The organism is Streptomyces lichenis, assembly GCF_023218175.1.
Classification (GTDB): Bacteria; Actinomycetota; Actinomycetes; order Streptomycetales; family Streptomycetaceae; genus Streptomyces; species Streptomyces lichenis.
In genome coordinates, this window is record NZ_JALPTH010000028.1 from 1 (window position 1) to 54,078 (window position 54,078).

At 72.7% G+C, this 54,078-nt stretch carries 55 protein-coding genes, 1 tRNA gene and 5 pseudogenes (1 of these 61 only partly in view); 34 read left to right on the forward strand and 27 right to left on the reverse strand.

Features of this window, described 5'->3' with window-relative positions:
• Nucleotides 1-821: response regulator transcription factor (locus M1O15_RS24575; RefSeq protein WP_248636336.1), on the reverse strand; the 821-nt coding region annotated here is incomplete at its 3' end.
• Nucleotides 822-1,098: 277 nt separating this feature from the next.
• Here M1O15_RS24575 and M1O15_RS24580 point away from each other — a divergent pair.
• From M1O15_RS24580 to M1O15_RS24610, 8 genes are all read left to right on the forward strand, one after another.
• Nucleotides 1,099-1,923: an alpha/beta hydrolase gene (locus M1O15_RS24580; RefSeq protein WP_248636337.1), complete on the forward strand. Its 825-nt coding sequence runs from the start codon at nt 1,099-1,101 to the stop codon at nt 1,921-1,923.
• Between the two features lie 77 nt (nt 1,924-2,000).
• A complete protein-coding gene (locus tag M1O15_RS24585; RefSeq protein ID WP_248636338.1) occupies nt 2,001-2,255 on the forward strand; it encodes a MoaD/ThiS family protein in 255 nt (84 codons plus the stop codon).
• A 10-nt stretch (nt 2,256-2,265) separates the two neighbouring features.
• Nucleotides 2,266-3,966, forward strand: a complete 1,701-nt coding sequence (locus M1O15_RS24590) for a hypothetical protein (protein ID WP_248636339.1) — start codon at nt 2,266-2,268, stop codon at nt 3,964-3,966.
• Nucleotides 3,967-4,112: 146 nt separating this feature from the next.
• Nucleotides 4,113-4,805: an LmeA family phospholipid-binding protein gene (locus M1O15_RS24595; RefSeq protein WP_248636340.1), complete on the forward strand. Its 693-nt coding sequence runs from the start codon at nt 4,113-4,115 to the stop codon at nt 4,803-4,805.
• Nucleotides 4,806-4,989: 184 nt separating this feature from the next.
• Nucleotides 4,990-5,073, forward strand: coding sequence for a putative leader peptide (locus M1O15_RS31920; protein WP_361274487.1), 84 nt, complete (start codon nt 4,990-4,992; stop codon nt 5,071-5,073).
• A gap of 403 nt (nt 5,074-5,476) precedes the next feature.
• Nucleotides 5,477-6,322 carry a sulfurtransferase gene (locus M1O15_RS24600; RefSeq protein WP_248636341.1) on the forward strand — a complete coding sequence of 282 codons (846 nt, stop codon included), beginning with the start codon at nt 5,477-5,479 and terminating at the stop codon, nt 6,320-6,322.
• Nucleotides 6,323-6,374: 52 nt separating this feature from the next.
• Entirely contained in the window at nt 6,375-6,662 is a 288-nt protein-coding gene (locus M1O15_RS24605; RefSeq protein WP_248636342.1) for a DUF1416 domain-containing protein, read from the forward strand.
• A gap of 166 nt (nt 6,663-6,828) precedes the next feature.
• Entirely contained in the window at nt 6,829-7,104 is a 276-nt protein-coding gene (locus M1O15_RS24610; RefSeq protein ID WP_248636343.1) for a DUF3099 domain-containing protein, read from the forward strand.
• 25 nt (nt 7,105-7,129) lie between these two features.
• Here M1O15_RS24610 and M1O15_RS24615 read toward each other — a convergent pair whose 3' ends face one another.
• Nucleotides 7,130-7,492, reverse strand: a complete 363-nt coding sequence (locus M1O15_RS24615) for a DsrE family protein (protein WP_248636344.1) — start codon at nt 7,490-7,492, stop codon at nt 7,130-7,132.
• Between the two features lie 328 nt (nt 7,493-7,820).
• Between M1O15_RS24615 and M1O15_RS24620 the strand changes: the two genes are divergently transcribed.
• The 3 genes from M1O15_RS24620 to ygfZ all read left to right on the forward strand — a co-directional run bounded on the left by M1O15_RS24620 (nt 7,821) and on the right by ygfZ (nt 9,983).
• Complete coding sequence (locus M1O15_RS24620; RefSeq protein WP_248636345.1) at nt 7,821-8,393, forward strand: heme-binding beta-barrel domain-containing protein; 573 nt, start codon at nt 7,821-7,823, stop codon at nt 8,391-8,393.
• Between the two features lie 120 nt (nt 8,394-8,513).
• Nucleotides 8,514-8,993, forward strand: coding sequence for a Fur family transcriptional regulator (locus M1O15_RS24625; protein WP_248636346.1), 480 nt, complete (start codon nt 8,514-8,516; stop codon nt 8,991-8,993).
• Nucleotides 8,994-9,002: 9 nt separating this feature from the next.
• Entirely contained in the window at nt 9,003-9,983 is a 981-nt protein-coding gene (ygfZ, locus tag M1O15_RS24630; RefSeq protein WP_248636347.1) for a CAF17-like 4Fe-4S cluster assembly/insertion protein YgfZ, read from the forward strand.
• Nucleotides 9,984-10,028: 45 nt separating this feature from the next.
• Here ygfZ and dtd read toward each other — a convergent pair whose 3' ends face one another.
• Entirely contained in the window at nt 10,029-10,454 is a 426-nt protein-coding gene (gene dtd / locus M1O15_RS24635; RefSeq protein ID WP_248636348.1) for a D-aminoacyl-tRNA deacylase, read from the reverse strand.
• 159 nt (nt 10,455-10,613) lie between these two features.
• Here dtd and M1O15_RS24640 point away from each other — a divergent pair, with 159 nt between their 5' ends.
• From M1O15_RS24640 to M1O15_RS24655, 4 genes are all read left to right on the forward strand, one after another.
• Nucleotides 10,614-11,306 (forward strand): RsiG family protein, encoded by a 693-nt coding sequence (locus tag M1O15_RS24640; protein WP_248636349.1) that lies wholly within the window; start codon nt 10,614-10,616, stop codon nt 11,304-11,306.
• A 39-nt stretch (nt 11,307-11,345) separates the two neighbouring features.
• Nucleotides 11,346-12,323, forward strand: coding sequence for an asparaginase (locus M1O15_RS24645; protein WP_248636350.1), 978 nt, complete (start codon nt 11,346-11,348; stop codon nt 12,321-12,323).
• A gap of 78 nt (nt 12,324-12,401) precedes the next feature.
• Nucleotides 12,402-13,652 (forward strand): GNAT family N-acetyltransferase, encoded by a 1,251-nt coding sequence (locus M1O15_RS24650; RefSeq protein WP_248636351.1) that lies wholly within the window; start codon nt 12,402-12,404, stop codon nt 13,650-13,652.
• Between the two features lie 149 nt (nt 13,653-13,801).
• Entirely contained in the window at nt 13,802-14,464 is a 663-nt protein-coding gene (locus tag M1O15_RS24655) for a GNAT family N-acetyltransferase (RefSeq protein WP_248636352.1), read from the forward strand.
• Here M1O15_RS24655 and M1O15_RS24660 read toward each other — a convergent pair.
• The 5 genes and pseudogenes from M1O15_RS24660 to M1O15_RS24680 all read right to left on the reverse strand — a co-directional run bounded on the left by M1O15_RS24660 (nt 14,361) and on the right by M1O15_RS24680 (nt 18,412).
• Complete coding sequence (locus M1O15_RS24660) at nt 14,361-15,563, reverse strand: MerR family transcriptional regulator (protein WP_248636353.1); 1,203 nt, start codon at nt 15,561-15,563, stop codon at nt 14,361-14,363. The genes M1O15_RS24655 and M1O15_RS24660 overlap by 104 nt on opposite strands.
• A 90-nt stretch (nt 15,564-15,653) precedes the next feature.
• On the reverse strand, nt 15,654-16,568 hold the full coding sequence (locus M1O15_RS24665; protein ID WP_248636354.1) for a GNAT family N-acetyltransferase: 915 nt from the start codon (nt 16,566-16,568) through the stop codon (nt 15,654-15,656).
• The gene (locus tag M1O15_RS24670; protein WP_248636355.1) at nt 16,565-17,740 is read right to left on the reverse strand and encodes a glycosyltransferase; all 1,176 of its coding nucleotides are present in this window, start codon (nt 17,738-17,740) and stop codon (nt 16,565-16,567) included. Before M1O15_RS24670 ends, M1O15_RS24665 begins: the two co-directional genes overlap by 4 nt.
• Nucleotides 17,741-17,982: 242 nt before the next feature.
• A pseudogene (locus M1O15_RS24675) lies at nt 17,983-18,090 on the reverse strand (ATP-binding protein); the annotation flags it as partial.
• Nucleotides 18,091-18,133: 43 nt separating this feature from the next.
• On the reverse strand, nt 18,134-18,412 hold the full coding sequence (locus M1O15_RS24680; RefSeq protein WP_248636356.1) for an NAD(P)H-binding protein: 279 nt from the start codon (nt 18,410-18,412) through the stop codon (nt 18,134-18,136).
• 131 nt (nt 18,413-18,543) lie between these two features.
• On the opposite strand from M1O15_RS24680, the gene M1O15_RS24685 reads away from it, so the two are divergent.
• The 3 genes from M1O15_RS24685 to M1O15_RS24695 all read left to right on the forward strand — a co-directional run bounded on the left by M1O15_RS24685 (nt 18,544) and on the right by M1O15_RS24695 (nt 20,204).
• Nucleotides 18,544-18,996, forward strand: coding sequence for a helix-turn-helix domain-containing protein (locus M1O15_RS24685; protein ID WP_248636357.1), 453 nt, complete (start codon nt 18,544-18,546; stop codon nt 18,994-18,996).
• A 104-nt stretch (nt 18,997-19,100) separates the two neighbouring features.
• Nucleotides 19,101-19,706, forward strand: a complete 606-nt coding sequence (locus M1O15_RS24690; protein WP_248636358.1) for a hypothetical protein — start codon at nt 19,101-19,103, stop codon at nt 19,704-19,706.
• 153 nt (nt 19,707-19,859) lie between these two features.
• Complete coding sequence (locus M1O15_RS24695) at nt 19,860-20,204, forward strand: DUF2516 family protein (RefSeq protein ID WP_248636427.1); 345 nt, start codon at nt 19,860-19,862, stop codon at nt 20,202-20,204.
• A gap of 42 nt (nt 20,205-20,246) precedes the next feature.
• On the opposite strand, the gene M1O15_RS24700 is transcribed toward M1O15_RS24695, so the two are convergent.
• From M1O15_RS24700 to M1O15_RS24710, 3 genes are all read right to left on the reverse strand, one after another.
• Nucleotides 20,247-21,509: a PP2C family protein-serine/threonine phosphatase gene (locus M1O15_RS24700; RefSeq protein ID WP_248636359.1), complete on the reverse strand. Its 1,263-nt coding sequence runs from the start codon at nt 21,507-21,509 to the stop codon at nt 20,247-20,249.
• 400 nt (nt 21,510-21,909) lie between these two features.
• On the reverse strand, nt 21,910-23,070 hold the full coding sequence (locus tag M1O15_RS24705; RefSeq protein ID WP_248636360.1) for a C40 family peptidase: 1,161 nt from the start codon (nt 23,068-23,070) through the stop codon (nt 21,910-21,912).
• 185 nt (nt 23,071-23,255) lie between these two features.
• Nucleotides 23,256-24,644: an MDR family MFS transporter gene (locus M1O15_RS24710; RefSeq protein ID WP_248636361.1), complete on the reverse strand. Its 1,389-nt coding sequence runs from the start codon at nt 24,642-24,644 to the stop codon at nt 23,256-23,258.
• A gap of 221 nt (nt 24,645-24,865) precedes the next feature.
• On the opposite strand from M1O15_RS24710, the gene M1O15_RS24715 reads away from it, so the two are divergent.
• Nucleotides 24,866-25,627, forward strand: coding sequence for a phosphoglyceromutase (locus tag M1O15_RS24715; RefSeq protein WP_248636362.1), 762 nt, complete (start codon nt 24,866-24,868; stop codon nt 25,625-25,627).
• A gap of 272 nt (nt 25,628-25,899) precedes the next feature.
• Here M1O15_RS24715 and M1O15_RS24720 read toward each other — a convergent pair whose 3' ends face one another.
• Nucleotides 25,900-26,862 carry a YihY/virulence factor BrkB family protein gene (locus tag M1O15_RS24720; protein ID WP_248636363.1) on the reverse strand — a complete coding sequence of 321 codons (963 nt, stop codon included), beginning with the start codon at nt 26,860-26,862 and terminating at the stop codon, nt 25,900-25,902.
• 587 nt (nt 26,863-27,449) lie between these two features.
• Here M1O15_RS24720 and M1O15_RS24725 point away from each other — a divergent pair.
• Nucleotides 27,450-27,857 carry a hypothetical protein gene (locus M1O15_RS24725; RefSeq protein WP_248636364.1) on the forward strand — a complete coding sequence of 136 codons (408 nt, stop codon included), beginning with the start codon at nt 27,450-27,452 and terminating at the stop codon, nt 27,855-27,857.
• A 116-nt stretch (nt 27,858-27,973) separates the two neighbouring features.
• On the opposite strand, the gene M1O15_RS24730 is transcribed toward M1O15_RS24725, so the two are convergent.
• Both M1O15_RS24730 and phoU read right to left on the reverse strand, forming a co-directional pair.
• Entirely contained in the window at nt 27,974-28,123 is a 150-nt protein-coding gene (locus M1O15_RS24730) for a hypothetical protein (protein ID WP_248636365.1), read from the reverse strand.
• A 158-nt stretch (nt 28,124-28,281) separates the two neighbouring features.
• The gene (gene phoU / locus M1O15_RS24735) at nt 28,282-28,989 is read right to left on the reverse strand and encodes a phosphate signaling complex protein PhoU (protein WP_248636366.1); all 708 of its coding nucleotides are present in this window, start codon (nt 28,987-28,989) and stop codon (nt 28,282-28,284) included.
• A gap of 236 nt (nt 28,990-29,225) precedes the next feature.
• Between phoU and phoR the strand changes: the two genes are divergently transcribed.
• Together phoR and phoP are read left to right on the forward strand one after the other, a co-directional pair.
• A complete protein-coding gene (gene phoR / locus M1O15_RS24740; RefSeq protein ID WP_248636367.1) occupies nt 29,226-30,587 on the forward strand; it encodes a two-component system sensor histidine kinase PhoR in 1,362 nt (453 codons plus the stop codon).
• A gap of 5 nt (nt 30,588-30,592) precedes the next feature.
• Nucleotides 30,593-31,264, forward strand: a complete 672-nt coding sequence (phoP, locus tag M1O15_RS24745; protein ID WP_467104829.1) for a two-component system response regulator PhoP — start codon at nt 30,593-30,595, stop codon at nt 31,262-31,264.
• A gap of 128 nt (nt 31,265-31,392) precedes the next feature.
• Here the strand turns inward: phoP and M1O15_RS24750 are convergent, their stop codons facing one another.
• Nucleotides 31,393-32,115: a DUF461 domain-containing protein gene (locus M1O15_RS24750; RefSeq protein ID WP_248636368.1), complete on the reverse strand. Its 723-nt coding sequence runs from the start codon at nt 32,113-32,115 to the stop codon at nt 31,393-31,395.
• Nucleotides 32,116-32,844: 729 nt separating this feature from the next.
• On the opposite strand from M1O15_RS24750, the gene M1O15_RS24755 reads away from it, so the two are divergent.
• The 7 genes from M1O15_RS24755 to M1O15_RS24785 all read left to right on the forward strand — a co-directional run bounded on the left by M1O15_RS24755 (nt 32,845) and on the right by M1O15_RS24785 (nt 40,184).
• Complete coding sequence (locus M1O15_RS24755; protein ID WP_003953493.1) at nt 32,845-33,327, forward strand: CarD family transcriptional regulator; 483 nt, start codon at nt 32,845-32,847, stop codon at nt 33,325-33,327.
• Between the two features lie 463 nt (nt 33,328-33,790).
• A complete protein-coding gene (gene ispD / locus M1O15_RS24760; RefSeq protein WP_248636369.1) occupies nt 33,791-34,528 on the forward strand; it encodes a 2-C-methyl-D-erythritol 4-phosphate cytidylyltransferase in 738 nt (245 codons plus the stop codon).
• Complete coding sequence (ispF, locus tag M1O15_RS24765) at nt 34,518-35,018, forward strand: 2-C-methyl-D-erythritol 2,4-cyclodiphosphate synthase (RefSeq protein WP_248636370.1); 501 nt, start codon at nt 34,518-34,520, stop codon at nt 35,016-35,018. Before ispD ends, ispF begins: the two co-directional genes overlap by 11 nt.
• A 155-nt stretch (nt 35,019-35,173) precedes the next feature.
• Nucleotides 35,174-35,581, forward strand: a complete 408-nt coding sequence (locus M1O15_RS24770) for a PPOX class F420-dependent oxidoreductase (RefSeq protein ID WP_248636371.1) — start codon at nt 35,174-35,176, stop codon at nt 35,579-35,581.
• 215 nt (nt 35,582-35,796) lie between these two features.
• Complete coding sequence (gene cysS / locus M1O15_RS24775) at nt 35,797-37,206, forward strand: cysteine--tRNA ligase (RefSeq protein WP_248636372.1); 1,410 nt, start codon at nt 35,797-35,799, stop codon at nt 37,204-37,206.
• Between the two features lie 148 nt (nt 37,207-37,354).
• Nucleotides 37,355-38,305 carry a 23S rRNA (guanosine(2251)-2'-O)-methyltransferase RlmB gene (gene rlmB / locus M1O15_RS24780; protein WP_248636373.1) on the forward strand — a complete coding sequence of 317 codons (951 nt, stop codon included), beginning with the start codon at nt 37,355-37,357 and terminating at the stop codon, nt 38,303-38,305.
• 103 nt (nt 38,306-38,408) lie between these two features.
• Entirely contained in the window at nt 38,409-40,184 is a 1,776-nt protein-coding gene (locus tag M1O15_RS24785; protein WP_248636374.1) for a DoxX family protein, read from the forward strand.
• Between the two features lie 75 nt (nt 40,185-40,259).
• Here the strand turns inward: M1O15_RS24785 and M1O15_RS24790 are convergent, their stop codons facing one another.
• From M1O15_RS24790 to M1O15_RS24800, 3 genes are all read right to left on the reverse strand, one after another.
• A complete protein-coding gene (locus M1O15_RS24790; RefSeq protein WP_248636375.1) occupies nt 40,260-41,006 on the reverse strand; it encodes a nucleotidyltransferase family protein in 747 nt (248 codons plus the stop codon).
• A 115-nt stretch (nt 41,007-41,121) separates the two neighbouring features.
• Nucleotides 41,122-41,538, reverse strand: a complete 417-nt coding sequence (locus tag M1O15_RS24795; RefSeq protein WP_248636376.1) for a hypothetical protein — start codon at nt 41,536-41,538, stop codon at nt 41,122-41,124.
• A 243-nt stretch (nt 41,539-41,781) separates the two neighbouring features.
• The gene (locus M1O15_RS24800) at nt 41,782-42,924 is read right to left on the reverse strand and encodes an ABC transporter ATP-binding protein (RefSeq protein ID WP_248636377.1); all 1,143 of its coding nucleotides are present in this window, start codon (nt 42,922-42,924) and stop codon (nt 41,782-41,784) included.
• 222 nt (nt 42,925-43,146) lie between these two features.
• Between M1O15_RS24800 and M1O15_RS24805 the strand changes: the two genes are divergently transcribed.
• Nucleotides 43,147-43,220, forward strand: a tRNA-Thr gene (locus tag M1O15_RS24805).
• Between the two features lie 90 nt (nt 43,221-43,310).
• On the opposite strand, the pseudogene M1O15_RS24810 reads toward M1O15_RS24805, so the two are convergent.
• The 3 genes and pseudogenes from M1O15_RS24810 to M1O15_RS24820 all read right to left on the reverse strand — a co-directional run.
• Nucleotides 43,311-43,454, reverse strand: a pseudogene (locus M1O15_RS24810) (site-specific integrase); the annotation flags it as partial.
• Between the two features lie 43 nt (nt 43,455-43,497).
• Nucleotides 43,498-43,974, reverse strand: coding sequence for a hypothetical protein (locus tag M1O15_RS24815; protein WP_248636378.1), 477 nt, complete (start codon nt 43,972-43,974; stop codon nt 43,498-43,500).
• On the reverse strand, nt 43,971-44,657 hold the full coding sequence (locus M1O15_RS24820) for a hypothetical protein (RefSeq protein WP_248636379.1): 687 nt from the start codon (nt 44,655-44,657) through the stop codon (nt 43,971-43,973). Before M1O15_RS24820 ends, M1O15_RS24815 begins: the two co-directional genes overlap by 4 nt.
• A 916-nt stretch (nt 44,658-45,573) precedes the next feature.
• Between M1O15_RS24820 and M1O15_RS24830 the strand changes: the two are divergent.
• Nucleotides 45,574-46,832: pseudogene (locus M1O15_RS24830) on the forward strand (NsdA family TPR-like regulatory protein); the annotation flags it as partial.
• Here the strand turns inward: M1O15_RS24830 and M1O15_RS24835 are convergent.
• A pseudogene (locus M1O15_RS24835) lies at nt 46,825-47,199 on the reverse strand (NUDIX hydrolase); the annotation flags it as partial. The pseudogenes M1O15_RS24830 and M1O15_RS24835 overlap by 8 nt on opposite strands.
• Before the next feature lie 188 nt (nt 47,200-47,387).
• Between M1O15_RS24835 and M1O15_RS24840 the strand changes: the two are divergent.
• Complete coding sequence (locus M1O15_RS24840; RefSeq protein ID WP_248636381.1) at nt 47,388-47,747, forward strand: hypothetical protein; 360 nt, start codon at nt 47,388-47,390, stop codon at nt 47,745-47,747.
• 18 nt (nt 47,748-47,765) lie between these two features.
• Here the strand turns inward: M1O15_RS24840 and M1O15_RS24845 are convergent, their stop codons facing one another.
• From M1O15_RS24845 to M1O15_RS24860, 4 genes and pseudogenes are all read right to left on the reverse strand, one after another.
• Nucleotides 47,766-47,990 carry a hypothetical protein gene (locus M1O15_RS24845; RefSeq protein WP_248636382.1) on the reverse strand — a complete coding sequence of 75 codons (225 nt, stop codon included), beginning with the start codon at nt 47,988-47,990 and terminating at the stop codon, nt 47,766-47,768.
• A gap of 153 nt (nt 47,991-48,143) precedes the next feature.
• The gene (locus tag M1O15_RS24850) at nt 48,144-48,602 is read right to left on the reverse strand and encodes a hypothetical protein (RefSeq protein ID WP_248636383.1); all 459 of its coding nucleotides are present in this window, start codon (nt 48,600-48,602) and stop codon (nt 48,144-48,146) included.
• A 73-nt stretch (nt 48,603-48,675) separates the two neighbouring features.
• Nucleotides 48,676-50,485, reverse strand: a pseudogene (locus M1O15_RS24855) (alpha/beta hydrolase).
• Nucleotides 50,486-50,493: 8 nt separating this feature from the next.
• Complete coding sequence (locus M1O15_RS24860; RefSeq protein WP_248636384.1) at nt 50,494-50,880, reverse strand: hypothetical protein; 387 nt, start codon at nt 50,878-50,880, stop codon at nt 50,494-50,496.
• Nucleotides 50,881-51,086: 206 nt separating this feature from the next.
• Here M1O15_RS24860 and M1O15_RS24865 point away from each other — a divergent pair, with 206 nt between their 5' ends.
• Both M1O15_RS24865 and M1O15_RS24870 read left to right on the forward strand, forming a co-directional pair.
• Nucleotides 51,087-51,989: an MBL fold metallo-hydrolase gene (locus M1O15_RS24865; RefSeq protein WP_248636385.1), complete on the forward strand. Its 903-nt coding sequence runs from the start codon at nt 51,087-51,089 to the stop codon at nt 51,987-51,989.
• A 193-nt stretch (nt 51,990-52,182) separates the two neighbouring features.
• Complete coding sequence (locus tag M1O15_RS24870) at nt 52,183-53,517, forward strand: M64 family metallopeptidase (protein WP_248636386.1); 1,335 nt, start codon at nt 52,183-52,185, stop codon at nt 53,515-53,517.
• A gap of 106 nt (nt 53,518-53,623) precedes the next feature.
• On the opposite strand, the gene M1O15_RS24875 is transcribed toward M1O15_RS24870, so the two are convergent.
• Nucleotides 53,624-54,078: the final stretch of a helix-turn-helix domain-containing protein gene (locus M1O15_RS24875; protein WP_248636387.1), read on the reverse strand. 964 nt of this gene lie beyond the right edge of the window; 455 of the gene's 1,419 nt are visible here — the last part of the coding sequence; the start codon falls outside the window, past its right edge — the gene reads right to left on this strand; the stop codon is at nt 53,624-53,626.

Here is a 54,078-nt window from a genome sequence, read left to right on the forward strand (position 1 = left end):
GTCTTGGCGGGCCGTCCGGCCGCCGCCCGAGCCGGCTCGGCCGACTTCGCCGCCCGGTCGTCGGATTCCCGCGGCCCGCGGTCCTCGGCGTCCCGGCCGCGCGACTTCTCGGCCTCCTTGGCCCGCGCCTCCTCGGCCGCCCGCTCCACCTTCTCCGGGGCGACGAACCGGTAGCCCACGTTCCGTACGGTGCCGATCAGCGACTCGTGCTCGGGGCCGAGCTTGGCGCGCAGCCGCCGGACGTGGACGTCCACCGTCCGCGTACCGCCGAAGTAGTCGTAGCCCCACACCTCCTGGAGCAGCTGGGCGCGGGTGAAGACCCGGCCGGGGTGCTGCGCCAGGTACTTGAGCAGCTCGAACTCCTTGAAGGTCAGGTCCAGCACCCGGCCCTTCAGCTTGGCGCTGTAGGTGGCCTCGTCCACCGACAGGTCGCCGTTGCGGATCTCCATCGGGGAGTCGTCGGCGGTGATCTGCTGGCGGCCCATGGCCAGCCGCAGCCGCGCCTCGACCTCGGCCGGCCCCGCGGTGTCCAGCAGCACGTCGTCCACGCCCCAGTCGGCGGTGACGGCGGCCAGCCCGCCCTCGGTGACCACCAGGATCAGCGGGCAGCCGGGGCCGGTGGAGCGCAGCAGCTGGCAGAGCGAACGCACCTGCGGCAGGTCGCGCCGCCCGTCGATGAGGATCACGTCGGCGCCGGGGGTGTCCACCAGGGCCGGGCCCTCGGCCGGCGCCACCCGGACGTGGTGCAGCAGCAGTCCGAGGGCGGGCAGCACCTCGGTGGAGGGCTGCAGGGCGTTGGTCAGCAGGAGCAGGGAACTCATCGCGCCTCCCCCGTCATCGGGGCGGTCGTCTGTTCGTCGTGCACGGTTCGGCGGCCCATCACGTCGGTTCCTCCTCGGTCCCTTGCTGGGGCACCTCCCGCGGCCTGTCGCCCGCGGGGGAGTTGCGCGGAACTGCTTCGTACGGTGGTGCGGGACTCTCGCGCCCTGAGAGCCCGCCCCGTGAGCTTTTGTTCATCCGCCCGTAACAACGGTCGGAAAACACAAAAGGACCCGGGGGCTGCTTCGCCCGAGTCCTCTCCGCAGCACAATAGCTCATATGAGTTCCGAGCCGGAGGGGGCGTTTCACACTGTGGATGATCGGCCGGTCACCCGCGGTCGGCCCGGCGGTCTTCTCCGCGCAACCCTGCGGACATCCGACGGCGTCCCGATCGAGGCCGTCCACACGCCTCCTACCAGGGCGTCTTCCCACGGTGACACCGCCATCGTCGTCGCGCACGGCTTCACCGGCTCGGTGGAGCGGCCCGCGCTGCGCCGGGCGGCCGAGGTGCTCCGCCGCCGGGCGGCCGTGGTCACCTTCTCCTTCCGCGGCCACGGCCGTTCGGGGGGCCGTTCGACGGTCGGCGACCGGGAGGTGCTCGACCTGGCGGCCGCGGTCGGCTGGGCCCGGCACCTGGGCTACCGGCGGGTGGTCACGGTCGGCTTCTCGATGGGCGGCTCGGTGGTGCTGCGGCACGCCGCGCTCTACCGGGAGGATCCGGGGGCGCGAACCGACGCGGTGGTCTCGGTGAGTGCGCCCGCGCGCTGGTACTACCGGGGTACGGCGCCGATGCGCCGGCTGCACTGGGTGGTCACTCGGCCGGCCGGGCGGCTGGTGGGGCGGTACGGGCTGCGCACCCGCATCCACGACCGGGACTGGGACCCGGTGCCGCTCTCCCCGGTGGAGGCGGTGCCGCTGATCGCCCCGGTCCCGCTGCTGGTGGTGCACGGCACCGCGGACCCGTACTTCCCGCTCGACCACCCCCGGATGCTGGCCGCCGCCGGCCCCGCCGAGCTGTGGCTGGAGCCCGGGATGGGCCATGCCGAGGACGCGGCCGACGAGCCGCTGCTGGCCCGGGTGGGGGAGTGGCTGGCGGGGGCATAGGAGTGCGGGCGGGAGGGCGTGCGGCGGGGTTGTCGGTGGCATGGCCCATCATGGATGCCGACGAAAGGAGCGTCGCTATGGCAGCGGGCACCATCCGCTACTGGGCCGCGGCCAAGGCCGCCGCCGGCACCCCCGAGGAGCCGTACGCAGCGGACAACCTGGCCGAGGCGCTGGCCGCCGCCCGTGAACGGCACCCCGGCGAGCTGGTGCGGGTGCTCCAGCGGTGTTCCTTCCTTGTCGACGGCGACCCCGTCGGCACCCGTGGCCACGACACGGTCGCCCTCGCCGAGGGCGGCACGGTCGAGGTGCTCCCGCCGTTCGCAGGAGGGTGAGCCGCGCAGCATGAGCAGCAGCGAGCAGCAGTATCCGAGCGAGCAGTACGGAAACGGAAGCGGAAACGGGGAGGTGTACGGGGACGAGCAGCGGTACGGGAACGGCCAGTCGTACGGGAGCCAGGAGCCGTACGCGGACGGGCAGCCGTACGCGCAGGGGCAGCCGTCTCCGTACGAGCCCGGGCCCTATGCCCCGCGGACCCCGCAGGCTTCCCAGACCTCCCAGGCTCCGTACGGGCAGCCCGGTTCCGGCTACCCGGACGGGTCCCGCCCCGCCGAGCCGAACCCCTACGCGAGCGGCGCCGTCGGCCACCAGCCGTACGAGACGCAGCCGTACCAGGGGCAGCCGTACGAGAGCGCCCCGTCCTACGGCGGCGCACCGGCGCAGAGCGGCGGCACCCAGCCCCCGTACGGCACCCAGCCCCCGTACGGCGCTCAGCAGCCATCCGATGCCCAGCAGCCGTACGGCGCTCAGCAGCCATCCCGGGCCCATGGGTCCCACGGCACTCCGCAGCCCTATGGCGCGCAGCAGTCGCAGCAGTCCTACGGCGACCAGACCTGGGAGGGCCAGACCTGGGACACCCACGTCCAGCCCTCCCTCCGGCAGACCGCCCCGTCTCCTGCCCCCGCCCCCGGTCCCGCTCCCGTGGACCGGACCGCGATCCTGCGGCCGGTCCGGGACGAGCAGGGGCGGCCGGCGGAACAGCGGAGCCACCCGGTGGGCCATCCGCCGGCCGCACCGGAGACGGGTGTCGGTGCTCCGCTGCCGCCCGAGGTGCCCTACGACCGGCCCACCGCGATGCTGCGTCCGATCACCGACGACGAACCCGCCCCCGGGGCGGCCGGCCCGGTGGCCGGCCAGAGCGTACCGGGGCCCGCCGCCGCGGTTCCCGCCCCGGCCGGCCCCGCCGAGCCGGCCTACGGGGCGCCGACCACCTCCGGTGAGGTCCGGCTGACCGACGCCCAGCGGGCGCGGGCCGAGGGCCGGTCGCCGATCATCGAGCCGGGCATGCAGCCGGCGGCGCTCACCGCCGTACTGGGCTGTCTGCTCGCCGGGGGCGCCGCCCTCGGGCCGTACGGGCTGCTGCTGCCGCTCGTCCTGCTCCAGGCGGTCACCGCGGCCGGCTGGTTCCGGCTCAACGGCATGTGGCCGGCCCGGCAGGGCATCGCCCTGGCCTTCGCGGGCGGGGTCACCGCCGACGCCGCGCTGCTGGCGACCGGCCGGCAGCACGCACCGGCGGCGATCATCGGCACCCTCGGGGTGTGGGTGCTGCTGGTGCTGGTCCTCCAGCTCCGCAGCCACGCCGGTGCGGACGAGCGGCAGTACGGGCTGATGGCCACGGTCGTCTCGTCCGCGCTGGCGGTGCTGGCGGCGGGCCATCTGGCGGCCGTCCAGGACGCCGTGGTGATCGGGGCGCTGGCGGTCGCGGCCGCCGTCCCGGTGCGCGCGCTGCCGCTGCCCGGCCCGGTCTCCCTGGTGGCCAGGCTGCTCGCGGCGGCCGGTGCCGGGGCGGCCGCGGGCCTGCTCACCGGGGCTGAGCCGCTGCGGGCGGCGCTGCTCGGGGCGGGCGCCGGGGTGTGCGCGCTGATCGGCCACCGGGTGGCGAGCTATGACTACCCGTCCCGCTTCGTCCATATGACCGCCGGGGTGGCGCTGCCGCTGGCGGCCGCCGCGCCCGCGGTGTACCTGCTGGGGCGGGCCCTGGTGTGACGGCGGGCACTGGTCCGGCGGCCGGGGTCTGCGCGGGCCGGGGGCGGGAACAGGAACCGAACGGCCCCCTCGAACGTCGATCATGACGTGACGACCGGGGTCGGCAAGGACAGACCGGCGACGGCCAGGGTGGGGGACACCGAACGATGCGTGCACTGCGGATACTTCTGATCACCGCCGTGGTCCTCGGGGGGCTGTTCGTCCTCGCGGACCGGCTGGCGGTGAAGTACGCGGAGTCCGAGGTGGCGGACCGGGTGAAGGCCAGCCGGGGCCTGTCGTCCACCCCCGAGGTGTCCATCAAGGGCTTCCCGTTCCTGACCCAGGTGGCCGGCCGGGAGCTGGAGCAGGTCGACATCGGCCTGACCGGGGCGGAGGCCTCGGCGGGCGGCCGGGCGGTCCGGATCACCGAGATGGACGCCTCCCTGCGCGATGTGCGGATCCAGGGCAACTTCGACCGGGCCATCGCGGCCACCGCCACCGGCACCGCCCGGATCAGCTACGGCGACCTCGCCGCCGCCGCCCAGGAGGACGTCACCCTCGCCTACGGCGACAACGGCAAGGTGAAGCTCACCGGCTCCATCGAGGTGCCGGTGCTCGGCAAGATCAGCGAGAGCGTGCTGTCCACGGTGAGCGTGGTGGACGGGAACACCCTGCGGGTGCGCGCCGACAAGGTGCCCGGCGACTCCATACCCGGGGTGGAGGGGCGGATCCGCGAGCGCACCGACTTCGACCGCACCATCAGCGGGCTGCCCACCGGGCTGAGCCTGCAGAAGGCCGAGGCGACCGCGGACGGCCTGCGGATCTCGCTGACCGGCAAGGACGTCGCCCTGGCCGGCTGACCGCGCCCTGCCCCACATGGTGAGACGGAGCCGTCCGTTCCGCAGGCGGAGCCGGGCGAAACGGGTGCTCCGGGGTGGCGCCTGAGTGGTCTTTCGCTCCCGCCGTCCCACCATTCGGGCATTCTCGTCTCAGAATTCGACACGCCGGTGACACGGCCGCCGGTCCGTCCCTACGATCGGACGCATGAAGCAGCGACAGGCGGATCTCACGAAGCGGCGGGCAGTAGACCTGTGCCGCGTCGCCGCCATGCTCTGTCGCTCCCTCTGAGACGGGAGCCCGGTCTTCCGCAGCCCCGAGGTCCCCGCGCGTTCCGACGCCCCCGGCCGGACCCGGACCGTGCCCGAGCCGCACCAGCCAACGATCCCGTACCCGCAGCAGTGCCGTACGAGCCGCCAGACGGACCCGCACGGCCGCGACACGAGACGCGCAGAGGCGAGGAAGAGGCGAGCGAGGCCCGACGAAGGACAGGGTGAGCGGTCGGGGCGCGCGAGCGCCCGTCGACCGCACCGCACGATCCGAGACCGGGCCCGCCGCTCCGGCACCGGGCATCCGCACCGGCGCGGCGGAGCACGCCGCACCGAGGGAAGCCGCCAGGACCGGACCGGCTCCGGTACGAGCTCCACACCCCGCACCACACCGCCCGCCGCCCACTGCCCCGGAGGAGAACAGCATGAGCCGCAGCGACGTCCTGGTAGACGCCGACTGGGTCGAGGCCCGGATCGACGACCCGAAGGTCGTCATCGTCGAGGTCGACGAGGACACCTCGGCGTACGACAAGAACCACATCAAGAACGCCGTCCGGATCGACTGGAAGCAGGACCTCCAGGACCCGGTGCGCCGCGACTTCGTGGACCAGGAGGGCTTCGAGAAGCTCCTGTCCGCCAAGGGCATCGCCAACGACGACACGGTCGTCCTCTACGGCGGCAACAACAACTGGTTCGCGGCGTACGCCTACTGGTACTTCAAGCTGTACGGCCACGACAGCGTCAAGCTGCTCGACGGCGGCCGCAAGAAGTGGGAGCTGGACTCCCGCGACCTGGTCGACGGCTCCCAGGTGCCCAGCCGCCCGGCCACCGAGTACAGGGCCCAGGCCCAGGACACCTCCATCCGTGCCTTCCGCGACGACGTGGTGGCCGCGATCGGCGCCAAGAACCTGGTCGACGTGCGCTCCCCCGACGAGTTCAGCGGCAAGCTGCTCGCCCCGGCACACCTCCCGCAGGAGCAGTCGCAGCGCCCCGGCCACGTGCCCAGCGCCCGCAACATCCCCTGGTCCAAGAACGCCAACGACGACGGCACCTTCAAGTCGGACGACGAGCTGACGTCGCTCTACGCCGACGAGCAGGTCGATCTGGCGAAGGACACCATCGCCTACTGCCGCATCGGTGAGCGCTCGGCCCTGACCTGGTTCGTGCTGCACGAGCTGCTCGGCCAGGAGAACGTCAAGAACTACGACGGCTCGTGGACCGAGTACGGCTCCCTGGTCGGCGTGCCGATCGAGCTCGGCGCCGCCAAGTAGGCAGCAGCCCCCGACCCCTCCCTCCCCCCCGTTTGACCTAGGAGTACCCCTTATGTGTGGAGCACAGGCCGGCGGCCCGGACGCTTCGGCGATCAAGCCCGGCGAGACCACCATCCAGGGCCAGGTGACCCGCGACGGCGAGCCCGTCACCGGTTACGTGCGCCTGCTGGACTCGACCGGCGAGTTCACCGCCGAGGTCCCGACCTCCGCGACCGGGCAGTTCCGCTTCTACGCGGCCGAGGGCACCTGGACGGTCCGCGCGCTGGTGCCGGGCGGCACGGCCGACCGCACGGTCGTCGCCCAGCAGGGCGGACTCGCCGAGGTCGCCATCGCGGTCTGAGCACCGCAGTACCGGGGCCGCGAGGCCCGCAGAGCGGTCGAAGGGCCGTGCCTCCTGGGGGTTGGACGCTTACCGGGACCGGGGCACGGCCCTTCGGTCTGCCCGGACGCCGGTCGGCCCGTCCGGGCACTGCCCGAAGGCCGGCGGCGGCTCGTACCCTGGAGGTATGTACGCACGGCGTCGGCATCTCTACTTCGGGATGATGGCGGTCTGCCTGGTCCTCTTCGTGGGGGCCTGGGCCGTGGTCCGGCTCTGGTCGGTGCCGGCCGCCATCGCCATGTGCGTGGTCGCCATGGTCATCCCGCCGATCGCGGCCATGGTCGCCAACCGGCGGGGCCCGGAGGACCGCTGGTGGGACGAGATGCCTTCCGGGGACCAGAAGTCCGACGAGTGGTGGGACGAGCTCGACGGGCGCCGCCGCCCCCGCCGGCCCAGTCCCTGATCCCCGTAGACCAGATCCCCGTAGATCAGTAGACGAGGGCCTGGGCGCCGTCGGCCGTCGCCTCGCTGACGAAGACCTGCGCTCCGGCGATCCGCACCCCTTCCAGCACGTCCCGCTCGGTGATCTCGCGGCGGGCCGCGCACTGGGTGCACAGGGTGATCAGGCCCCCGGCCAGGATCGAGTCGAGCAGGTCCGGCAGCGGCGCCGCGTGCGGCAGCTCGAACTCGGCCGCCTTGCCCGGCAGGGCGAACCACGAGGACTCACCGGTCAGCCAGAGGGACACCTCCACCCCGCTGGCGACGGCCACCGCCGCCACCGTGAACGCCTGCGAGCAGCGCTCGGGGGCGTCGGCCCCCGCGGTCACCTTGATCACGAGCTTCTTCGCCATACCGGGAACTGTACGGCGCGGGGTACGGCCCGCCCGGGCCGCGCCCCGTACCTCGCGAGGAGCGGCGGGGTGCCACCCATTAGGCTGGGAGGCGGTCCGCGTACCCGCCGTACCACCCCGGCGCCGCCGTCAGCCCCGCTCACCGAGGAGCACCCGTGCTTGAGACCTTCTTCTCCGCCCTGCTGGTCCTGGTCTGCGTCGGCGTGCTCGCCTTCGCCTTCCTGACCGTGAAGAAGCTGTACCAGGGCCAGCGCTGAGCGCCCCCCTGGCCTCGTAGAACGACCTTCCCGAACGACCCCTACGCCCCGAGAGACCGGCAGAGCAGCCCATGATCGAGATCCCGTCCGACCTGAACCCGGAACTCGTCCCCCTCGCGTTCCTCCTCGGCACCTGGGAGGGCGCGGGCGTCTCGGACTTCCCCGGCGCCGAGAAGTGCAACTTCGGCCAGTCGGCCACCTTCAGCCATGACGGCCGGGACTTCATCGAGTACGTGTCGCACACCTGGGTGCTGGACTCCGAGGGCAACAAGGTCCGCCCGCTGGAGACCGAGAGCGGCTTCTGGCGCGTCGACAAGGACCGCAAGGTCGAGGTCGTGATGGTGCGCGACTCCGGGGTCGTCGAGGTCTGGTACGGCGAGATCGCCGACAAGAAGCCGCAGATCGACCTGGTGACGGACGCGGTCGCGCGGACCGCCGCCTCCGGGCCGTACAGCGGTGGCAAGCGGCTCTACGGCTATGTGAAGGGCGACCTGATGTGGGTCGGCGAGAAGGCCACCCCGGAGGTCCCGCTGCGCCCGTACATGTCCGCGCAGCTGAAGAAGGTCGTCACCCCGCAGCAGGTCGAGGCGTGGGCCAAGGACCTGGGCGACCTCCCCGACGACGGGATCGCCTTCTTCAAGTAGGCCCTTCGCGCGAGGACCGGCGGTACGCGGCGCGTGGATCGGACGCTCGCTTGTGCGGGACGGCCGCTGACCGCCATCAGAGCCCTGAGCCGGACGGGCCGGGGCTCCTACACTGGACGCGTGGTGAGCACCGACTGGAAAAGCGACCTGCGGCAGCGCGGCTACCGGCTGACTCCCCAGCGCCAGCTCGTCCTGGAGGCCGTGGACGTGCTGGGGCACGCGACGCCCGACGACATCCTCACCGAGGTGCGCAGGACCGCCTCCGGGGTCAACATCTCCACCGTCTACCGGACCCTGGAGCTGCTGGAGGAGCTGGGGCTGGTCAGCCACGCCCATCTGGGCCACGGCGCGCCGACGTACCACCTGGCGGACCGGCACCACCATCTGCACCTGGTGTGCCGGGACTGCACCGAGGTGATCGAGGCGGAGGTGGAGGTGGCCGCCGAGTTCACCGCCAAGCTGCGCGAGACCTTCGGCTTCGACACCGACCTCAAGCACTTCGCGATCTTCGGCCGCTGCGCCGACTGCACGGAGAAGGCCGAGGCGGACGCCCGCACCGCGGGGGGTGACACGGGCGACGCCCGTACGGGGGAGTCGTAGGCTGATCGCATGCTGCGACAGTCACCGACCAGCCCCCTGCTCTCCCTGCCCGGTGCCGTGCCCGCCGAGGGCGCGGACGAAGGGGTCGCCGCGCACTACGGCGACCTGTTCCGGGAACAGCGCGCCCTGGCCGACGGCCGGGGCCTGGTCGACCTGAGCCACCGGGGGGTCGTCGCGGTCAGCGGCGCGGACCGGCTCACCTGGCTGCACCTCCTCCTCACCCAGCACGTCAGCGAGCTGCCCCCGGGGCAGGCCACCGAGGCGCTGGTGCTCTCCGCCAACGGGCACATCGAGCACGCCCTCTACCTGGTGGACGACGGCGAGACGGTCTGGGCGCATGTGGAGCCCGGCACCCAGGAGGCGCTGATCGGCTATCTGGAGTCGATGAGGTTCTTCTACCGGGTGGAGGTCGCCGACCGCACCGAGGACTTCGCCGTGGTGTACCTGCCCGCGGGCTCCATCGCCGAGGTCCCGCCCGGCGCCGTGGTCCGCGAGACCCCGCACGGCCGGGACGTGCTCCTGCCGCGCGGCGAGCTGGCGGCGTTCGCGGAGCGGCACGGCCCGGCGGCCGGCGTGTGGGCGTACGAGGCGCTGCGGGTCGAGTCGCACCGGCCCCGCCTCGGCTTCGAGACCGACCACCGGACCATCCCGCACGAGCTGGGCTGGCTGGAGAGCGCGGTCCACCTCCAGAAGGGCTGCTACCGGGGCCAGGAGACGGTGGCCCGGGTCAACAACCTGGGCCGGCCCCCGCGCCGGCTGGTCTTCCTGCACCTGGACGGCAGCGAGGTGCACCTGCCGGGCCACGGCACCCCGGTGCGGCTGGCCTCGGACGGGGAGGAGGGCCGCCAGCTGGGCTTCATCACCAGCTCGGCCCGCCACCACGAGCTCGGCCCGATCGCGCTCGCCCTGGTGAAGCGGAACGTCCCGGTGGACGCCCCGCTGCTGGCCGGCACCACGGCCGCCGCCCAGGAGACGGTGGTCGAGCCGTAGCCCGTACGGCCCCGGGGTGGATCCCGGGGCCACCTTGGGGCGTGCTCAGACCTCCACGAGGACCGTGAAGGGCCCGTGGTTGGTGAGCGAGAGGCGCATGTCCGCGCCGAACCGGCCGGTCGCCACCGTCGCCCCCTGCTCCCGCAGCCGGGCGACCACCTCGTCGACCAGCGGTTCGGCGACCGGGCCGGGAGCGGCGGCGTTCCAGGTGGGGCGGCGGCCCTTGCGGGCGTCCCCGTACAGCGTGAACTGCGAGACCACCAGCAGCGGGGCGTCCACGTCGGAGCAGGACCTCTCGCCGTCGAGGATCCGCAGCGACCACAGCTTGCGGGCCAGCCGCTCCGCCTTCTCGGGGGTGTCGTCATGGGTGACCCCGACCAGGACGCACAGCCCCTCGCCGGTGATCCCGCCCACCGTCTCGCCCGCCACCACGACGCTCGCGCCGTCCACCCTCTGCACCACCGCACGCATGGCGACCAACCTATCGCCCCGCCCGTCCCGCTCCCGAAGCGAACCCCGGCGTGATTCGTACGCGTCCGAACGGGTGCAGCCGCCTGCACCGGCGGTGGCACAACTGGCACCATTCCTCTCAGGCGGTGCCTTACGCACCGGTCGAGGGGACGGAATCACATGAGCACTTCTGGCGCCGGGCAGTCGCCGCATCCCGTACCGATGACATGTGCCACCGGCAGGCGAGGTGGTGGACCGGCGGACCGCCCGCCCGCCCAGCGGACCGGGGTGCCGGCCGGTCAGCCGGGCCCGGGCGCCCCGGGCGGCGAGGGCACGGCCGCCGCCGTGCTTCCCGGTGACGGCCAACCGGGCGGCCTGCCCGCCGCCGAGCAGCCGCCGTACGACCTGTCCGCGCTGCGGCTGCCGGAACTGCGGGCGCTGCGCCGGGACTCCGGTGCCGACGAGGCCGACCTCAGCTATGTCCGCCGGCTGCTCCAGGGCCGGATCGACATCCTCCGGGCCGAGCTGGCCCGGCGCGGCGGGGCGCAGCCGCCGGTGGTGGACCGGCTGTCCGAGATCCTCGCGGACACCCCCTCCCGGCACCGCTCCTCGGCCCGGCATGTGACGCTCTCCACCCCGCGCGGCGAGGAGTACCGGCGCTTCGCGGCCGAGGTGCTGGCCGAGGTGGAGCTGTCCGACCTGGCCGCCCGGACGGACCAGGAGCTGCACGACGGGCTGGGGCGGCTGGCGGGCTACGAGCAGCAGGTCTCGCGCCGCCGCCAGCAGCTCCAGCGGACGGCGGACGGTTGCAGTGCCGAGATCGCCCGCAGGTACCGTGAGGGCGAAGCTCAAGTAGACGACCTGCTGCGCTGAGGCAGCGGCGGCGGGTCCCTCCCGGAAGGCCGCCGTCCCATGACCTCCTCCGCCCCCGCCGCATCCCCGGCCGCCGCCGCGCCGCCGGTCCTCGCCGAGGTGGTCCGCTCGGGCTTCACCGAGGGCCACCACCGGGGGTCGCTGGTGCTGCTGGCCGCCGACGGCAGCGTGCTGGACTCGGTCGGCGACCCGGCGGCGCCGGTCTACCCGCGCTCCTCCAACAAGCCGATGCAGGCGGCGGCGCTGCTGCGGGCCGGGTTGGAGCTCTCCGGTGAGCGGCTGGCGCTGGCCGCGGCCAGCCACTCAGGCGAAACGATTCACCTGGACCTGGTCCGCACCATGCTGGCCGAGCACGGGCTGACCGAGGCCGACCTCCAGACCCCGCCCGACCTGCCGCTGGACCCGGTCGAGGCGGAGGCGTACCTGGCCGCCGGGCACCGCCGCGCCCGGCTGGCCATGAACTGCTCGGGCAAGCACACCGCGATGCTCGCCGCCTGCGCCCTCAACGGCTGGGACCCCGGGAGCTATCTGGACCCGGCGCACCCGCTCCAGCGCCTGGTCCACGAGGAGGTGGAGGCCGCCGCCGGGGAGCCGGTGGCCTCGGTCGGCACGGACGGCTGCGGGGCGCCGCTGATGGCGATCAGCCTGCTGGGGCTCGCCCGGGCGTTCCGCTCCTACGTCCTGGCGGAGCCGGGCACCCCGCAGCGCCGGGTCGCCGACGCGATGCGGGCGCACCCGGAGTACGTGGCGGGCACCCGGCGCCCGGACACCTGGCTGATGCGGGCCGTCCCGGGCACCCTGTCCAAGATGGGCGCGGAGGCGGTGCAGGCGGTGGCGCTGGCGGACGGCCGGGCGCTCGCCTTCAAGATCGACGACGGCTCCACCCGGGCGCTGGGCCCGGTGCTGGCGCGCGCCCTGGAACTGCTCGGGGTGTCCGACCCGGTACTGGAGCGGATCGCGGACACCCCGCTGCTGGGCGGCGGGCGCCGGGTGGGCGAGGTCCGCGCCGCGTTCTGAACCCGTGCGGCCGGGACACGGGGGCGGGTGCGGAAATCGGATGCGAGGGGCACGTACGCGCACCTAGCCTGTGCCGCCATGAGCCCCCACATCCGCACCCTCACCGACACCGACGCCGACCTGGCCGACTGGATACGCGCCATGCACGTCGGGTTCCTGTTCCCGCCGTCGGTGAGCGAGGAGGTGCTCAGGGTGCGGGGCGCGAACATCGATGTCACCCGCACCCAGGGGGCCTTCGAGGACGAGCGCTGTGTGGCCACCTTCCGCTCGCACGACCAGGACGTCTCCGTACCGGGTGGCGCCCTGGTCCAGGCGAACGCGGTCACCAACGTCACCGTCTCGCCTACCCACCGGCGGCGCGGGCTGCTCAGCCGGATGATGGCGGCCGACCTGGCGGCGGCCCGGGAGCGCGGTGACGTCCTGTCCACCCTGATCGCCGCCGAGTACCCGATCTACGGGCGGTACGGATTCGGGCCCGCCGCCTGGTCCACCGAGTGGACCGTCGACCTGCGCCGGGCCGGGCTGGACCCGCGCCGGTCCGGTCCGGGCGACGGCGGCCGGATCGACCTGGTCACCCCGGAGGAGCTGCGCAAGCTGGGGCCGGACCTCTTCGAGCGGGTACGGGCGGTCCGGCACGGCATGGTCAGCCGCTCCGCGCGCTGGTGGGAGCGGAGCACCGGGATGCACCGGATTCCGGAGGAGCCGTGGAAGGAACCGTTCTTCGCGGTGTACCGCTCGGCCTCCGGAGAGCCGGACGGCTACCTCGCGTACACCGCCGACGACCACTGGGAGGACGGCAAGCAGCCGCTGAACACGGCGACCGTCCGCCAGCTGGTCGCCGCCACGCCCGCCGCCGAGCGCGCGCTCTGGCTCTTCCTCTGCTCCGTCGACTGGATCACCCTGGTCAAGACCGGCCACCGCGCCCCCGACGACCTGCTGCCGCTGCTGCTGCCCGACCCCCGCGCGGCCAGGGTCACCACCCACGCCGACTTCCTCTGGCTGCGGATCATGGACGTGGCACGGGCCCTGGAGGCGCGGAGCTACGCCGCCGAGGGCGCCCTCGTCCTGGAGGTGCGCGACGAGTCGGGGCTCTCCGGCGGGCGGTTCCGGCTGGAGGCCGGCCCGGGCGGCGCGAGCTGCGCGCCGACCACCGCCTCCGCCGAGCTGACCCTCGGCGTCGCGGAGCTGGGCACCCTCTACCTGGGCGACGAGTCGGCGGTACGGCTGGCCGCGCTCGGCCGGGTCGAGGAGACGGCCCCCGGCGCCGCGGCCCGCGCCGACGCCCTGCTGCGCACCTCCCGCCGGCCGTGGTGCCCGGACGTCTTCTGACGGGGGCGGGTCCGAAGAGGCGGGCGCGCCCGGTCGCCACTCCGCGCCCGCGGCGTCCGAAGCGCGATCTCGGCGTGCTTGCGGCCGAGGGGCCCGGCGGCCCGGAAATCCGGTGGCCGCCCCGGTCACCCGACGGTCACCATCGGCGGATGGACACCTCCCGGCCCCCCTCCCCCCGGCCGTTCCTGACGACGGAGCGGCTGGTGCTGCGGCCGTTCACCGGCGGGGACCGCGACATCGAGCGTCTGCTCGCACTCGACAGCGACCCCGAGGTCACCCGCTTCCTCACCGGCGGCCGGCCGACCAGCCGGGAGGCCCTGGTGACCCGGGTCCTGCCGAGGCTGCTGCACATCCACCCGTGCCTGGGCACCCCCGGCTACTGGGCGGCGGAGGAGCGTGGGACCGGGGCGTTCCTCGGCTGGTTCGAGTTCCGCCCCCTGGAGGAGGGCAGCCCGGCCGTGGTGGAGCTCGGCTACCGCCTGAGGCGCGAGGCATGGGGCAGGGGGCACGCCACCGAGGGCTCGCGGGCGCTGATCCGCAAGGGCTTCACCGAGCTCGGCGTCGAGCGGGTGACCGCCGACACCATGGCGGTCAACACCGGTTCGCGGCGCGTGATGGAGAAGGCCGGGCTGTCCTTCGTACGCGCCTACCGCGACGACTGGCCGGAAACGATCCCCGGCTCCGAGCACGGCGAGGTCGAGTACGCCCTTACGCGCCAGGAGTGGTCGGAGCGGTGGGAGGGGGCGGAGGGGTCGGAAGAGGCGAAGCCGTCGCAGCCGCCGGCTCGCGCAGGTCGGCCACGGCACAGCTGACGTTGTCGGGGCCGCCGTACCGGTTGGCCAGCTCGACGAGCCGGTGCACCGCCTGCTCGGGGCCGTCGGCCGAGGCGACCACCCGGCGCAGCTCCTCGGCCGGCACGACGGCGGACAGCCCGTCGGAGCAGAGCAGCCAGCGGTCGCCGGCCCGTGCGTCATGCAGCCGCACGTCCGCCGGGGCCGTCCCGGCAGCCCCGTTGCCGGCCTGGGCGTGCAGACCCAGGGCCCTGGTCAGCAGGGACCGCTGCGGATGGGAGCCGGCCTCGTCCGGGCTGAGCCGTCCCTCGTCCACCATCGACTGGACCAGGGTGTGGTCATGGGTGATCTGGAACAGCTCGCCGTCGCGCAGCAGATACGCGCGGGAGTCGCCGACGTGGGCGAGGGCCAGCCGCGACCCGGTCCAGAGCAGCGCGGTGAGCGTCGTACCGGCCTCCTCCCCGGGCCCGTCCCCGTCCCCGCCCTCGGCGGTGATGCTCCGTACGGCCCGTCCGGCCTGCTCGACCGCGTCCTGAAGGGCCCCCAGCAGACTGCCGACCGGCAACCCGCCCTCGTCCCCCTCCCACGCGTCGCCCTCCAGCCGCTTGAGCGCCTCGATCGCGGCGGAGCCGGCGGGTGCGCCCGCCCCGCCGAAGCCGTCGGCGACCGCGAGCAGCCGGGAGCCGGCGTAGGCGGTGTCCTGGTTGCTGCTGCGGACCAGGCCCTGGTGGGACAGGGCGGCGTAGCGGATCTCCAGCGGTGGTGTGGTGATCGCGGGCATGTCGGAACCCCTTCGGCTCAGATGGTCGACGAGGAAGGCGGCCAGGTGCCGCCGTTCGGCGGTCTCCGCCTCGACCCGTGCCCAGAACGCCCGGATCTCCTGGGCGGCCGCGTCCGCGTCCAGCGTGCCGATCCGCTGGATGCGGGCGAGCGGCATGCCCAGCCGGCGCAGCCAGGCGACCAGCCGCGCGTGCTCCAACTGCTCGGGCGCGTAGTGGCGGTATCCGGTCAGCGGGTCGACCCGGGCGGGGGTCAGCAGGCCGAGTTCGTCGTAGAGGCGCAGGGCCTTCGGGGACAGCCGGGACGCTCTGGCGAACGCTCCGATGGTCAGCAACCGCATGGCTCCCCGTCCCTTGTCTTCCTCGGATTCCTCGGGCCGGGCGCTCGGTGCCCGGCCCGGCCGATGCTGGGGCCTGCCCCAAGGACAAGGTCAACCCCGGCTCGTACGCGCGTGGTCGGCGGGCCCCAGGAAGTCGTACACCGCCCAGTCGGTGAGCGTCCGATAACCCAGGCGCTGGTAGAGGGCGTTGCTGGTGGGGTTGGCCAGATCGGCGAACAGCGCGACCTCCCGCGCGCCCGCGGCCAGCGCGGCCCGGCTCACCTCCGCGGTCACCGCGCCCGCGTAGCCGTGGCCGCGCAGCCGGGCCGGGGTGTAGACGATGTCCACCTGGATCTGGCCGCCGATCAGCGGGTTCATGCCCGCGACGGAGACGGGGGTGCCGTCCGGGGTCTCCCAGAGCGTGTAGCACTTGTCGGCGAAGCGGGAGTTGGCCCATGACTCGGCGCTGAGGGAGGCGGACTCCCCGACCGCCTTGGCGAACTCGCCGCACCAGTACACGGCCTGGTCCAGGTCCTCCTCGCCCAGGACGCGGCCCCGGCCGGCCGGCAGTGGGTCCGGCGGGGTGAGCGTGCCGAGGCGGTACAGCCGCAGTCGTACGTCCCGCAGTCTCGGCGTCACCCCGGTGTGCCGCTGCCAGGCCTCGGCGAAGGCGGTGGCGCTGCCGTGGTCCGCGCTGACGTAGGGCGGGGAGTGCCCGAGGGCGGCCAGCTGCGCGGCGAGGGTGTCGGCCTGCTCGGGGGTGAGCGGGGTGAGGCCCAACCCGCGGGAGGGCAGGCGGAAGAAGGCGGCGTGGACCTCGCCCGCCCGCTCCAGCCGGCCGAACAGGGCGGGTCCGGTGCCGAACGCGCCCGCGCCGCGCGCCCGCAGCCGCGCGGTCCAGGTCAGCGGCATGACATGCGGGCCGGGCCGCGAGCGCAGGAAGTCACCGGCGTGGGCAAGGAAGTCGTCGACATCCTCCGTGAGATGCCAGTCACGCCGTCCACCGGTCCCACTCGCCCTCGTCATCCGCCAAGCATGCCCCGGATCTCCCCGAAATCCAGCGGCGGCAGCCGCGCCAGCTCGGCGCCGGCCGCGCTCATCGCGGCGCCGTAGCCCGGGGTGTCCAGCAGGTCCGTCAGGGCGTCGGCGATCGCCTCGTGTCCCGCCGCGATGCCCAGCGCCCGGCCCAGGCCGCGGCGGACGAACGCGGCGGTGTTGCCGGGCTGGTCGCCGAGAACGCCCATGCCCAGGACGGGGGTTTCGCCCTGCACCGCGTCCAGCAGGGACGCCCGGCCGCCATGCGTCACGAACAGGTCGGCCCGGTGCAGCAGCGCGGGCTGCGGGGCGTGCCGGACGACCCTGATGTGCGGGCTCCCGCTCGGCAGCCGGCCCGCGAGGTCCCCCGCGGACACGATCGCGTCGCAGTCGATCGCCCGGAGCGCCGCCATGATCTCCCGGTACGCCTCCCCGGCGACTCTCCGCAGGCCGGACATCGCGGTGGTCAGGGTGCCGAGGCTCACATAGACGAGCGGGCGCCCCGGGCGGAGGGTCAGGGCCGGAACCGGACCCTCCGCCGGCACGGTACGGAAGGGTGCGAGGGTGCGCCGCACCACCCGCGCCGAGGGCGGCGGCGGAATCTCCCTCTCCCCGTGGAACCAGTGCATCGGCGCCGGGCCGAGCATCGGCGGGAGTGCGGGCGGGTCCAGCTCGTACCGCTTGTGGAGGGGGAGCAGCGCGGGCGCGACATGGGCGTCCCAGAGGTCCAGGAGCACCGGGCCGAGGCCGTTGTCCGCCGCGAGCAGCGGCAGTTCCAGCACCCTGGCCGCGAGATGCGCGCCGAGGTCGCTGCACTCGGCGATCACCAGATCGGGACGCTCCCGGCTCCACGCGGTGAGCAGGTCACGGGCCTTCACCTCGGCCTGCCCGGGCCAGAGGCCGCCGAAGACGTACCGGTTGAACGCGGCGTTCCCGTGCCGCCGCCACACCTCGCTCGCCGCCCGCTGGACGGCGGGGTCGCACGTCCACTCCGTACCCGCGCCACGGAACCCCGCCCCGCGCAGCCGGGCTTCGCGGCGGAACACGGGCGGGGCGTGCAGCGTGACCCGGTGGCCCTGTTCCACGGCCGGGCAGATGACGTAGTCCAGCGCGGACACGTGCGAGGGGATCGGTTCGGCGGTGATCGCTATCCGCAAGGCCATCGGGGCCACTCCAAGCTCTGTCCATCGGGTCGACACCCGGGCGGATCAGCAGCCTGCGGCCCGATCCGTCCCAGCCGCCACGGCCCACGGCCGGCCCGGGACACCGGAACGCCCGCACCACCTCCGACCAGTGCTCCTGTGCCCCGGCTGGAACGCCGGAATGGAACACGGAGCAGCAGCCCCGTCCCTACCAGCCCCCGACCGGAGGCCTGCCGGCCACCACCCTCACCGGAGTTCGCCCCTCACCCCTTGACGGCCTCCGCGATCCGCAGGGCGGCCTGGGCGGGTGTGCGGTGCGTGGTGTCGATGACTTCCGCCTCCCCGTGCAGCCAGGTGCGGGCCGACGCCGCGTCGGCGTCAACGCTGCTCAGCGCCGCGACATGGCCGACACGCTCAGCGGCCACGGCGGCGACCACATTGCGGTGGTGCAGCAGCACCCGTGCATCGGGCCCGGTCGCCGGACACGAACACCAGCGTGTCCACGCCCTTCAGCGCCGCCCGCAGCGCCGCCGGATCGCCGTAGTCGGCGACGGCGACCTCCACCCCCGGCGGAAACGCCTCAGCAGGCGGCTTCCGCCGGGTCATCGCCACGACGTCCGCGTCCGGCCCCGCGAGCAACCGCACCACCCGCCCGCCGAGGCTGCCCGCCGCCCCCGTCACCGCGATGCGCATCCTTGCCCCTTCGGTGAGACAGGTCGTTGCCGCGGATCACGCTAGCGCGCTGTTGTTCCGGACGGCCGGGTTGGCAGACTTTTGCAAGCGGTTGCTTGCAAAAGTTAGCGAGTGGGGGCACCATCGGAGGCATGGCATCGCTCAACGTCGGCAACCTCGGTGACTACCTCCGGGAGCAGCGCCGCAGTGCGCAGCTCTCGCTGCGGCAGCTCGCGGAGGCGGCCGGGGTGTCCAACCCGTATCTGAGCCAGATCGAGCGCGGGCTGCGCAAGCCGAGTGCCGAGGTGCTCCAGCAGGTCGCCAAGGCGCTGCGGATCTCCGCGGAGACGCTGTATGTGCGGGCCGGGATCCTGGACGAGCGGGAGCGCGAGGAGCTGGAGACGCGTGCGGTCATCCTCGCCGACCCCTCGATCAACGAGCGGCAGAAGCAGGTGCTGCTCCAGATCTACGACTCGTTCCGCAAGGAGAACGGCCTCGACGCGACCGAGGGTGTCAAAGACGGCGGCGATGCCGGCGAGGGCGTGGGCATCGGCGGTGCGGCCGGTACCGGTGCGGCCGGTACGGCGCCTGAGGGCCGTACCTGAGCGGCGGCCCGCGCCCCGGGTGGCGGGCTGCGCCCCTTGCCCGGTCCCGAACCAGTTCCCAGATTTCCGACTCTCCCGACTGTGCGATCCGGAGGATCACCACCGTGGCCATCATCGAAGAACTGCGTACCCCCTTCTACTTCGCCGCCGGTACGGCGGACCTCGCCGTGCGGCAGGCGCGCAAGGTCCCCGGGCTGATCGAGCAGATCGCCGCCGAGGCGCCGGCGCGGATCGACGCGGTACGCCGGACCGACCCCAAGGCCGTGCAGGAGCGGGTCAGCACCCAGGCCAAGGAGGCGCAGGCCACCGTGCAGGCCCGGGTCACCGAGGCGTTCGGCAGCATCGACACCGACTTCAAGAAGATCGGCGAGACCGCCCAGGGCCTGGCCTTGCGGAGCGTGGGCGTGGCCGCCGAGTACGCGGTCAAGGCCCGTGAGGCCTACGAGCGGGTCGCCGAGCACGGTGAGCAGGCCGTGCGCACCTGGCGCGGCGAGGCCGCCGACGAGCTGACCGAGATCGCCGTGGTGGTCGAGCCCGAGCCGGCCCCGAAGCCGGCGCAGCCCGCCACCAAGGTGTCGGAGGCCCCGGTCGAGCCCCCGGCCGCGACCGCGGACACTCCGGCGGCGGCCGCGCCCAAGCGGGCCGCCGCCAAGAGGGCGCCCGCCGCGCGCAAGCCGGCCGCGAAGAAGCCGGCCGGCGGCGCCGAGTAGCCGTGAGCCTGTCCGGCCCGCGCACCCGGGGGAGCACCCCGGCTGCGCGGGCTCGGGCACGTTCGGCGGCGCGGCCGCGTTGTACGAGTACCTTGGCCGCGAGGGGATACGACGGTACGACGGGGTCCCACGACTGACTAGGCGGTGCTCACCATGTTGCTCCAGGGGTTCGGCACGTTCATCTCGCTGCTGTATCTCGCCATGACCCTGCTCGCCGTGGCCGCCTTCCTGCTCGCGGTGACGGCCCGCGAGGACGCGTACCGGGCGGCCGACAAGCAGAGCAAGACCTTCTGGCTGGTCATCCTGGGCATCACGGTCGCGGTGAACCTGCTGGTGCCGATGCTGTTCCTGCAGATCGCCGGGCTGATCGCGTCGATCGTCTTCATGGTCGACGTGCGCCCCGCCCTCCGGCAGGTCTCCGGCGGCGGCAAGCGGGGCGGCCGCCGCGGCGGCTCCAGCAGCGACGGTCCCTACGGGCCGTACAACGGCGGCCGGTAGCCGGTAGCCGGTAGCCGATTGGGCGGGCGGCGGGGCCGTCCGTCAGCGGCGGTCGCGGCGGTGGCGGGAGAGCAGCAGGACGGCGACGTCGTCCGTCAGCTCCCCGCCGTTCAGCTGCCGGACCTCGGCGACCGCCGACTCCAGCAGCTCCTCGCCGTCCAGGCCCTGGGCGAACTGGCGGGAGACCATCTCGACCATGCCCTCCTGGCCCAGCCGGGGCGAGCCGGGCCCGGCGGTGCGGCCCTCGATCAGCCCGTCGGTGTACATCATCAGGCTCCATGAGCCGCCCAGCTCGACCTGCTTGCGAGGCCAGCGGGCGCGCGGCAGCACCCCGAGGGCGGGGCCGGAGTCCTCGTAGGGCAGCAGTCCGGTGGGCGCGCCGCGCCGGGCGATCAGCGGCGAGGGGTGCCCGGCCAGGCACAGCCCGGCCCGCCGCCCGTCCGGGGCGATGTCCACGGTGCACAGGGTCGCGAAGATCTCCTCGCTCTCCCGCTCGTGCTCCAGCACCTTCTGGAGCGTGGAGAGCAGCTCGTCCCCGCACAGCCCCGCGAAGGTCAGCGCCCGCCAGGCGATCCGCAGCTCCACCCCGAGCGCGGCCTCGTCCGGCCCGTGCCCGCTGACGTCGCCGATCATCGCGTGCACCGTCCCGTCGGGGGTGCGCACGGTGTCGTAGAAGTCCCCGCCGAGCAGTGCCCGGGACCGGCCCGGGCGGTAGCGGGCGGCGAACCGCAGGTCGGAGCCCTGGAGCAGCGGGGTGGGCAGCAGTCCGCGCTCCAGCCGGGCGTTCTCCTGGGCCCGCAGCCGCGACTCGGCCAGCTTCACCTGTACGGAGTCGGCCCGCTTGCGCTCGACCGCGTACCGGATGGCACGGCTGAGCAGCGGCCCGTCCAGCTCCTCGCGCAGCAGATGGTCCTGGGCCCCGGTGCGCACCGCCTCGGCGGCCAGCTCCGCGTCCCCGGCGGAGGTCAGCGCCAGCACGGCGTGCCGGGGCGCGAGGCGCAGCACGTGGCGGAGCGCGGTGAGCCGGTCGGCGTCCACCGGCCCGGCCGCGGTGGAGGAGGGCAGGGCGAGGTCGACGAGCACGCAGTGCACGTCGTCGGTGAGCAGCCGCTCGGCCTCGGTGAGGTTGCGGGCGGTCCGGATACGGACGCGGTTGCCGGAGGCGTCGGTCAGTTCCGGTGCGGTGAAGGTGCCCGCCGGGTCGTCCTCGATCACCAGCAGGGTGAGGTCGGTGCCGCCTGTGTGCTCCGCGCCGGCGGCGCGGTCCGATGGGTCCACCCTCTGCCGCGGTACGGGTACGGGCATGGCTTGCTTCCTTCCCTCCCCCCGAGGGCACGGCGGCACGTCGGACGACACACCGCCGACGGGACCATAGCGGTACGCGGCGGCCCAACGGAATGGCGATCACGGGATGGCTGTTGGCATATGCCGCGCAGTGGGAGGTAGTTGGCCCCGCCTCATGACGAACATCACGCGTGTGGTGTCGGCCCGGTCACATGCCGGACGCGGTGGGGGACGGCTCCCGGGGCCGTGAGCGCCTTGCCGGGCCCGGGGCAACCGGATGCCTCGCGGGGCCGGCCGGGCGCCTGGGGCGACCGGATGTCTTGCCGGTCCCGGCCGCCCGGGGTGCGGTCTGCCAGGCCGACGGCTCCCGGCGCCGCCCGGCCCGGGACTCGAGGTCCGGGGGCCGGCCGGACCGGTGTGTCTACTCGGCGGCCGAGGCGGAGGTGGCCGCGTCGGGGCGTACGGCTCCGAGGATCCGCATCGAGCCCGCGCCCGCAATCGTCACCTGCCGGCCGGGGCGGGGGGCGTGCACGATCTGGCCGTCGCCTATGTACATCCCGACATGGCTGGCGTCCGCGTGGTAGATGATCAGGTCCCCGGGGCGCAGGTCCGCGACGTCGACGCGCGGCAGCAGCCGCCACTGCTCCTGGGAGGTGCGGGGGATGAGCGTGCCGGCCGCCGCCCAGGCCTGGGAGGTGAGCCCCGAGCAGTCGTAGGAGTCCGGGCCCTCCGCACCCCAGACGTACGGCTTGCCGATCTGGGCCGTCGCGAACGCCACCGCCTTGCCACCGGCCGTGCTCGCCTCCGCCCCCGCCCCGGTCGGCTTCTCCGCCGACTTCAGGGCGCCGGACTCCAGCCACGCCCGCTGGGCCCTGGCCTGCTCCTGCCGCTCCAACTCCAGCAGCCGCTCCCGCTCGTCGGCCTCCAGCCGAGACTCCAGCTTCTCGGCCGCGTCGATCTTGGCCTCGATCTCCTTCTTCCGCTCCGCCTGCCGGGCCCGGGCGTTCTCCAGCCGGGTCCAGTGCGCGCTGGCGTCCTTGGTGTACTGCTCCAGGTCGCCCTGCTTCTGCTTCAGTTCAACCAGCAGGTCCTTGGTGGCCTTCTGGCCCTGGCGCAGCCGGCCGACCCCGTCGAGGAAGAGGTCCGGGTCGTCGGTGAGCACCAGCCGGGCCTGGTCGGGCATCCCTCCGGCGCGGTACTGCGCCCGGGCCGCGGCACCCGCGCGCCGCTGGAGGTCGTCGATGCGGAGCTGGCCGTCCACGATGGCCCGGGACAGCCGCACGATCTCCGTGGACTGCTTCTCCGCCTGCTCCTCCGCGAGGTTGTACGCGTCGGTGGCGGAGGCGGCCTGTCCGTACAAGTCCTCTATCTCCTGGCGCACTTGCTCCAGGGAACGGCCCTCCCCGGAAGCGGGGGCGGAGGCCGAGGTGGGGTCGGGGGCCACGGGGGCGCCCGGGACCGCGTAGGCCGCCTGGGCGGGCAGTACGAGCACGGTCAGCGCGCAGATGACGGTGATCGCGGCGGCGGTGCTCCGGCGCCCGCGCCCCTCACCCGGCCGAGCGTCACCACGGCGTCGGTCCACGACGTCCCCCTCCAGCCCCTCCTGATTAACCGCCAGTAACTTAGCGGCACACGAGATCGTGCCATGGGACGGGGGATTCCAACACCCCTGTGGATCCCTGTGGATGCCGGTGGACAACCGCCCCGGAGGCGTTCACCCGTCCCGGTGGTGGGTGCGGTCGTCAGCCGATCGGGGAGCCGGTGCGGTCACTCGGCCGGGGCGGCGGCCGGGGCAGGTGCCGGGGCCGGGGCCGCGGTCGGAGCCGGGGACTGGGCGGCGGTCGGAGCCGGGGCCGTGCCGGCCGGTGGGGCCGACGCCTCCGGATCGTCCGGCGCCTCGCCCAGCGCGGCGGGCAGGCCGCGCATCAGCAGCCAGTACCCGGCACCGGCCAGGGTGCCGATCACCGCGCAGCCCGCCCACAGCCAGCCCGCGCCGTAGTGGTCGATCACCGCGCCGGAGACGAGCGGGGCGACCAGGGCGGCGACCGACCAGGACATGCTGTAGACGCCCTGGTAGCGGCCGCGGCCGTGCACTGGGGAGAGCTGGACCACCAGGCTGGTCTGGGTCGGGGCGTTCACGATCTCGGCGAGGGTCCACACGCAGACGGTCAGCGCGTAGACGGCCACCGAGTCGGCGAAGGCGGTGAGCCCGAAGCCGTACCCGGCCAGGATCGAGGACACGATCAGCAGCCGGCGCGGATCGCGGCGCACCAGCCAGCGGGTGACCGGGATCTGGAGGACCACGATCAGCATCCCGTTCATCGCCATGGCCAGGCCGAAGTCCGCCGCGTCGAAGCCGTCCGCCCCCATGGCCACGGGCAACCCGACATAACCCTGCTGGAAGATCAGCGAGATCAGGAACGACAGCCCGACGACACCCATGAACCGCCCGTCGGCCACCACGTCCCGCAGCCGGACACCGTCCCGCAGCCGGACACCGTCCCGGGCCCGTGCCCCCTTCCGCGCCCCCGCGCCCTCGCCGCCGGTCTTCTCCCGCGCCTCAGGCCGGGTCTCGGGGAGCTTGACGAAGACCAGCACCGCGCAGATCAGGGTGAGCGCCGCCTCGCCGAGGAAGCCGGCCAGATAGCTGTGCTCGGCGATGAACCCGGCCGCCGCGGAGGAGACCGCGAAGCCCATGTTGATCGCCCAGTAGTTCAGGGAGAACGCCCGCACCCGGTCCTCGGGCGGCACGATGTCCGCCATCATCGCCTGCACGGCGGGCCGGGAGGCGTTCGAGGCCGCGCCGACCAGGAAGCCGACCGCGGCGATGGCCACCGGGTGCTCCATGAAGCCGAGCAGGGCGACGGAGCCCGCGGTGGCCAGCTGGGCGGCCAGCAGGGTGGGCCGCCGCCCGAGCCGGTCCGCCAGCACGCCGGCGACCAGCGAGGAGATGACCCCGCCGAGCCCGTGCAGGGACGCGACCAGCCCCGCGTACGAGGCGGAGTAGCCCCGCTCAAGGGTCAGGTACAGCGCCATGAAGGTGGCGACGAAGGCGCCCAGCCGGTTGATCAGGGTGCTGGTCCACAGCCACCAGAACGCCCGTGGCATACCCGCCACGCTCTCCCGTGCGGCCCGTCCCACCGCTGCGACCGACATGTCCCGCCCCCGTAACCCTGTAAGTGCCCTACCCGGTACTCGGACGTTACGAGGCGGGGGTGCGGGAGGCCAGCGAATTGACGCCGACCGTCAACCGTGCCGCCGCCCGACCGTCAACCGTGCCGCCGCCCGACCGCCAGCCGGCCGCGGGCCGATCGCCAGGCGTCCGCCGCCCGACCGTCCGCCGCCGAGCGTCAGGGGCGTCCATTAACCTCGTACGCATGGCCGACGCACCGTACAAGCTGATCCTGCTCCGCCACGGCGAGAGCGAGTGGAACGCGAAGAACCTGTTCACCGGCTGGGTGGACGTCAACCTCACCGACAAGGGCGAGAAGGAGGCGGTACGCGGCGGTGAGCTGCTGAAGGACGCCGGCCTGCTCCCCGACGTCGTCCACACCTCCCTGCAGAAGCGGGCCATCCGCACCGCCCAGCTCTCGCTGGAGGCCGCCGACCGCCACTGGATCCCGGTCCACCGCTCCTGGCGGCTGAACGAGCGGCACTACGGCGCGCTCCAGGGCAAGGACAAGGCGCAGACGCTCGCCGAGTTCGGCGAGGAGCAGTTCATGCTCTGGCGCCGCTCGTACGACACCCCGCCGCCGGCCCTCGCCGACGACGCCGAGTTCTCGCAGGCCCATGATGCCCGCTACCAGACCATCCCCCCGGAGCTGCGGCCGCGCACCGAGTGCCTGCAGGACGTCGTGGTCCGGATGCTGCCGTACTGGTACGACGCCATCGTCCCGGACCTGCTCACCGGCCGCACGGTGCTGGTCGCCGCGCACGGCAACAGCCTGCGCGCCCTGGTCAAGCACCTGGACGGCATCTCGGACGAGGACATCGCCGGGCTGAACATCCCCACTGGCATCCCGCTCGCCTACGAGCTGGACGCCGACTTCAAGCCCGTGGTCAAGGGCGGCACCTACCTCGACCCGGACGCGGCCAAGGCGGCCATCGAGGCGGTCAAGAACCAGGGCAAGAAGAAGTAGCAGCTTCACAGCGTGCTGGGAGGGCCCCCTGTCTGCCGGTTTCCCGGCGGGCGGGGGGCCTTCTCGCGTACGGCGGGGGAGAGGCGGGCCGCCAAGGCCCGCGCCCCCCGGGCCCGCGCCCGCCCCTCGGGCCCCCGCCCGCCTTTCAGGCCCCCGGGCCCCCGCCCGCCTTTCAGGGCCCCGGGCCCGCGCCCGCCCTTCGGGCCCCCGGGCCCGCGCCCGCCCTTCAGGCCCCCGGGCCCGCGCCCCTCGGGCCCTCGGCCCTGGCCCCCTCAGGCTCCCGGCCCCGGGTCGGGGTGGACGGTCTGGGTGATGCCGGCGCGGGCGGCCTCCAGCTGGGCGGCGAAGGCGATGCCGAGGAAGAGCGCGACCCCGGTCACATTGGCCCACAGCAGCAGCGCGACGAAGGCGGTGAGCGGGCCGTAGACGGCGCCGAAGGAGCCGCTGAGGTTCACGTACAGGCCTAGCAGCCAGGTGGCGCCGATCCACAGCAGCAGATGCACGGCCGAGCCGAACACCAGCCAGGTGTAGCCCGGTTGGTCGCGCCGCGGGGCCCAGCGGAAGACCACCGCGGAGGCCAGGGCCGCCAGCAGCACCCCGGCGGGTACGTGCAGCGGGCCCCACCAGTCGAGCAGCCCGGGCGGCCAGTGCAGCGCCCGCACCACCGCCTCGCCCGTCTCCCGGCCCGCGACCAGGATCAGGAACCCGCCGCCCAGCGGCAGCCCGGCGCCCACGGCCAGGGCGAGCGCGCGCAGGTACTTGCGGAGGAAGGGGCGGTCGCGCTCGATTCCGTAGATCCGGTTGCAGCCGCGCTCCACCTGCCCCATCGCGGAGGCGAGGTTGAGCAGCGCGAAGCCGAGGCCGAGCCACATGGCGACGGCGGCGGCCGTGTCCGCGCCCGCCTGGCGGGTGCCCTCCAGCGCCTCCTGGACCACCTCGGCGCTCGCGCCCGGGACGATGCCCTCCAGGGTCAGCTCCACCACCCGGCCCGCGCTGCCGGTGTGCAGGCTGGCGGCGACGCCGACCAGCGCGATGGTGAACGGGACGATGCCCAGCACCACCTGGTATGCCAGCGAGCGCGCGAACGAGAAGCCGTCGGCGTAGCGGAACCGGGCGAAGGAGTCGAGCAGCAGCCGGCGGCCGCCGTAGCGGCGCAGCGCGGCGAACGCCTCGTCCCCGGAGAGCTCCTCGCCGATCATGTCCCGGGTCTGCGGAACGTGCACCACGGTCCCCACCGCGCGCCTCCCCCTCTGTCTCCCGCCCTGCCTCCCGGGCGCCTCGCCGTTGTGTTGCCTTCCCGCGACCGCGGGGCGCACGCGCGACGGCTACCGGTCATCCGCACGGCGGCTCGATATGCCATGGACATCCCGGGAGGTGAACTGTTGCCGCACGGCAGCGATGATGCCGCCCCTGCTCACGACCGCGCACCCGCCGGCCGACGCCCGTGCTGGTGCCCGAGGGGCGGCTGGGAGGCGGAATACCGTCACCGTGACGTTGGCCGACCGCCGGTCACTTCTGCTCGGCAGATGCCAACGGGCCCATGCCGCCGGCAACGCGCCGCCCGCGCGGTGCGGACCACGGCCGGGCGTACGGGCTGGGCCGGGTCCGCTCCGGTGCGGACCAGCCGCCGGCGGGGCCGCGGGGGCGGCTTCGCGCCGGAAGGCGGTACGGGGCGAGGGGACCGGAAGGCTACTGGCAGCGCCGGCGCGGGCAGCGGCAGTGTCGTCCCCGCACACAGCAAGGCAGCACTTCAGCGCACCACCACGCACCACTTCCGCTCATCCGTCCACCGGGCCGTAGGCCCCTTCCGAACGGAGTCCCCATGCGTACGAGGTCCGTGCTTGCCGCCATCGGTGCCGCCGGCACCCTGGTGCTGACCGGAGCCGTCCTGCCGGCGTCCGCGGCCGCACCGGCGCCCGCCACCACGACCCACCCCTACACCTGCTCCAACTCCGGCAGCGGGTCCGCCCACATCGTCAACTGCGTGGGCACCATCACCGGCATCGGCAACGTGGTGAAGAACGTCGACATCGACATCTCGGACATCAACGTGCTCAGCGGCAACGAGCTGAACATCCTGGAGACGTCGCTGGAGGACGTCGCCGACGTCAAGGCGGGCACCTCGGTGATCCTCCAGAAGGTCGACCTGGCCCTGGTCACCGTCGACACCTACGTCAACAAGCTGTCGATCCCGATCGACATCAGCAAGGTGCTCGTCGACGTCCTCTGACGCCCGCACGGCCGCCGAGCCGAGCGCGGAGGACATGGGAACGCCCGGCCGGGGACGCCCGGCCGGGCGTTTCCCGTGCCGGGCGCCGTTCCCGCCGTCCCAGCCCCGTCCGCGGGTCAGCCGCAGCAGCCGCCGCACTGGCAGGGCGCGCCCGACTGGCAGCCGCAGCCGCAGCCCGAGCCGCAGCCGCAGGCACCGAGGAGGGGCAGGGGGATCACATCGGCGGGGGTGTCCTGACGGGGGTCGGTCATGGGTGCGTCGGCCATGGGGTTCCCTCCTCGAAGGCGTACGTCGGCGTGCGCAGCCTCACCCCATTGGACGACCGGCGGGCAGGGCGCATCAACGGCGCACGGGGTTGCGACCGCCCCCGCCGCCCGCCGTACGCGCCCCGGGCCGATCGTCCGAGGACACCCGCCCCCGCCCGCTACGCCTCCCCGGCCGCCGTCTCCGTACGGGACTCCGCCGGCCCCTCCTGCTGCTGCTGGAGCTCGTCGGCGTGCTCGCCGGTCACCAGGTAGACCACCCGCTTGGCCACCGACACCGCGTGGTCGGCGAACCGCTCGTAGTAGCGGCCCAGCAGCGTCACGTCGACCGCGGTCTCGATGCCGTGCTTCCAGCGGTCGTCCATCAGGTGCCGGAACAGCGTGCGGTGCAGCCGGTCCATCTCGTCGTCGTCGTGCTCCAGCTGGATCGCCAGGTCCACGTCCTTGGTGATGATCACCTCGCCGGCCTTCGCCATCAGCCGCTGGGCCAGCTGCCCCATCTCCAGGATGGTGGCCTGGAGGTCGCGCGGCACCGCCGTGTCCGGGAAGCGCATCCGGGCCAGCTTCGCCACATGCTCGGCCAGGTCCCCGGCCCGCTCCAGGTCGGCGCTCATCCGCAGCGAGGTCACCACGATGCGCAGATCGGTGGCGACCGGCTGCTGGCGGGCGAGCAGGGCGATGGCGCGCGCCTCCAGGTCGTGCTGGAGGGTGTCGACCCGGCGGTCGCCCTCGATCACCGCCTCCGCGAGCTTGAGGTCCGCGTCGAGCATCGCCGTGGTCGCCCGGCCGACGGCCGAGCCGACCAGCCGGGCCATCTCGACCAGTGCGTCGCCGATCGAGTCCAGTTCCTCGTGGTACGCGTCCCGCATGGGTTGTCCCTCTCTCACTGCGCGCGGCAGGGTGCTCGTACCGCGTCCGTACTGCGTCCGGGGTCCGGGTGGCCGCTCTCGGCCCCCGTGACCGCCACGGTCCGGGCCGAAGGCGTCGGATGCCGTCCGCCCAAGTGAACCGGCACTTGCCCCTCGGTGAACTCTGGGCGACGACTGTCCGGGGCGGCCCCCGGACGGCTGGGAGCATGTCCGAGGGCCCGCCTAACCTGGGAGCCATGGACGTGAACGCGGCGGTCGCCGCAGTGGCCGCGATCGCCGGGGCGTGCACCGGTGTCATCGCCATGCTGGCGTTCCGCTGGAGCGAACGCGAGCAGCGCAGGCCGAGCCCCCGGGTCCGCGCCTCCCCGCACACCGACGCGGTGCTGCCGCCGGGCGTGGACACCGTGCTGTCGGTGCTGCGCTCCTCCGCCGTGGTCCTCGACGAGAGCGACTCGGTGGTCAAGGCCAGCTCCGCGGCGTACGCGCTGGGACTGGTCCGCGGCGGGAAGCTGGCCATCGAGCCCATGCTGCACCTGGCCCGGGACACCCGGCGGGACGGCGAGATACGGCAGGTGGAGCTGGAGCTGCCCCGGCGCGGCACCGGCCTCGGCGGGGCGCTGGCGGTCTCCGCGCGGGTCGCCCCGCTCGGCTCCCGGCTGGTCCTGCTGCTGGTCGAGGACCTGACCGAGGCGCGCCGGATCGAGGCGGTCCGCCGCGACTTCGTGGCCAATGTCAGCCATGAGCTCAAGACCCCGGTCGGCGCGCTCTCCCTCCTCTCCGAGGCGGTGATGGACGCCTTCGACGACCCCGAGGCGGTGACCCGCTTCGCCGGCCGGATGCAGATCGAGGCGACCCGGCTCACCAACCTCGTACAGGAGCTCATCGACCTCTCCCGGGTGCAGAACGACGACCCGCTGGAGGACGCCGAGCCGGTCCGGGTGGACGAACTGGTCGCCGAGGCCGTCGACCGCTCCCGGCACACCGCCTCCACCAAGCAGATCACCATGGCCGCCGGCGGCGCCTCGGGCCTGAAGGTCTGGGGCAACCGCGGCCAGCTCGCCGCCGCCCTCGGCAACCTGGTGGAGAACGCGGTCAACTACTCCCCGGCGCACACCCGCGTCGGCATCGCCGCCCGCCGGATCGCCGCCCCCGGCGGTGACGCGATAGAGATCGCCGTCACCGACCAGGGCATCGGCATCCCCGACAAGGACAAGGAGCGCATCTTCGAGCGCTTCTACCGGGTCGACCCCGCCCGCTCCCGGGCCACCGGCGGTACGGGCCTGGGCCTGGCCATCGTCAAGCACGTGGCCGCCTCGCACGGCGGCGAGGTCTCCGTCTGGAGCACCGAGGGCCAGGGCTCCACCTTCACCCTCCGCCTCCCCGAGGCCGGCACCGCCCGCCCCGACCAGGAGGCGGACCTCGACCCCGGCCTGGGCACCGGCCGGCCCGGCGCCGCCCCGTCCGGTGGCGGGCCCGCCGAGCGGGCGTCCCAGGCGGCCGCCGACCGCCCCGCCGGGCCGACCGCCCGGCACCCGCAGCGCCACCAAGCCTTTCCCCGTACCCATGAACCGCTCATCGCCCCGGAGGTCCGTCCGTGACCCGAGTGCTTGTCGTCGAGGATGAGGAATCCTTCAGCGACGCCCTGTCCTACATGCTCCGCAAGGAGGGCTTCGAGGTCGCGGTCGCGACCACCGGGCCCGACGGACTGGACGAGTTCGAGCGCAACGGCGCCGACCTCGTGCTGCTCGACCTCATGCTCCCCGGCCTGCCCGGCACCGAGGTCTGCCGCCAGCTGCGCGGCCGCTCCAACGTGCCGGTCATCATGGTCACCGCCAAGGACAGCGAGATCGACAAGGTCGTCGGGCTGGAGATAGGCGCCGACGACTACGTCACCAAGCCGTTCTCCTCCCGCGAGCTGGTCGCCCGCATCCGCGCGGTGCTGCGCCGCCGGGGCGAGCCGGAGGAGGTCACCCCGGCCGCGCTGGAGGCCGGCCCGGTCCGGATGGACGTGGACCGCCATGTGGTCACCGTCTCCGGCGGCAAGGTGGACCTGCCGCTGAAGGAGTTCGACCTGCTGGAGATGCTGCTGCGCAACGCGGGCCGGGTGCTGACCCGGATGCAGCTGATCGACCGGGTCTGGGGCGCGGACTACGTCGGCGACACCAAGACCCTCGATGTCCATGTGAAGCGGCTGCGCGCCAAGATCGAGCCCGACCCGGGCGCCCCGCGCTACCTGGTCACCGTCCGCGGACTGGGCTACAAGTTCGAGCCGTAGGCCGCGGGCCGGCGCCGTGGCGCGGTGACGGTACGAGGAGGGGCGCCCCACCACTGGTGGGGCGCCCCTCCTCGTATCCGGCCCGCACGGCTCTCACCACGCCGAGCCGCCACGGCCGCTCCCGGCCGTCACTCCTGGCCGTCGGCCTGGCCTTCCTGGCCCTCCTGGGCGTCCACCGAGGCGGAGGCCGAGTCCGAGGCGTCCGGTGCCGGGGCGCCGTCCTCCTGGCCCTCGCCCTCGGCCCCCTCCTGGCCCACGGCGGGGCCGCGGGTGGAGGACGCCGTCGGGGACGGGGAGGTGGCCGGGCCGGACGGCTGCGTGGAGGGGGCCTTCGGCATCTCCGAGGGGCCGAAGCCGGTGAAGTAGCTGTGCGCCGGGGTGACGAACGCCTTCATCTTCACCTCGCCGGTCTCGCTCAGCGAGAAGACGATGTCCTGCACGTTGCCGTCCTGGGCCGCCTCACGGCCCTGGGCGATCACCGCGGAGGCGTTGCCCTCGCCGCCGAGCAGCACCGAGCCGCCCGCCGGAACGGTGATCTTTCCGCCGCCCTGCGCGGCGGTCAGCTTCACCGGCGCGTCGGCGTCCGGCAGCGCGATCCGGTCCAGGGTCTGCGGCTTGGAGCCGTTGTTGAAGATCTTCGCGGTGACGACCGCGGGGCCCGCCGCCTCGCGCTCGGGCTGGGTGACGACCGCGACGTTCTGGATCTGGATGTCCCCGACGGTGGCCGCGGCGTTGTCCGGCCGGACCCCCAGCGTCTGCGCGTCGTTGCCCGCACCGCAGGCGGAGAGCGAGGCGATCGAGAACACGATGGCGGTGGCGGCGAGGGCGCCGCGTCGAAGGCTGCGGCTCACGGCGGCGGCAACTCCTATGACGTACGGACTACGGGGCACGGACGGCAACTGCCGCTCCGGTCGCACGGATCGCACGGGGCGACGGCGGCCGGTTCGGCGGGCTCAGGTTACCGACCCCGTGTCACCGACCCGCATCCGACCCGCCCCGAGGCTCCACCGACCCCCTGCCGCCGGTGTCCGGCACCCGCCCGGCACCCGTGTGCGGCCCCCGTCCGCGCGACCGGCGGTGAGCCGCGTCACCCGGACTTCGCACCGCGTTCACATAAGCCGCCGACAACCCGGCCGGACAAGCGCCGGAGAACCGCCGTACAAGCCGCCCCGACCGTCCTTGATCAATTCTGTCGGCGGCCGGGATTTCCCCGGTGAAAAGCCTGCGGAGGCCGCCCGCGGGTGATCGGGCGCGGCATTTCCGGAATCACCGGGACGCCGTGCCGGCGGATGTACGGGCGGGTGCGCGGAGGCCGAACGGAGTACGGGAAGTCCACTCCGGGGAACCCGGCAAACCGGACGTAAGGCCCCTTCGAACCATCCGTCGAAGCGTGTAGCGTACGCGTTTCCCTGTGTCCGCAGAGCCGCTCCGACCTGCGAATACCCCCTTCCGCATGCCGGTCGCAGCACGTCCCGGTCACTGTTGTCAAGCCCCGAGATATGCCCTGACCTGCGAAAACGTCATTCAGAAGAACCCGAATCCGTGTTACCCTGGATAGCCACGGAAGGGGTACCTGTCACATGACGTTCAAGGTTGGCGACACCGTGGTCTATCCCCATCACGGGGCCGCGCTGATCGAGGCTATCGAAACTCGTCAGATCAAAGGCGTGGACAAGACCTACTTGGTGCTCAAGGTCGCCCAGGGCGACCTGACGGTGCGCGTACCCGCGGACAACGCGGAGTTCGTCGGTGTGCGCGATGTGGTCGGTCAGGACGGACTGGACCGGGTCTTCGAGGTGCTGCGCGCACCGTACGCGGAGGAGCCCACGAACTGGTCCCGCCGCTACAAGGCGAACCTGGAGAAGCTCGCCTCCGGCGACGTCATCAAGGTCGCCGAGGTCGTCCGCGACCTGTGGCGCCGCGAGCGCGAGCGCGGACTGTCCGCCGGTGAGAAGCGGATGCTGGCCAAGGCGCGCCAGATCCTGGTGAGCGAGCTGGCGCTCGCCGAGAACACCAACGAGGACAAGGCCGAGGCGCTGCTCGACGAGGTCCTCGCCTCCTGAGAGCCGGTACGCACCCCGTACGGCCTGCGAGTTCCCTGACACCCCGCTCGTCGCCCATGAACGTCCTGCCCGCATCGGCGGACCTCACAGGCAGCGGACGCCCCGGCGCCCGTCGTAAGCGGGACCCCTGACGCACCACCCGTCAGAGCAGGACTCCGAAGCAGTGATGCCGCGGTGCCCGCTGACCCGCCGTCCGCCACACATCCCGTGTGGCCCGGAGCGTGTCGCCGGGCGCTGCGGCATGTCCGCCCCCGGACAGCCCAGGGAGCCCCGGAGAGCCCGAAGCCGGGAATCCGGAGATTCCCGGGCAGGTCGGCGCGGTGCGCTCCACCGGTCGTCACGGAAGGGGCCGGTCGAGGCGTCGCGCCGATGCTCCCCCACTCCGCGGATACCCTGCGGACGAGGGCGCACCCATGGCCATACCCACGACTCCCGAGCCGACAAACCTGCCGGAGCGCATCCGATGACTGACGCAAGCACGCCCGTCCGCACCGCCGTGGTCATCCCCGCGGCCGGCCGCGGGGTACGCCTGGGGCCGGGCGCCCCGAAGGCGCTGCGCGCGCTGAACGGCACCCCGATCCTCATCCACGCCGTCCGCGCCATGGCCGCCTCCCGGGCCGTCTCGCTGGTCGTCGTGGTCGCCCCGCCGGACGGCGCCGGCGAGGTCAAGAACCTGCTGGACGCGCACGCCCTGCCCGAGCGCACCGACTACCTGGTGGTGCCCGGCGGGGACACCCGGCAGGAGTCCGTCCGGCTGGGTCTGGAGGCCCTGCCGGAGGGTGTCTCCGCGGTGCTGGTGCACGACGCCGCCCGCCCGCTGGTGCCGGTGGAGACCGTGGACGCCGTGGTCGAGGCGGTACGGGACGGGGCGGTCGCCGTCGTCCCCGCCGTGCCGCTGGCCGATACCGTCAAGCAGGTCGCCCCGCGCGCCCACGGCGAACCGGAGCCGGTGCTCGCCACCCCCGACCGGGCCGCGCTGCGCGCCGTGCAGACCCCGCAGGGCTTCGACCGGGACACCCTGGTCCGGGCGCACGCCGAGATCACCGCCGACGTCACCGACGACGCGAGCATGGTCGAGCAGCTGGGCGAGCTCGTGGTGGTGGTGCCCGGGCACGAGGAGGCGTTCAAGGTGACCCGTCCGCTGGACCTCGTACTCGCCGAGGCCGTACTCGCCCGCAGGAGGGCCAACGATGGCTTCTGACCCCCGGAACCCGGTCCTCCCGCTGGTCGGCGTCGGCACCGACGTCCACGCCTTCGAGCGCGGCCGCGAGCTGTGGTGCGCCGGGCTGCGCTGGGAGGGCGAGGAGTACGGCCTGGCCGGCCACTCCGACGGCGACGTGGCCGCGCACGCCGCCTGCGACGCGCTGTTCTCCGCGGCCGGGGTCGGCGACCTCGGCGCCCACTTCGGCACCTCCCGCCCCGAGTGGTCCGGCGCCTCCGGCACCACCCTGCTCGCCGAGGCGGCCCGGATCGTGCGCGCCGAGGGCTTCGAGATCGGCAACATCGCCGTGCAGGTCATCGGGGTCCGCCCCAAGGTCGGCAAGCGGCGCGAGGAGGCCCAGAAGGCGCTCGGCGCGGCGGCGGGCGCCCCGGTGTCCGTCTCCGGCACCACCACCGACGGACTGGGCCTCACCGGGCGCGCCGAGGGGCTGGCCGCCATCGCCACCGCCCTGGTCTACCGCGCCCCGTAGTCCGGCAGTCCCGTACTCCGCGGCCTCGGGGCCGTTGGGGTGGGGGCGTGCGGCGTTCGGGTGCGGGTCCGTTTCCCCGCCCCGTAACGGAGCACCCGGCCGCCGGGCGCGACCGTGCGCCCGTGAACGGACCCGTGAACCGATGGGGAGCCCGGATGGCCCACGCCTCGCTCAGCGAACACCTCAAGGCCCTGCTCGACAGCGCCGTCTTCGTCAACATCGCCACCATCCAGCCGGACGGCCGTCCGCAGGTCTCCCCGGTGTGGGTCAAGCGCGACGGCGAGCAGGTGCTGATCTCCACCACCGCGGGCCGCCGCAAGGAGCGGAACCTCCGCCGTGACCCCCGGGTCACCGTGCTGCTCCAGCCCTTCGACGCGCCCTATAGCTACGCCGAGATCCGCGGCACCGCCGAGCTGGAGACCGAGGGCGCCGACGCGCTGATCGACGAGCTGTCGATGAAGTACACCGGGAAGCCGTACGCGGAGTTCAACCCCGCCTCCGCCGAGGACGCCCAGCGGGTGACCGTCCGCGTGACCCCGGAGAAGATCGTCGGCTCGATCTGACCCCTGTTCTTCCCCGGGATCGTCCCGGGGAAGGACCCCGGGGCAGCGGGGGCCGACCCCGGCAGGGGACTCCCCCCCGGCCCTTCCGGCCTTTCTCGGCCCTTCCCGGCCTCACCGGCCCTTCCGGCCTCCCCGGAGGACCGGGTCGCGGACCCGTTACCACGGAACCGCGAAACCGGGGCGGGGCACTGCCGGGGGCCCACTACCCTGGGAGGGTGACTATTCGCCTGTACGACACCAGCGCCCGGCAGATCCGCGACTTCGCCCCGCTCACGCCGGGCTGTGTCTCGATCTACCTCTGTGGTGCCACCGTGCAGGCCGCACCGCACATCGGGCACATCCGCTCGGGGCTGAACTTCGACATCATGCGCCGCTGGTTCGCGTACCGCGGCTATGACGTCACCTTCATCCGCAACGTCACCGACATCGACGACAAGATCATCCAGAAGTCGGCCGACCAGGGCCGCCCGTGGTGGGCCATCGGCTACGAGAACGAGCGCGCGTTCAACAACGGCTACGACGCGCTCGGCTGCCTGCCGCCCAGCTACGAGCCGCGCGCCACCGGCCATATGACCGAGATGGTCGAGATGATGCGCGGGCTGATCGAGCGCGGCCACGCCTACGAGGCCGAGGGCAACGTCTACTTCGACGTCCGCTCCTTCCCCGGCTACCTGGAGCTGTCCCGGCAGGACCTGGACGACCTGCGCCAGCCCTCCGCCGACGGCGAGACCGGCAAGCGCGACCCGCGGGACTTCGCCCTGTGGAAGGCCGCCAAGCCCGGCGAGCCGTCCTGGGAGACCCCCTGGGGCCGCGGCCGCCCCGGCTGGCACCTGGAGTGCTCGGCGATGGCCCACAAGTACCTGGGACCCGTCTTCGACGTCCACGGCGGCGGGCTCGACCTGATCTTCCCGCACCACGAGAACGAGATCGCGCAGGCCAAGGCGTACGGCGACGAGTTCGCCCGGTACTGGGTGCACAACGCCTGGGTCACCATGAGCGGCGAGAAGATGTCCAAGTCGCTCGGCAACTCCGTCCTGGTCTCCGAGATGGTCAAGCAGTGGCGGCCCATCGTGCTCCGCTACTACCTGGGCACCCCGCACTACCGCTCCATGATCGAGTACAGCCCGGAGGCGCTGGCCGAGGCCGAGTCGGCGTTCGCCCGGATCGAGGGCTTCGTCCAGCGGGTGGTGGAGAAGGCCGGCCGGGTGATCGAGCCGGCCGCCGAGGTGCCGCTCGCCTTCGCCGAGGCGATGGACGACGACTTCGGCGTGCCGCAGGCGCTCGCCGTCATCCACACCACCGTCCGCCAGGGCAACAGCGCGCTGTCCGCCGACGACAAGGAGGGCGCCGCCGCCCGCCTCGCCGAGGTCCGCGCCATGCTCGGCGTGCTCGGCCTGGACCCCCTCGACCCGCACTGGGCCGGCGAGTCCGGGGGCGCCGGCGAGGACCTGCACGGGGTGGTCGACACCCTGGTCCGGATGGTGCTGGACCAGCGGGAGGCCGCCCGCGCCCGCAAGGACTGGGCCACCGCCGACGCGCTGCGCGACCAGCTCGGCCAGTCGGGGCTGACCATCGAGGACAGCCCGGAAGGCCCGCGCTGGACCCTCGGCGGCGCCGCCCGCTGACCTCCCGGCCGCCGCCCGCTCCAGCGGCGCGGCACACTTGTCGTACGCGGTACCGCGTCCGTACGCGTCGCCGCACCCGTACGCGCGCGGGGCCCGCACCCCTTTCGCGTACCCCACACGCCACACCACGTCACGAAGCAGGTAAGTCATGGCCGGGAACAGCCAGCGCAGGAACCGCCGCACGTCCAACAAGAAGGGCGCGCAGGTCGGCAGCGGTGGCCAGCGTCGCCGGGGCCTGGAGGGCAAGGGCCCCACGCCGCCCGCCTCCGCGCGCAAGGGCCACGTCAAGAACCGCGCCGCCAACGCCAAGGCCAAGCAGGCCCAGCGCCGCCCGGTCGTCCGGCGCGGCGGCAAGGGCCAGTCCGAGATGGTCGTCGGCCGCAACCCGGTCTTCGAGGCGCTGCGCGACGGCGTGCCCGCCTCCACCCTCTACGTGCAGCAGTTCATCGACAACGACGAGCGGGTGCGCGACGCGCTCAAGCTCGCGGCGGACCGCGGCGGCATCAACCTGATGGAGGCCCCGCGCGCCGAGCTGGACCGGATGACCAACGGGCTGAACCACCAGGGCCTGGTGCTGAGCGTCCCGGCCTACGAGTACGCGCACCCCGAGGACCTGGCCGCGGCCGCCTTCGACGAGGGCGAGGACCCGCTGATCGTCGCCCTGGACGGGGTCACCGACCCGCGCAACCTCGGCGCCGTCGTCCGCTCCGTGTCGGCCTTCGGCGGCCACGGCGTGGTCGTCCCCGAGCGGCGCGCCGCCGGGATGACCGCGGGCGCCTGGAAGACCTCCGCCGGCACCGCCGCCCGCACCCCGGTGGCCCGCGCCACCAACCTGACCCGGGCCCTGGAGGCGTACCAGAAGGCCGGGCTGACCGTGGTCGGCCTGGCCGCGGACGGCGAGGCCGAGGTGGGCGACCTGGAGGCGCTGGGCGGCCCCGTGGTCATCGTGGTCGGCAGCGAGGGCAAGGGCCTGTCCCGGCTGGTCGGCGAGACCTGCGACATCCGGGTCCGCATCCCGATGCCGGGCGGCGCCGAGTCGCTCAACGCCGGTGTCGCGGCCGGTGTGGTGCTGTACGAGGCGGCCCGCCGCCGCGTCTGACGGCGCCGCCGTCCGGTAGCCCGGCCGGGCGTACATGATCTTGACGGGTCTCGGACATTCCGCGGCCGTCAAGCAGTGTCCTATCGCCGCATCACTCGGTTAGATGAGTGTGGACACCAGAACGCCCCGGCCCGGGTTCGACGACCAGCCTGCGCTGAGCATGGTCAAGGTGGATTGCGATCCCGCGCAGGTCATCGTGAACCACGCCAGCTTCCGTGTGAGGCTCGCCCCGGCGCAGCAGCCCCGGTACACGGCGAACCCCACCCGGGTGCCCGCCTTCGGCGCGGGCGCCAAGCCCGTGCCCCGGGCCGGGGCACCCGCCCGCCGGCGTGCGCCGGTGGTGTGGAGCGGCAAGTCCTCACCCGGCGACCCGGGCGCCACCGGCCTCCTCCAGGCCGTCCGCCAGACCGCCGCCGTGCCGGCCGCCGCCGGCGCGCTCCGGGACACCGGTGCCATCGGGACCGTGGACGCCGGCTCCACCCAGCTGATCCCCCGGGTGGACCTCACCGGCGACACCATGCCCAACCCGGTGGTCGCCCCCCGCCGCAGCCCGGACGCCGGGCCGATCCTGCCCCCCATGCGGCGGGCGGTCGGCGCCTACGACGAGCGCCCCGCCGAGACCACCGCCTTCCCCGGCTACGGCGGCCCCTCCGGTCACGGCGACGACCGGTACGGCTACGAGGACCACCGCTCCGCCGACGTCCGCGAGGACGCCGACATCGACGGCCCCGCCACCGGCGCCCTCCCGGCCGCCTCCCACCGCCACGCCTACTACCCCGGCCGCCGGATGAACCTCGGGGTGGTCCTGCTCCCGCTCCGGGTCTTCCTCGGCTTCATCTCCATCTACGCCGGGATGGGCAAGCTCTGCGACCCCGTCTACTTCGACGGCGGCGAGCGGGGCTCCATGGTCACCTGGCTGACCTCGCTGCACCCCTGGCCGCTCGCCGAGCCGCTGCGGGACTTCGCCCTGGCCCACCCGGTCGGCGCGGGCCTCACCGTGGCGTTCGCCCAGGTGATCGTGGGTGTGCTCACCGTGCTCGGCCTCTGGCAGCGGGTCGCCGCGGTCTTCGGCGCCCTGCTCTCGGCCGCGCTGATCCTGACCGTCAGCTGGAAGTCGGTGCCGGTCTACGAGGCCCCGGACTTCATCTTCCTGGCCGCCTGGTCGCCGCTGCTGATCGCGGGCGCCCCGGTGTACTCGCTGGACGGCCGGCTGGCCGGCGAGGCCTGGCGCACCCTCGGCCCGCGCTCCGACCTGCGCGACCTGCGCCGCCGGGTGCTGCGCCGGGGCGGGATCATCGCCGCCGTGGTCGTCGGGCTCACCCTGCTGGTCGGCTCGGTGCTCGGCGGCGCGGTCCGCTCCACCCAGATGGTCACCGTGCCCGGCCCGGACGGCGACCCGATCAACCACCTGCCCGGCCAGGTGCTGCCCCGCGAGCGCCAGCAGCAGCGCTCCTCCTCCACCTCCCCCGAGTCGGCCACCCGCAGCCCCGAGCCGTCCGCCTCCACCGCCGGCCCCGCGGGCACCTCGGCCGAGGACCGCACCGCCACCCCGACCGAGGAGGCCGCCCCCGAGGCCGAGCAGGGCGTGGACGAGCAGCCGGCCGCCACCCAGGGCACCGGCCAGGAGGCCCCCGAGCAGTCCGAGCCGGTCCCGCCCCCGTCCTCCAGCGCCGGCCCCAGCTCCAGCGGCGGCGGCGACGAGGCCCCCTCCTACGACGGCGGCTCCTCCGGCGGCAGCGGCGGCAGCGAGGAGAACACCTCCTCCACCGGCGGCGGCACCGACGGCGGCTCCTCCTCCACCGGTGGCTCCTCCTCCACCAGCGGCGGCTCCAGCGGCAGCGGCGGCAACCGCAACCCTCTGGGCGGCCTGCTCGGCTGAGCCGCTCTCTCCCCCCGCAGGGGCGCCGCCCGTGGATCGATCCACGGGCGGCGCCCCTCTCCGTCTCCCAAGTCCCTATCGGCCGCCCAGCTCCCTCCCCGCCTCCCTCAGGTCCTTCGCCGTGTCGATGGCGCGCCAGTACGCGCCCTGAGGCAACGGGAAGCCGGCGAGCCGCCGTTCACGGGCGAGCCGGGGGAAGGTGGTGCGCTCGTGGTCCCCGGTGTCGGGCAGCAGCGCGGCGAACTCCGCGGCGAAGACGTACACCCCGGCGTTGATCAGATACGGGGACGGGGGCGCCTCGACGAAGTCCGTGATGTGCCCGAAGGCGTCCGTCTCCACGGCCCCCCACGGGATACGGGGCCGGGCCAGGGCCAAGGTCGCGAGGGCGTCCCGCTCGGCGTGGAAGGCGGCCATCTCGCGCAGCGGGAAGCGGGTCCAGATGTCCCCGTTGGTGGCGTACCAGGGCTCCTCGGGGTGCGGCAGCCGGGCCGCCGCGTACTTCAGCCCGCCGCCCCGCCCCAGCGGCTCCTCCTCCACCACGGTGCTGACCCGCAGCGGCAGTTCCGCCGTCTCCAGCCACGCCTGCAGCACACCGGCCAGATGCCCGCAGGAGACCACGGCGTCCGTCACGCCCTCCTGGGCCAGCCAGGCAAGCTGAAAGCCGATGATCGGGGTCCCGGTGCCCGGGATCTCGACCATCGGCTTGGGTCGGTCGTCGGTGTAGGGGCGCAGCCGCGAGCCCTGCCCGCCCGCCAGCACAACGGCCTGCGTCGGGCCCTGCGCCGCCCCGGAGGCGGTACGGGGCGTGGGTGAGGTGTCCATGGGCCGCACCCTAGGCGCGCTGACGCCCAGGCGGCGTGCCAACGGCCGCGCGGCGCGGGCGCGGTGGGGGTGCCACGGGGCGGGGCGGGCGCGGCGCGGCTGGGCCCGACCGCCCTCAGCCAGTGTGGGCGACGCCGGAGGCGAAGGAGGTGTCGCAGACCGGGCGGGAGTAGGTCTGGGCGCGCACCGGGCCGTAGTGCTCGACGGCGGCGCGGCCGAGGGCCTTGGCGATCGACATGCAGTGCTTGGCGAGCGACGGACGCTCCTCGACCTCGCGCTGGAGGCTGGTGAGGGCGAAGCCCGGGTCCTTCTGCTGGAGCTCGACGAGGAGCTTGTCCCGGAGCACGTCCTGCGGCGCGCGGCTCTTGGCGGCCGGGACGGAGACGTTCTCCGAGGAGGCGGTGAGCATCTGCGTCCCGGCGGTGTTGCCGGCCCACGGGACACTGGCGACCGCGAGGGTCCCGGAGAGCACCAGGACGACGGGCAGGACGAAGGCGAGGGAACGGCCGATACGGCGTGCGCTGTGGGTCACGGACGTGAGCGTAGCGGCCGGTAGTGATTTGGAGACATTTAGTCACCCCCACGAGGGATGGTTCGATGCTCCTTTTCGAATGGAGAGTTGACGCGGCTGCCCGAATTGACCACTGTGCCGGGGTATTTGTCCCCAAAGATGATCATGTGAACCACGGCCTGAGCGCGTCCCCTCCGCCCGACGCACGGACGGCCCCGTACCCGAAGTACGAGGCCGTCCAGGAGCGTTGATCACTCAGCCAAGTCAGACGTCCGAGAGCCGCTCACCGGTGGAGGTCGAGAAGACGTGCATCTCGTCCGAGCGGGGCACCACGTGGAGCACGGAGCCCTTCTCCGGGATGGCGCGGCCGCCGACACGGACCACCAGGTCCTTGTGGTCCTCGCCACCGACCCGCGCGGAGCCGTAGACGTACCCGTCGGCGCCGAGCTCCTCGACCACGTTCACCGTGAGGGCCACACCGGCCGGGTCGGCCGCGTCGTCCTTGCGCAGCGAGGCGCCGGCGATGCCGCCGTGCTCGACCACGTCGAAGTGCTCGGGGCGGACGCCCACGGTCACCGTCTTGTCCCCCCGGTCGGCGGCCGCCGCCAGCGCGTCCCGCGACACCCTGACGACACTGTTGCCGAACTTCACCCCGCCGTCGGTGATCGGCACCTCGACCAGGTTCATCGCGGGGGAGCCGATGAAGCCGGCGACGAACAGGTTCGCCGGGCGGTCGTACATGTTGCGCGGGGTGTCCACCTGCTGGAGCAGCCCGTCCTTGAGGACGGCGACCCGGTCGCCCATGGTCAGCGCCTCGACCTGGTCGTGGGTGACGTACACGGTGGTGATCCCGAGGCGGCGCTGCAGCGAGGCGATCTGCGTACGCGTCGACACGCGCAGCTTGGCGTCGAGGTTCGACAGCGGCTCGTCCATCAGGAACACCTGCGGCTCACGCACGATGGCGCGGCCCATCGCGACCCGCTGGCGCTGACCGCCGGAGAGCGCCTTCGGCTTGCGGTCCAGGTACTCGGTGAGGTCGAGGATCTTCGCCGCCTCCTCGACCTTCGCCCGGATCTCCGTCTTGTTGACCCCGGCGATCTTGAGCGCGAAGCCCATGTTGTCGGCGACGGTCATGTGCGGGTACAGCGCGTAGTTCTGGAACACCATCGCGATGTCCCGGTCCTTCGGCGGCAGGTGGGTGACATCGCGGTCACCGATGCGGATGGCGCCGCCGTTGACGTCCTCCAACCCGGCGAGCATGCGCAGCGAGGTGGACTTGCCGCAGCCGGACGGACCGACCAGGACGAGGAACTCCCCGTCCGCGATCTCGATCTCCAGCTGGTCGACGGCGGGCTTGGTGCCGCCCGGGTAGAGCCGGGTCGCCTTGTCGAACGTGACAGAAGCCATGGTGATGCGGTCCCTTCACCGGCAGGAACGTGCCGGACGATCCGAGTAAAGGAAGGAAGCCCCCTGTTTCGAGGGTGAGGAGTGCCCTCCCCTCTCTCCCAGGGGTCTAGTCCACGTCGCGGACTGCCGTGACGGTACCCCGCCCGCCCCCTCCTGTCAGCCCTCCTCTACCCCCGTAATCCCGACCGTGACCCCTCCGTGTCCGGCTACACTCACCCCAGCGCCTCCTTAGCTCAGCTGGCCAGAGCACCGCTCTTGTAAAGCGGGGGTCGTCGGTTCGAACCCGACAGGGGGCTCGATCCCTACCAGGGTGAACGCCCCCGCGGTCTCGGACCGCGGGGGCGTTGAGGTAGTTCTTGACGGCAGTCCCGCTCAGCGACGCCGTTTCAGCAGGCAGCCATAGCCTCCCAGCGGTGGTTGTCGCTGACGTGGGTGTCGACGTTCATGGTCACCGCGATCTGCGAGTGGCCGAGGATCTCCCTGACGGTGCGGGGCGCGACGCCGGCGGCGAACAGCAGGGACGCGCAGCCGGAAAGCATTCGGCCAATTACTCATGTACTACGCTGAAAGTCCCTAGACCGCGCTCCCTGCGGTTGGTGGGGCTGGGGGGATGCCGCCTGCGGCCGCCGGTGGGGAACCGGCTTGAGGCGGCACCGTTGGAGCGGTGTTGGCAGCCATGGCGTTCACCTGACGGGCAAAGCTGCTCATGGCCTTGAAATCCGGCATTTTGCGCAGAACGAATATGGCTGCGATCGAGCTCGCTGGCATACCTACCAGCAGAACGGCGTAACCGGATTCCCCCTTTTTCACCATCTCAAATGCCAACAAGGTGAATCCGAGAATGAGCCCGGCGGCGGCGAGTTGGCCGACCAGCACTTGAAGCATCTTGCCGATCGCCTCTAGCCGTTGCGCCCGATAGTCGGTGGTCAGGGTACGCAGTACGATTCGCAGGTTCTTCTTATTCGCTACTTCTAAGTGCTTGATCATTTCAAGTAGCTGCCCGGCCAGGTGGGAGTCTGCAGCGGCGTAGGACTCCGAGCGGTCGTTCAAGCGCTCTTCTCCTGCAGGTCTGAGACCATCAAGGTGAGTGTCTGCTTCACTGGGTGGCTGGGATCGACGCTCTGCATGACCCGGCGTGCCGTGTCATGGTGGTGGTCGGCGTCTGCCGTTCCGTCACGGAGGCCGGATGCCTGTCCGTACTCTGCCACGATCTGCATAAGCAGAGTGAGCGCCGCAGTTGGATCCGTCTGACTCTTGCGTACGAGCCGGTTGACCGTGAGGTCTTCGACCCGTTCGTCCGCCAAGGAGTGCAGAGTCGCGTACAACTCACTGTTGCGACGCATCCTTCGATCCAGGGAGAATCTAAGGGCGGCAAGAAAGAAGGCGACCGCGACCAGGGAAAATGCCGAGACCAAGCCGATGACCAGGATTGGCCAACGTGTATCGGCGGCGAGGGCGACCGCGGCAAGGCCAGCTGACACGGCGGCGGACACGAAGCTACCCATCACGGCAGCGAGGCGTAATGAGGAAAGTCGCTTATGCGCCTTGCTGTCCGCAGGCCCCTTTGCCTCCGGCATGGTGCTGGTGATAGCGCTCAGCAGGGCGTTGAGCTCCTCTAGCCTGCCATTGAGGTCGCCTGAGCACCCCTCGCTCACATAGTGCGTTGGAGGCGAAGCGCCTGTGGGGGCTAAGACGCTCAGCACGCCGGCCCGTACGTTCTTCTTCCACGCCATGTGGCCCCCAGCTGACAGCACGGTGGCGCACCGAAGGCGCGCCATGCACCTAATCAACCCGTACCCCTAGAGAACGGGCAACAAACACCCACAGCACCCACTTTGGTGCTCGGCTGTGATGTGTGTCACAGCCTAAGTGGCATTGTAGTAGGGCGTGCCTCGTCGCGTAGGCGTTTTGGGCAAGGAGCGAGGCCGTTCCGCATGCGTTTCCTGGGCGTGTGATCCGGGGACGGGGCCCGGTGGGTGTTTCACCGGGGGAACGGCCGGCGTCCGGGGTCCCGGGTGCCACCCCTTCCACGTGAGTGACGCAGCGTATCTGCGTCTACGTGGTCAAGCTGGGCAGGTCGCCGTGTTCCGTCCACGTGTGTGGCGCGGCATGCCGAGCGAACAGACTGCACCCCTTCCCGTCCGCCCCTGGTTCCGCCGTCGGACAGTCCGCTAGCACCGCCGGCGCCACCTGTCCGTCCCCCCGCCACCGGAGCCAGAGCGCCGTCCCGTACTCCTGCTCATCGTCCAGCAGCCCGAAGTGCTCCCCGTCGCCATGCGCCCCCAGCTGGCACTGGACGCTGCGGTCCACGTCCCCCGCCCCCGACCGCTCCCGCGCCTCCCGCATCAGGTCGAGCGGCACCCGCCGCGTCCGCGTGCACCGCATCACGGCACCCTCCGCACGGAGGTGAGGGAGTGGAGCCGCCGCCGCTCGACATACCGCGCACCCGCAGGGCGGGAAGACGGTGGGGCTGACGGGTAGGGGGGTGTCCTCGTCCACACGCACTTCGGTGGGCGTCCCCCAGGTGCGTCCGGAGTCGCGCGAGATCCGCGGACGGCGAAGAAGGGCCAACGGGTACGCAACCTGGGTAACATCACGAACGGTTGGCAGTGAACAGCGTTAGGTAGCTTCAGCGCCGGCGAGTGGCCGATGCCCCAGCCGTCCCGTCCGCGGGGACTTCCCCTCGAACTGCTCAGTGACCCGATGATGGTCGAGGCATGCCGGGTCAAGGACTTCGGCCGCATCTTCCAGTTGGCCAAGCACCGGGCCGGTGTCTATCCATCCATGATCGCTCGGTGCTGTGACCTCATCCCGAGCCGCGTCGGGGAGGTGATGGCCGGACGTCGCCAGCTTCTCCACATGGACGTGGTCGAGCGGATCGCGGACGGTCTGCGAATCCCCGGGCACATGCTCGGGCTGGCCCGGCGTGACTGGGAGCCCCCGCAGACTCCAAGCGGGTCCCTCGGAGAACAACACCGGCCTCGCTCGTCCAGTGCAGCGGCCGCGTTTCCGGGCGCCGGACTGGACGACGTCCTCACCCTGGTAGCGGAGCGCGACCTCACCGCGTCCACCCTGATCGCGCTGCACTCCGCCATAACGGACTACTGGCGCCGCGACGACGAACACGGCGGTGAGACCTTACGGCCGGCCCTCCTGGACCACCTGCGCTACGTCTTGGCCCTGCTGCACGAGCGGCCCTCCCCGGCCATCCGCAATGGCCTGCACGGCGTGGCGGCCGAGTTGGCGCGCCTCACCGGATGGACCTACTTCGACGCCCGCCGGCATTCCCATGCGCGGGGCACCGCACCAAAGCCCTCGGACTGGCGAAGGCCATCGATGACAGCCTGTTCGTCGCCAATGTGCTTGCGTGTATGAGCCTTCAGGCCACCTACCAGGACAAGTCCGCCGATGCTCTGGCACTCGTCCGCGTGGCACAGGACCAAGCGGAGATGTCCTCGATGGCGACTCCCCGCCTCACAGCCATGCTCGCCGTGCGTAAGGCCTTCGCCCATGCGAGTCTCGGTAACCGCAGCGCCGCTCACTCGGCGATCTCGGCAGCCCACGCCTCCTTCGATCGGGTCAGCGTCCACGACCCCGATCCGACCTGGGTGGCGTACTTCAACGAGCCGAAGCTGATCGCGGACACCGGCATCGTGCACGGCCAGCTCGGCGAGGTGGCCCTGGCCGAGCCGCTGATCGCGGACGCCCTGCGCCGCGAGCCATCGGCACACCATCGCAGCCGTGCCTTCCATGCCTTCTGGCTGGCCCGCGTCCAGCTCCGGCGGGGAGGTCTCGACCAGGCATGCCATACGGCTGCCGTAGCCCTCGTACCAGCCGGAGGGGTGGACTCACCACGCCTCACCGGCCATCTGCTGGAGCTGTACGAGGAGCTGCGGCCCTTCCACAGGCGCGGAAGACATGGTGCTGGGAGTCGGTGATGCCGTTGGCCGGCTCGGCGTAGATGAGCGGCTTCATCGGGCCGGGTCGCCAGCCGGTCTCCTCCAGCACCTCGCGGGCGGCGGCCTCGCCGGGCGTCTCGCCCACCTCGACCAGACCCATGGGCAACTCCCACGCCCAGGCATCCGTGATGAAGCGGTGCCGCCACATCATCAGCACCTCGCGACGGTCGTTGACGACGGCGGCCACGGCCAGGTGCCGGAGCTTGAGCACATGGTGCTCCCACCGGCACCCGTCCGGCTGCTCGACCTCCGTCAGCCAGACGTTCACCCAGGGGTTCTCGTAGATCTGTCGTTCCCCGTGGATCTTCCACCGCATCGCCGCAGCCCCTCTCGATCGTTCTCAGGATCGCGGAACGACCGCCGACGGTGGCCTCGTTGGAGTCATTTACGTCAGAAGGACGAAATCGGCTCGGGCGAGCTCATAGACTCCCCGCGCTGCCCAGCGGTTCGGGCAGCCGAGCCGAAGCCGTCGCGCCATGTGCGCCGAGATGAAGAGGGATGGCCATGTCGCAGACCGAGGGTGCACGACTGTTCCGCGAGGCTTGGATCGACGGCGTCCGCCGCCACCTCCCCGGCGAGCCGAAGGCCGGGTACATCACGCCCTGGGGCGACACCCCGCAGTGGGAGCGCGAGGCCGCGGGCGCGGTCTACGAGCAGGTCCGCCAGTTCGTCGCCGTGAGCGGCGGCACCACGGCCCGGCTCAGCCGCGAGCAGAAGGGCCGCTTCGTGGCCATCTGCTGGATCGCTCAGATGTACAAGCACTTCGGCGACCCGAAGCCGGGGTATGTGGCCGACTGGGCAGAGCTGCCCGGGTGGCAACAGGAGACGGACGCGGACATCTTCGAGGCCATCGAGAGGACCTGAAGAGGCCAGCCGGCGTGTTCACCGGTTCCAGACCACCTGCTGGAACTCCTCGGCGGGGACGGCCTCCAGTAGATCCGCTTCAGGCTCGATCGCCTGGTCCGTGAGGAAGCCGTGCTCGTCCGCCAGGTGCTTCCAGCTGTACTGGTAGGAGTCGGCCGGTGGAGGTGAGCTCGGCTTGCCTGATGACGACCAGCTCGCCGCGGTCGGGTACGGCCTCGACGTACCAGAGGCCGCCCTCCTCATCAGCGTGCCGGAAGTGGTGCCGCTGAGTGGCGCCTTGGGCGAGGGCGCGAATGTACGTCGCGGTCTCCGCTTCGATGCGCTCCAGGTCGACCACGGGACCGTCGTGGCAGCCGGCCGGAGGTGTCCGCAGTGCTCCAGCCGCCCCGGTCGCCCTCAGAAGCGCTCGACCTTCTGGCCGTCGGGGACCTGGTAGCAGCCGCTGGTGACGAAGAGGTTCAGCTTCGGGGGGTCCTCGTTGGCCCAGTGGGTGATCTCGACGCTGTACTTCTTCCGGTCGTTGTCGGCGACCAGGGTGACGCTTCGGTTCTTGCTGGTATTGGGACCGTAGGAGACGATCTTCCAGCCGTGCTTGGGCATCTCCTCCTTGAGCCGCTCCATCACGCCGGTGAGTTCGTCGGGGCTCTTGGGGGTGAAGGTCCACGGGTGGAAGACCGTGAAGTACTTCTCCGCGTCCTTGTCCGAGCACTCCGATACGCCGGGACCCGTGTTGGTCGCCTTGCCCTGGAGGCCGATGAGGTCGTAGAGCTCGCTGGAGACCTTCTCCGCCTGGTCGGCGGCGGCATCGGTGGTGGCGGTGCCCGCGGAGGGGAGGGAGTCTTCGGTGTTGGTCATGCTGCATCCGATGAGGGTCGTGAGGGCGAGGGACACGAAGAGTGCGAACGCACCTGGCCTGGCTTTCATCTGACTAACGCACTCCTGGTGTGGGGTTCGGCGGCGGCTTCAGGTGCACCTCATCCTGCTTGCCTGCGACGACCAGGCCCTGGTTCTTCAGGCTCCTGGTGTTCTCCTTCCAGTAGTCGCTGTGGCCCGAGGTGTCCGTGGTCATCTGGTTGGCGCCGAAGCGCTCGTCACTGGGGTTCGTCCACGGGCCGTCCCAGTCGGTTCCACCGTGTCCGAACCGGCCGACGTCCGGGACGATGTCCCCGTCCGCCTCCTGGTTCCAGACGTGGGCCCTTGGGCACGTCCAGCTGCTCCGCCTTGGGCACCTGCACGCCAGGGCTGCCGGCGAGGACCACGTCGTCCGCGTTCAGGTCCCCCTGCCGGGCCGCCGAACCGATCACGGTGGTGCCGTACGAATGGCCGATCGCCGTGCGGTGCGGGTCCGTGTCGGATGTGCGCGAGGCGTCGAGGCCGTCGAGGAAGCGGTTGTAGGCCGGTGCGCCGTCATCGGCGTAGTGGCTGAACGGCGAGTCCTTCACGATGTCCTGCGGGGCGTCGTAACCGAGCCAGGTGATCGTGGAGACGGAGCCGTTGTTCGCGCCCTCGGCCGCCCGCCAGACGTTCTCCATCCGGTTGATGTCGCCGTTGATGCTGCTCAGGTTGGACTTGGTGCCGGGTACGAAGACGGCCTGGTGATCGGCCGTGTCCGGGTTGCCGTTGGCGACGATCGCCCGGCCATTGCCCTCGGCGCTGAAGCCGAGCAGATAGGCCTCGGGAAGGCCCCGCTCACCTGACCGGTCGATCCGGGCCTGGATGGCGTTCATGCCCCTCAGAGAGTTGTTGAGCCGCTCGTAACGATCGTTGTACGCGCGGTGCCACTCCATGTACTCGTCCGTGTGCACCCTGACCGGGGCGCGGCCCGTGGTGACCCACGTCCATTCGTTGCGGGGTGGCTCGGGAATCGAGGCCAGTTCCAGCTGGTACTGGCCTCGCCTCTCCGCGAGCACCGTCCGGTTCGCCTCGTCGCGCACGGTGGCGGGCAGGCCGTCGAGGGCCCCCGTGGCCGCGGGCCGGAGTGACAGCCATGCCTCCTGCTGCTCGGCAGTGAGCCCCTTCCACCAGGCGGCGTTGTCCTTCGGGGTGCCGTCCTTGGGCGGCTGGGGGAGCGAGTCGCGGTAGGCCGCGCCCGCCTGCTCGACCCCGGCCATGTCCGACTGCGCGTCGGCCCAGTCCGCGTCAGACACCATCAGGTCGTCGTCGGCCTTCAGCGCCCGCAGCTTCGGCGCCCACTTCGCGTCCGCGTCCGAAGCCTCCCTGAGCGCGTCGGCGATCCGGTTGGCGAACTCGATCGCCTTGCCGTAGTTCGGGTTGGGGTGGATGTTGATCGCCTGGCGCTCGATGGCGTCCGACGTGGCGGTGCCCCCGGCGCTGCCGGTCACCGTGCCGCCTTCGGCGGCCTTCTCCGCGCCGGGCTTCGCACCCGCCGGGAAGGCCACCGATCCGTCCGGATTCACCGTGCATCCGGCGGCTTGGGCGTCGGCGAGCGCCACGTCCAGCCGCCGCTTGGCCGCCCCGACGTCGAAGGCGAACGCGTTCAGCGCCGTGCTCACCAGACCGCACTCGACCTGCGTGTAGTGGAAGTTGCCCGATAGGCTCTTCAGTTCGTCCAGGGCGGTGCTCGCCGCCTCGCCTTGCAGCCGGGCGCTGACGCCCATGGAGATCCGGCCGTCGAGGGTGTCCTTGGCCGTGCGCGCCATGTCGGCGACGGCCCGGTAGCCGTCCGCCGCCTCCTCGTACTCGGACTGCCGGAAGGCTTGCAGGGTCTTGATGTCCATGACCGCGCTCACTTCGCCTTCGCGCCGCCGCCGACGGGCTCGGTGTCCCCGTATCGCGCGGTGATCGCGTCCAGCTCCTGCTTGACCGACTCGTCGGTCTTCGCCAGGTCGTGCCCGGCCCGCCGGAGGAGACCGCCCAGCGCGTCACAGCGGCCGCTCACGTCCCCGACGTACTTCTTCCAGGAGGCGTACAGCTCCTTCTGCGCGGCCGCGCTCGCGATCCCGCCGGTGTCGCCCAGCCCGGCCTGCCCGGAGTCCAGCTTCGTGAGCGAGGAGGCGATGCCCTCCTTCAGGCCGATCACACCCGACCCGGCCTCCGCCCATGCCTTCTTGTCCGTCTTCAGGTCCTCGGAGAACCCGCCGCCCGGCCCGGCCGCGGCCTGGTTCAAGCTCATCGACGTCGGCTCGCGCCCCGCCGCCTCGCTCTTGAGCCGTTCCCACTCGTCCCACGGCACTGCTGAACCCCCCTTTGTCCACCGGGCCACGCTATCGCCCGGACACGGCGTGATGATCTCAGACGTTCCGTCAACGCGTGAGCCGGTCAACCGCGGCGCGCGGAGAGCTATCAGACGGAAGGGAACGACGAGAGGGAGTGGTGGAGATGGGTGGCCAGGCGGTAGGCGGGAGCGGGGCGGCTTGGGCGGTGGGGGATGTGGTGGTTCATCGGGTGGATGAGCTGCTGCTGGCGGAGGGGACGGGGGCCTGGTTGCTGCCGGGGGCCACGCCGGAGGTGGTGGGGCGGGAGGAGTGGTTGCGGCCGGACTTCGCGGATGCGGAGGGGGTGTTGCGGCTGGCCAGCCATAGCTTCGCGTTCGAGGTGGGCGGGGTGAAGGTGGTGGTGGACACCGGGATCGGGAACGGGAAGGAGCGGGCCAATCCGGCGTGGCACGGGCTGCGGACGGACTACCTGGAGCGGTTGGCGGCGGTGGGGTTCGCGCCGGAGTCGGTGGATGTGGTGGTGCTGACGCATCTGCATGCTGATCATGTGGGGTGGAACACCACGATCACCGAAGAGGGTTGGGTGCCTACGTTTCCGAATGCGCGGTATGTGGTGTCGCGGGTGGAGCGGGAGTTCTGGGCCGGGTACGCGATGGACGAGGCGCGGCGGCAGATGTTCCGGGACTCGGTGGAGCCGGTGGAGCGGGCGGGGCTGATGGACGCGGTGGAGGTGGGGGCCCAGGGGCGTGAGCTGGTGCCGGGGGTGCGGTTGGTGCCGACGCCCGGACATACGCCGGGGCATGTGGCGGTGCGGGTCGACGGGGATGGTGGGGCGGGGGCGGTGATCACGGGGGACTGTGTGCACCATCCGGTGCAGCTCGTCCGGCCGGGGATCGGGTCGTGTGTGGACATCGATCCGGAGGCGGCGGAGGAGACGCGGCGGGCGCTGCTCGGGGAGCTGGCCGGGACCGGGACGCTGCTGCTGGGGACCCATTTCGCGCCGCCCACGGGTGGGCTGGTGGTGCGGGAGGGGGAGGGGTACCGGCTGGTGGCCGGTGAGAGGTAGGGGCGTTCAACTCCTTGCGGTGGGAGACGGGTTGCCCTAGGTTGAGCGCCCAGTTAAGCGACCGTGTCAATCGACTTAAGTCGGTAGTTGAGTCGCGGGCCGCCGCTGCACCCCGCGCCGCCGGATCCCCCCGGCGCACCGCTCCCCCGGTGCGCCGGCCGGTGGCCTCCCCCACGCCAAGGAGTCCGTTTCCATGAGCAGATACCCAGATCGGGGCGCCCTGGTGGCGCCCGCCCGCCCGATGTCCCGCAGCCGGAGGCTGATGACGGCCGCGGTGGCCGGGGCGTTGACCGTCGGCGCGCTGGGCCTCGCGGCCTCGCGGGTGGAGGCGGCCCCCGCCGGAGTGGAGAGCCCGGCGGGGGTGGTAGGGACGGAGCATCGGGAGGTGTTCTCGCCGGACGGGTCCATACGGACGGTCGAGATACCCGTGCAGCGCGAAGCGGCGCCGGACGCGCGGTCGTCGAGGGCAGCGGCGGCGGCCACCGTGGAGCCGGTGGAGGTGAACGGGCCCAGCAGCAGCAAGGTGGACCTGGTCTTCGTCGGTGACGGCTACACCTCGGCGCAGATCGCCACCTACCGCGGGCATGTGAAGTCCAAGGTGAACGAGCTGTTCGCGGTCGAGCCGTTCAAGAGCTACCGCTCGATGTTCAACGTCTGGCAGGTCAACGTGGTCTCCCGGGAGTCCGGGGTGGACGACGACCCGACCCAGGGCGTCCGCCGGGACACCGCGCTGGACATGAACTACTACTGCGGCGGCATGGCCCGGCTGCTGTGCGTCAACGAGGCCAAGGCCGCGCAGTACGCGGCGGCCGCGCCGCAGGTGGACCAGGTCGTCGCCCTCGCCAACAGCACCACCTACGGCGGCGCCGGCGGCACGGCGGCCACCGCGGCCGGCGGCAACGCCCAGGCCGGGCAGATCATGGTCCACGAACTGGGCCACTCGCTGGGCGGGTTGGCCGACGAGTACGACAGCCCGGGCCGCTACCAGGGTGGCGAGCCGTCCGAGCCGAACGTCTCGGTCTACCCGCAGGCCACCATGAAGCAGTACAAGCTGAAGTGGCACCGCTGGCTCGGCCAGCCCACCCCGGACGGCGGGACGATCGGCACCTTCGAGGGCGCCAAGTACGCCACCCAGGGGATCTACCGGCCCAGCCAGAACTCGATCATGCGGACGCTGGGCAGGGAGTTCAACGCCCCGGGGCGGGAGACCATGATCGCGGCGTTCTACCGGAAGGCGGGGGTCGCGCAGAAGGCGGCCACCACCAAGGGCTCGTCCGGTGGGCAGCGGCTGGGCGTGGAGGCGCAGCGGCCGGAGGGTGCGGCGCTGACGGTGAAGTGGGCGATCGACGGCAAGCCGTACGCCCACAAGGGCTCCTGGCTGGACACCTCGCGGCTGCCCAAGGGGCTGCTGAAGGGGAAGGGCGCCCACAAGGTTACGGCGACGGTCGTCGACCGGACCCCGTGGGTGCGCGACCCGGCGCTGAAGGCCGACCTCACCCGCACCCTCACCTGGACCGTGCGCCGGTAGGGGTAGGGACGAGGGGACGGGCGGATGGGCCGCCGGCTGAGGAGGGCCGGCGGCCCATCCGCGTACGCCCGGGGCTTGGCGTACGCGCGGGGGCACCCGGGTCGGCTCAGACCGGGGGTTCCTGCGGGGCGGGGCCCAGGGTGGTGGCGCCGGTGGCGGCGTAGCGGGTGAGGCCGCTGCGGTAGACGGTGATCGCCTCCTCCGTACGGCCGGTGCGGTGCAGCAGATCGCCCAGCAGCCGGCAGAGGTCGGCCATGTCGCCGGCGGCCCCGGCCGGGCGCAGCAGGTCCAGGGCGTGCCGGTAGGACCGTTCGGCGCCGGTGTCGTCGCCCCGGTCCTCGGCCAGCAGCCCGAGCAGCCGGTGCGCGCCGCCCGCGTGGACGGCGCCGTGCTCGGGGCCGAGCCGCTCCAGCAGCCCGGTGAGCAGTTCGGCGGCCTCCTCGGCCCGGCCCCGGCGGCGCAGCACATCGCCGAGCTCCACGCCCACCTGGGTGGCGAACAGCTCGGCGCGGCGCTCGACCAGGATGGTGTGCGCGGTGCGCAACTCCGTCTCCGCACGGT

Excerpts from the sequence above, each read along its gene's own strand:
- M1O15_RS24580 (WP_248636337.1), top strand. The coding sequence starts at position 1,099 with ATGAGTTCCGAGCCGGAGGGGGCGTTTCACACTGTGGATGATCGGCCG.
- M1O15_RS24585 (WP_248636338.1), top strand. The coding sequence starts at position 2,001 with ATGGCAGCGGGCACCATCCGCTACTGGGCCGCGGCCAAGGCCGCCGCC.
- M1O15_RS24590 (WP_248636339.1), top strand. The coding sequence starts at position 2,266 with ATGAGCAGCAGCGAGCAGCAGTATCCGAGCGAGCAGTACGGAAACGGA.
- M1O15_RS24595 (WP_248636340.1), top strand. The coding sequence starts at position 4,113 with ATGCGTGCACTGCGGATACTTCTGATCACCGCCGTGGTCCTCGGGGGG.
- M1O15_RS31920 (WP_361274487.1), top strand. The coding sequence starts at position 4,990 with ATGAAGCAGCGACAGGCGGATCTCACGAAGCGGCGGGCAGTAGACCTG.
- M1O15_RS24600 (WP_248636341.1), top strand. The coding sequence starts at position 5,477 with ATGAGCCGCAGCGACGTCCTGGTAGACGCCGACTGGGTCGAGGCCCGG.
- M1O15_RS24605 (WP_248636342.1), top strand. The coding sequence starts at position 6,375 with ATGTGTGGAGCACAGGCCGGCGGCCCGGACGCTTCGGCGATCAAGCCC.
- M1O15_RS24610 (WP_248636343.1), top strand. The coding sequence starts at position 6,829 with ATGTACGCACGGCGTCGGCATCTCTACTTCGGGATGATGGCGGTCTGC.
- M1O15_RS24615 (WP_248636344.1), bottom strand. The coding sequence starts at position 7,492 with ATGGCGAAGAAGCTCGTGATCAAGGTGACCGCGGGGGCCGACGCCCCC.
- M1O15_RS24620 (WP_248636345.1), top strand. The coding sequence starts at position 7,821 with ATGATCGAGATCCCGTCCGACCTGAACCCGGAACTCGTCCCCCTCGCG.
- ygfZ (WP_248636347.1), top strand. The coding sequence starts at position 9,003 with ATGCTGCGACAGTCACCGACCAGCCCCCTGCTCTCCCTGCCCGGTGCC.
- dtd (WP_248636348.1), bottom strand. The coding sequence starts at position 10,454 with ATGCGTGCGGTGGTGCAGAGGGTGGACGGCGCGAGCGTCGTGGTGGCG.
- M1O15_RS24640 (WP_248636349.1), top strand. The coding sequence starts at position 10,614 with ATGAGCACTTCTGGCGCCGGGCAGTCGCCGCATCCCGTACCGATGACA.
- M1O15_RS24645 (WP_248636350.1), top strand. The coding sequence starts at position 11,346 with ATGACCTCCTCCGCCCCCGCCGCATCCCCGGCCGCCGCCGCGCCGCCG.
- M1O15_RS24650 (WP_248636351.1), top strand. The coding sequence starts at position 12,402 with ATGAGCCCCCACATCCGCACCCTCACCGACACCGACGCCGACCTGGCC.
- M1O15_RS24655 (WP_248636352.1), top strand. The coding sequence starts at position 13,802 with ATGGACACCTCCCGGCCCCCCTCCCCCCGGCCGTTCCTGACGACGGAG.
- M1O15_RS24660 (WP_248636353.1), bottom strand. The coding sequence starts at position 15,563 with ATGCGGTTGCTGACCATCGGAGCGTTCGCCAGAGCGTCCCGGCTGTCC.
- M1O15_RS24665 (WP_248636354.1), bottom strand. The coding sequence starts at position 16,568 with ATGACGAGGGCGAGTGGGACCGGTGGACGGCGTGACTGGCATCTCACG.
- M1O15_RS24670 (WP_248636355.1), bottom strand. The coding sequence starts at position 17,740 with ATGGCCTTGCGGATAGCGATCACCGCCGAACCGATCCCCTCGCACGTG.
- M1O15_RS24680 (WP_248636356.1), bottom strand. The coding sequence starts at position 18,412 with ATGCGCATCGCGGTGACGGGGGCGGCGGGCAGCCTCGGCGGGCGGGTG.
- M1O15_RS24685 (WP_248636357.1), top strand. The coding sequence starts at position 18,544 with ATGGCATCGCTCAACGTCGGCAACCTCGGTGACTACCTCCGGGAGCAG.
- M1O15_RS24695 (WP_248636427.1), top strand. The coding sequence starts at position 19,860 with ATGTTGCTCCAGGGGTTCGGCACGTTCATCTCGCTGCTGTATCTCGCC.
- M1O15_RS24700 (WP_248636359.1), bottom strand. The coding sequence starts at position 21,509 with ATGCCCGTACCCGTACCGCGGCAGAGGGTGGACCCATCGGACCGCGCC.
- M1O15_RS24710 (WP_248636361.1), bottom strand. The coding sequence starts at position 24,644 with ATGTCGGTCGCAGCGGTGGGACGGGCCGCACGGGAGAGCGTGGCGGGT.
- M1O15_RS24715 (WP_248636362.1), top strand. The coding sequence starts at position 24,866 with ATGGCCGACGCACCGTACAAGCTGATCCTGCTCCGCCACGGCGAGAGC.
- M1O15_RS24725 (WP_248636364.1), top strand. The coding sequence starts at position 27,450 with ATGCGTACGAGGTCCGTGCTTGCCGCCATCGGTGCCGCCGGCACCCTG.
- M1O15_RS24730 (WP_248636365.1), bottom strand. The coding sequence starts at position 28,123 with ATGGCCGACGCACCCATGACCGACCCCCGTCAGGACACCCCCGCCGAT.
- phoU (WP_248636366.1), bottom strand. The coding sequence starts at position 28,989 with ATGCGGGACGCGTACCACGAGGAACTGGACTCGATCGGCGACGCACTG.
- phoR (WP_248636367.1), top strand. The coding sequence starts at position 29,226 with ATGGACGTGAACGCGGCGGTCGCCGCAGTGGCCGCGATCGCCGGGGCG.
- M1O15_RS24755 (WP_003953493.1), top strand. The coding sequence starts at position 32,845 with ATGACGTTCAAGGTTGGCGACACCGTGGTCTATCCCCATCACGGGGCC.
- ispD (WP_248636369.1), top strand. The coding sequence starts at position 33,791 with ATGACTGACGCAAGCACGCCCGTCCGCACCGCCGTGGTCATCCCCGCG.
- ispF (WP_248636370.1), top strand. The coding sequence starts at position 34,518 with ATGGCTTCTGACCCCCGGAACCCGGTCCTCCCGCTGGTCGGCGTCGGC.
- M1O15_RS24770 (WP_248636371.1), top strand. The coding sequence starts at position 35,174 with ATGGCCCACGCCTCGCTCAGCGAACACCTCAAGGCCCTGCTCGACAGC.
- rlmB (WP_248636373.1), top strand. The coding sequence starts at position 37,355 with ATGGCCGGGAACAGCCAGCGCAGGAACCGCCGCACGTCCAACAAGAAG.
- M1O15_RS24785 (WP_248636374.1), top strand. The coding sequence starts at position 38,409 with ATGAGTGTGGACACCAGAACGCCCCGGCCCGGGTTCGACGACCAGCCT.
- M1O15_RS24790 (WP_248636375.1), bottom strand. The coding sequence starts at position 41,006 with ATGGACACCTCACCCACGCCCCGTACCGCCTCCGGGGCGGCGCAGGGC.
- M1O15_RS24800 (WP_248636377.1), bottom strand. The coding sequence starts at position 42,924 with ATGGCTTCTGTCACGTTCGACAAGGCGACCCGGCTCTACCCGGGCGGC.
- M1O15_RS24820 (WP_248636379.1), bottom strand. The coding sequence starts at position 44,657 with ATGGCGTGGAAGAAGAACGTACGGGCCGGCGTGCTGAGCGTCTTAGCC.
- M1O15_RS24840 (WP_248636381.1), top strand. The coding sequence starts at position 47,388 with ATGTCGCAGACCGAGGGTGCACGACTGTTCCGCGAGGCTTGGATCGAC.
- M1O15_RS24845 (WP_248636382.1), bottom strand. The coding sequence starts at position 47,990 with ATGAGGAGGGCGGCCTCTGGTACGTCGAGGCCGTACCCGACCGCGGCG.
- M1O15_RS24850 (WP_248636383.1), bottom strand. The coding sequence starts at position 48,602 with ATGACCAACACCGAAGACTCCCTCCCCTCCGCGGGCACCGCCACCACC.
- M1O15_RS24860 (WP_248636384.1), bottom strand. The coding sequence starts at position 50,880 with ATGAGCTTGAACCAGGCCGCGGCCGGGCCGGGCGGCGGGTTCTCCGAG.
- M1O15_RS24865 (WP_248636385.1), top strand. The coding sequence starts at position 51,087 with ATGGGTGGCCAGGCGGTAGGCGGGAGCGGGGCGGCTTGGGCGGTGGGG.
- M1O15_RS24870 (WP_248636386.1), top strand. The coding sequence starts at position 52,183 with ATGAGCAGATACCCAGATCGGGGCGCCCTGGTGGCGCCCGCCCGCCCG.